Here is a 57,671-nt window from a genome sequence, read left to right on the forward strand (position 1 = left end):
GTCCGGCTGCCCTATCCGTACGACTACCGCTGCCCGTTCGGCACCGGCGGCGCTCGCGGCGCCGAACTCGCCGCGCGCTGGACCCAAAGCCTGCTCGACGACCCGAAGAGCGGGGTGCCCGACCCGGCCGGGATGATCCTGGAACCGGTCCAGGGCGAGGGCGGCGTGATCCCCGCGCCGGACAGCTGGCTGCGGCGGATGCGGGAGCTCACCACCGAGCGGCGGATCCCGCTGATCGTGGACGAGGTGCAGACCGGCGTGGGCCGCACCGGCGCCTTCTGGGCCATCGAACACAGCGGCATCGTGCCCGATGTGCTGGTGCTGTCGAAGGCCATCGGCGGCAGCCTCCCGCTGGCCGTGATCGTCTACCGCGAGGAACTCGACGCCTGGCAGCCCGGCGCCCACGCGGGCACCTTCCGCGGCAACCAGCTGGCCATGGCCGCCGGCCGGGCCACCCTCGCGTACGTCCGGGAGAACGGCCTCGACCGGCGGGCCGGGGAGCTCGGCGCCCGGATGCTCGCCCGGCTCACCGCCCTCGCCGCCGCCCACGACTGCATCGGCGACGTCCGCGGCCGAGGGCTGATGCTCGGGGTCGAGATCGTCGACCGGGACGCCGAGGCCGATGCCACCGGCGCCCGCCCCGCCGACCCACGGCTCGCCGCCGCCGTCCAGCACGCCTGCCTGGACCGCGGCCTGATCGTCGAGCTGGGCGGCCGGCACTCCGCCGTCGTCCGGCTGCTGCCACCCCTGACCATCACCGACGAACAGGCGGACGCGATCCTCGACCGCCTCGCCGACGCCCTCACGGCGGCGGTCCGCACCACCCCCGGGCCCATGGGCCCGTCCCCCACGACCACGCGAGGCATCTCCCCATGAACGAACGACCCGGACCCGACGGCGGCCAGCCCGTCGAGCGCATCCCCGCCCACCAGGGCGCGGGCACCATCGAGTCGGTGCCGCGCCAGCAGCGCCGTGCCGCGGACCACGCCTGCCACCAGCAGACCCATGAGGACGCCCCCCACGGCGGCCCGGGTCCCTACGACCGTGCCCGCTGCGGCGACCACGACCCCCTCGACCACCCGGACCCGGCGGTCGCCGCCGACGCCGCGGGCATCGAGCACCTGCTGCGCTGCTGGCTGCGCGAGAGCGGCCCGCACCGCCCCGCCGACGGCCGGCTGCGCATCCCGCTGCGGGCCGCCGCCGGCGCCCTGCGCATTCCCGTGCGCTACTGGTCCCCGACCGGCTGGCACCGCCTGGGCGCCCCCACCCTCGAAGGCGCCCCGCCCGGAGCCGCCCCGCTGGACGCCGTCACCCTCGCCGCCCTGCTGCGGCGGGAGGCCGCGCACGGCGACCGGCGGGCCTCCAACGGCGGGGAGCACCGCGTGGCGGACGCCGACGAGCTGCCGGACCCCGACTCCGCGCGGCAGCAGGCACCGGACGGCGACGGTGCCGAACTCATCGGCCGGGTCGCCAACTCCGTCCGCAACGCCGCCACCTTCCTCACCGACCGGCGCGCCCGCCCGGCCGACGACCACGGCGCTCTGTTCCTCGAAGCCGAGCAGTCCCTCCTCCTCGGCCATCCGCTGCACCCCACCCCCAAGAGCCGCGAGGGCCTCTCGGACGCCGAACTCCGCGCCTATTCGCCCGAGATGCGCGGAGCCTTCCGGCTCCACTGGATGGCCGTGCACCGCTCGGTCCTGGCCACCGAATCCGCCTGGACCGAGCGCGGCAAGCCCGTGGCGGCCGAGCGGCTCGTGCTGCGCCTGGCCGGGGAGGGCCTGCGCCTGCCCGAGGACACCGTGCCGCTGCCGCTGCACCCCTGGCAGGCCAGGGAGGTCGCCGACCGCCCGGAGACCACCGCGCTGCGCGAGGCCGGACTGCTCCACGAGCTCGGTGCCCACGGCGCCCGCTGGCACCCCACCTCCTCCGTCCGCACGGTCTACCGCCCCGACGCCCACGCCATGCTCAAGCTCTCCCTCGGGCTGCGGATCACCAACTCCCGCCGGGAGAACCTCCGCAAGGAACTGGCCCGCGGCGTCGAGGTGCACCGGCTGCTGCGCACCGGCCTCGCCGAGCAGTGGCAGCGCGAGCACCCCGGCTTCGACATCGTCCGCGACCCGGCCTATCTGGCCGTCGACGGCCTCGGCGGCGCCCCCGTCCAGGGCCTCGACGTCGTCATCCGGCACAACCCGTTCAGCACCACCGACGACGCGGTCTGCATCGCCGGCCTCACCTCCCCCCGGCCCTGGCCCGGCCACCCCGGGGTGCGCTCCCGGCTCGAGGACCTCGTCACCACGCTCTGCGCCCGCACCGGCCGCAGCCTCGACGCGGTCGCCACCGAGTGGTTCCTGCGCTACCTCGAAGCGGTCGTCCGGCCCGTGCTGTGGCTCGACGGCACCGCCGGCATCGTCCTGGAGGCCCACCAGCAGAACACCCTGGTGCTGCTGGACCCCGACGGCTGGCCGGTCGGCGGCCGCTACCGCGACAACCAGGGCTACTACTTCCGCGCCTCCCGCCGCGCCGAGCTGGAGCGCCGGCTGCCCGGCATCGGCGCCGCCAGCGACAGCTTCGTCGCCGATGACGTCACCGACGAACGGTTCGCCTACTACCTGGGCATCAACAACGTCCTCGGTCTCATCGGGGCCTTCGGCTCCCAGCGCCTGGTCCGGGAGGAGATCCTGCTCGCCGCCTTCCGGCGGTTCCTCGCCGACGCGGCCGCGGCCCCCCACGCCCACCGCTCGCCCCTCCCCGGGCAGCTGCTGGCCGCCCGCACGCTGCGCTGCAAGGCCAACCTCGCGACCCGGCTGCACGGCCTGGACGAACTCGTCGGCCCCGTCGAGACCCAGTCCGTCTACGTCACCCTGCCCAACCCCCTTGCCCCCTAGCCGCCCTGCACCCCCGACCGCAGCACCCCGTCCCCCGTCCCCGGCGCCCCGCGACCGCTCAGGCCACGCGGCACGCGGCCACGAGAGGAGAGCGTCGCCGTGCCCCCGACCGATTCCGGCCTCAGCGCCGGCTCCGACGACACCCTCGAACTGCAGCTCCCGCCCGGATGGGGTGCGCTCCTCGCCGACGGCGGCCGGCGGCCGGCGTCCCCCCACGACCCGGCCGCCGGCCCGCTGCTCGACGACCTGGCGGGCTGGGGAGCGGCCGACACCCCGGCCGGCCGCTTCGCGCTGCGGCCCGTCCGGCCGGCCCGCGACCTCGACCGGATCACCGGCTGGATGAACGATCCGGCGGTCGCGGCCTTCTGGGAGCTGGCGGGCCCGCCGGAGACCACCGCCGCCCATCTGCGCGGCCAGCTCGACGGCGACGGCCGCAGCGTGCCCTGCCTGGGGGTGCTGGACGGAGCGCCGATGAGCTACTGGGAGATCTACCGCGCCGACCTCGACCCCCTCGCCCGCCACTACCCGGCCCGGCCCCACGACACCGGCATCCATCTGCTCCTGGCCGCCGGGGAGCGAGGCCGCGGCCGGGGCACCGCCCTGCTGCGCGCCACCGCCGACCTCGTCCTCGACCACCGCCCGGCGTGCACCCGGGTCGTCGCCGAGCCGGACCTGCGCAACACCGCCTCCCTGGCGGCGTTCCTGAGCGCCGGATTCCGCTACGCCGACGAGATCGCCCTGCCCGAGAAACGCGCGGCGCTGATGGTCCGCGACCGCGCCCACCGCCATCTGCTCTGACCCCGGGACCGTCCCTCGACGGTCCCGTTCCGCTTCGCCGTCCATCCCGCTGCCCCGGTTGTCCCCCGCACGAGCCGGGGCGGTCCCGCTCCGAGGAGTCCCGCCTTGTCTCCTGAATCCCGTGAACCCCATGAACCCTGCGAACCTCACGAAAGCCGGCCTGCGCACCGCGCCTGGCAGCACGCCGCGAGCCGGCTGTTCGCCAAGCTCCTGGCGGAGTTCGCGTACGAGGAAATCCTGATCCCCGAGCCCGACGGCACCGCCCCCGACGGCACCCCGCAATACCGCCTGCCGGTCACCGACGACCTGGTCTACCGCTTCCGTGCCCGCCGCGGCGCCTACGGGCACTGGCGCGTCGACCCCGCCTCCGTCACCCCCGGCACCGACCCGTTCCACTTCCTCACCCGCGCCCACGACACCGTGCTGGGCCTGTCCGGCGACACCACCGGCCATCTCATCCGCGAGCTGACCGCCACCCTCGCCGCCGACACCCGGCTCGACGCCACCGCCCTCAGCGCCGCCGACCTCGCCGACCTGGACTACGCCGCCCTCGAAGGCCACCAGACCGGCCACCCCTGGCTCGTCGCGAACAAGGGCCGGCTCGGCTTCTCCGCCCAGGACGCGGCGACCTGGGCCCCCGAGGCCCGCACCGCGCGGCGGCTGCCCTGGCTCGCCGCACACCACCGCATCGCCCACTACCGCGGTATCCCCACCCTGGCCACCCCCGACCGCCTCTACGGCGAGGAACTGGCCCCCGCCACCCGTCACGCCTTCGCCCGCACCATCGCCGACCAGGGCCACGACCCGGCCGACTACCTCTACCTCCCCGTGCACCCCTGGCAGTGGGACGAGACCATCGCCCCGCTCTTCGCGCCGCAGCTCGCCGACGGATCCATCATCGCGCTGCCCACTGACAACGACCTCCGGCTGCCGCAGCAGTCGATCCGTACCTTCCTCAACATCAGCCGCCCCGAGGCCCGTACGGTCAAGCTGCCGCTGTCGATCCTCAACACCCTGGTGTGGCGCGGCCTGCCCACCGAGCGCACCCTCGCCGCCCCCGCCGTCACCCGCTGGGTCCACGGCCTGCGCGACGCCGACCCCTACCTCCGTGACGAGACCCGGGTCATCCTGCTCGGCGAGACCGCCTCGGTCACCGTGGAGCACCCCCTCTACGACCGGCTGCCCGGCGTCCCCTACCAGTTCAAGGAGCTGCTGGGCTGTATCTGGCGGGAGCCGGTCAGCGGCCGGCTCGACCCCGGCGAACGCGCCCGCACCCTCGCGGCGCTGCTGCAGACCGACCCCGCGGGCCGCGCCCTGACCGCGGAGCTGGTGCACCGCTCGGGTCTGGAGCCGCGCGAATGGCTGAGCCGGCTGTTCGCCGCGCTGCTGCCGCCCCTGCTGCACTTCCTCTACCAGTACGGCACGGTCTTCTCCCCGCACGGCGAGAACGCCATCGTCGTCTTCGACGCCCACGACGTCCCCACCCGCCTCGCTGTCAAGGACTTCGTCGACGACGTCAACACCAGCTCCTGGCGCCTCCCGGAGCACGACGCCATGCCGGACGACGTCCGCACGGTGCTGCTGACCGAACCCCCCTCCTTCCTCACCCAGTTCATCCACTCCGGCCTGTTCGTCGGCGTCTTCCGCTACCTCGCGCCGCTGTGCGCCGACCAACTGGGCGTTCCCGAGGCCGAGTTCTGGTCACTCGTCCGGGCGGAGATCCTGCGCCACCACGAGCGCTTCCCCCACCTCAAGGAGCGGCACGAGACCTTCGACCTGCTCACCCCGCGGATCGAGCGGCTCTGCCTGAACCGCAACCGTCTGCATGTGGACGGTTACCGCGACCGCCGCGACCGGCCGCACGCGGCCGTGCACGGCACCGTCCCCAACCCCCTGCATCTGCCGTGACCGCGGTGGCTGTCAGTGGTCCCGCGTAGGCTTGCCACGCTATGACGAAGCCCTCCCTCCCCGATCTGCTGCACGCCGCCGTCACCGCCGTCGGCGGCACCGAGCGCCCCGGCCAGGTGGCCATGGCCGAGGCCGTCGCCGAGGCCGTGGACGACAACGCCCACCTGCTCGTCCAGGCCGGCACCGGCACCGGAAAGTCCCTCGGCTATCTGGTGCCGGCCCTGGCCCACGGCGAGCGCGTGGTGGTCGCCACGGCCACCCTCGCGCTGCAGCGCCAGCTGGTGGAGCGCGATCTTCCGCGTACGGTCGACGCCCTCCATCCGCTGCTGCGCCGCCGCCCGGAGTTCGCCATGCTCAAGGGCCGCTCCAATTACCTGTGCCTGCACCGCCTCCATGAGGGCGCCCCGCAGGAAGAGGAGGACGGCCTCTTCGACGTGTTCGAGCAGGCGACGCCGACCAGCAAGCTCGGCAAGGACCTGCTGCGGCTACGCGACTGGGCGGACGAGACCGAGACCGGCGACCGCGATGCGCTGACCCCGGGGGTGTCCGACCGCGCCTGGGGCCAGGTCTCGGTCTCCTCCCGGGAGTGCCTGGGCGCCTCGAAGTGCGCCTACGGGGCGGAGTGCTTCGCCGAGGCCGCCCGGGAGCGCGCCAAGCTCGCCGACGTGGTCGTCACCAACCACGCGCTGCTCGCCATCGACGCGATCGAGGGCGCCCCGGTCCTCCCGTCGCACGAGGTCCTGATCATCGACGAGGCCCATGAGCTGGTCTCCCGGGTCACCGGCGTCGCCACCGGCGAGCTCACCCCCGGCCAGGTCAACCGCGCCGTCCGCCGGGCCGCCAAGCTCGTCAACGAGAAGGCCGCCGACCAGCTCCAGACCGCCTCGGAGAGCTTCGAGCGCCTCATGGAGCTGGCGCTGCCCGGCCGCCTCGAAGAGATCCCCGAGGACCTCGGCTACTGCCTGATGGCGCTGCGGGACGCGGCCCGTACGGTGATCTCGGCGCTCGGCTCGACCCGTGACAAGTCGGTCCAGGACGAGGACGCGGTCCGCAAGCAGGCGCTCGCTTCGGTGGAGAACGTCCATGCCGTCGCCGAGCGGATCGCAAACGGCTCCGAGTACGACGTCGTCTGGTACGAACGCCATGACCGCTTCGGCGCCTCGCTGCGGGTGGCCCCGCTCTCGGTCTCCGGTCTGCTGCGCGAGAAGCTCTTCACGGACCGCTCGGTGGTCCTCACCTCCGCCACCCTCAAGCTGGGCGGCGACTTCAACGGGGTCGGGGCCTCCCTGGGCCTGGCCCCCGAGGGCACCGAGGGCGAGGACATCCCGCCCTGGAAGGGGCTGGACGTCGGTTCCCCCTTCGACTACGCGAAGCAGGGCATCCTCTACGTCGCCAAGCATCTGGCCCAGCCGGGCCGGGAGGGCGGCCGCACCGACATGCTCGACGAGCTCGCCGAGCTGATCGAGGCTGCGGGCGGCCGCACCCTCGGTCTGTTCTCGTCGATGCGCGCGGCCCAGGCAGCCGCCGAGGAGCTGCGCGGCCGGCTGGACCTGCCGATCCTGCTCCAGGGCGAGGAGACCCTCGGCGAGCTGATCAAGGCCTTCGCCGCGGACGCCCGTACGTGCCTGTTCGGCACGCTGTCCCTGTGGCAGGGCGTCGATGTGCCGGGCGCGAACTGCCAGCTGGTGGTGATGGACCGGGTGCCGTTCCCGCGCCCGGACGATCCGCTGATGAGCGCCCGGCAGAAGGCCGTGGAGGAGGCCGGCGGCAATGGCTTCATGGCCGTCGCGGCGACGCATGCGGCCCTGCTGATGGCCCAGGGCGCCGGCCGTCTGGTCCGGGCCACCGGCGACCGCGGGGTGGTGGCCGTCCTCGACCCCCGGGTGGAGCGGGCCCGCTACGGCTCCTTCCTCCGCAAGTCGATGCCGGAGTTCTGGTACACCACCGACCGCAACCAGGTCCGCCGCTCCCTGGCCGCCATCGACGCTGCGGCGAAGGCGGCGGAGGCCGACGCATAGCCGGCGCACCGACGGCGGCGCGGCCAGGGCCGGAGACACAGCAGAGCCCCGGAACCGGCGCAGTGGTTCCGGGGCTCGGTCGTGAGGGGTGGCTCAGACGCGGCGGAGCACCGCCACCACCTTGCCGAGGATGGTCGCCTCGTCGCCGGGGATCGGCTGGTACGCGGAGTTGTGCGGCAGCAGCCAGACATGGCCGTCCTCGCGCTTGAAGCGCTTGACGGTGGCCTCGCCGTCCAGCATCGCGGCGACGATGTCGCCGTTCTCGGCGACCGGCTGGCGGCGCACCGTGACCCAGTCGCCGTCGCAGATCGCGGCTTCGATCATGGAGTCGCCGACGACCTTCAGCACGAATAGCTCGCCGTCGCCCACGAGCTGACGGGGGAGCGGGAAGACGTCCTCGACCGACTCCTCGGCGAGGATCGGGCCACCGGCGGCGATCCGGCCGACCAGGGGGACATAGGAGGCGGCGGGCTTGCCGGCGGTCTCGGTCGTCGCGGAGCTGGACTGGTCCGAGCCGCGGACCTCGTACGCCCGGGGGCGGTGCGGGTCACGCCGGAGGAAGCCCTTGCGTTCGAGCGCCATGAGCTGATGGGCGACCGAGGACGTGCTGGACAGCCCGACGGCCTGGCCGATCTCGCGCATGGACGGCGGGTAGCCGCGGCGCTGGACCGAATCCCGGATCACCTCGATCACCCTGCGCTGGCGGTCCGTGAGCCCGGAGCTGTCGGCGCGGATGCCGGGCGGGCGGCCGGGCAGCGAGCGAGCTGGCTTCTGCTCTTCGGGGTCCGCCGTGGCGTCGTCCATCGGTGGCCGCTGTGCCGTGTGCGGTTGCTCGAACCGGCCCTGGGAGTGGCTCTGTGCGGTGATGGTCGCGCTGTCTGCGGTGGTGGTCACGTCGGCCCCTCTCGAAATGTTCTCCCTGGTTAGCCAACGGTAGTTGCTTTCGAAAGGTTGCGCCAAACACACGTTCGAGTGAAATATTCGCCGATCTGCTGACCGAGGCGAGTGAGGGGTGTATGGCCGAGCGGTTTTTCGAGTCCCGGGCCGCGCCCGCCACCCGTGACTCCGGCCCGCTCGCGACCCCCGGGGGCGCCGGAGCGCGCGGTCCGGTGCGGCCGCCGCCGCGACCCCGCCGATTCTGTCACCCCGGCCCCGCCGCGCTTCCGGCCGGGTCGCTTCCCGTACTCTCGTCTGCGGCGTCCCGGCCCGCCGCCCCCGCGACACGCGGTAGGCGCATGTAAGCGGCCCGACACCACATCTAGTGGTTAGATGCCTTCGGTTACCCAGAAGTTGTGGTCCCTGGTCTCTCGTCGAGCGCGGGATCGCCTATGCTGGTGACTGCTCCGAAGGGCCCGTACGGACCGGCCGGAGGTCTGTCGCCGTGCGCCGGGATCGTTGGCGTACGTACGTCCGTATATCAAGGGTGAGGAGGGTGGAGCGTGCATTGCCCCTTCTGCAGGCACCCGGACAGCAGGGTCGTCGACAGCCGTACCACCGATGACGGGACGGCGATCCGCCGGCGCCGCCAGTGCCCCGACTGCTCCCGCCGTTTCACGACGATCGAGACGGCGTCGCTGATGGTGATCAAGCGGAGCGGGGTCACCGAACCCTTCAGCCGCAACAAGGTCATCGCGGGCGTGCGCAAGGCGTGCCAGGGCCGCCCGGTCACCGAGGACGCCCTCGCCAAGCTCGGCCAGCGGGTCGAGGAGGCGGTGCGCGCCACCGGCAGCGCCGAGCTGACCACCCATGACGTCGGGCTCGCCATACTGGGCCCGCTGCAGGAACTCGACCTCGTCGCGTACCTGCGCTTCGCGTCCGTCTACCGGGCGTTCGATTCACTCGAGGACTTCGAGGCGGCCATCACCGAGCTGCGGGAGCAGCGCGAGCAGGGGCCGCCCGGGCAGGACCACGGGAGCGAGGGCGAAGGCCCGGCCGTTCCCGTGCCCGCCACCGCCGCCGACTGAGCTCGGCGCACATCCAGGACCTGTACCGGGGCGCGAGCAGGGCGCCCCGGCAGCAGCAAGACATACACCGTGCCACGGAATGAGTGCGCACATATGGGCGTTTGCCCGTATACAGGGAGGCGGAATGACAGAGACGACGAGCGGCCCGGCACGAGGCTCCCGCGCCAAGGGCAGCAAGGCGAGCAAGGGTCTGCGTATCGAGCGCATCCACACCACACCCGGCGTGCATCCGTACGACGAGGTGGAGTGGGCGTCTCGTGACGTCGTCATGACCAACTGGCGCGACGGCTCGATCAACTTCGAGCAGCGTGGCGTCGAGTTCCCCGAATTCTGGTCGGTGAACGCGGTCAACATCGTCACGAGCAAGTACTTCCGTGGTGCGGTGGGGTCCCCGACCCGCGAGGCCAGCCTCAAGCAGCTGATCGACCGCGTGGTCACGACGTACCGCAGGAGCGGCGAGGAGAACGGTTACTTCGCCTCCCCGGCGGACGCCGAGATCTTCGAGCACGAGCTGGCCTACGCCCTGCTCCACCAGGTCTTCAGCTTCAACTCGCCGGTCTGGTTCAACGTCGGCACCCAGCAGCCGCAGCAGGTCAGCGCCTGCTTCATCCTCTCCGTCGACGACTCCATGGAGTCGATCCTCGACTGGTACAAGGAAGAGGGGATGATCTTCAAGGGCGGCTCCGGCGCCGGCCTGAACCTCTCCCGCATCCGCTCCTCCAAGGAGCTGCTCTCCTCCGGCGGCAACGCCTCCGGCCCGGTCTCCTTCATGCGCGGCGCCGACGCGTCCGCCGGAACGATCAAGTCGGGCGGCGCCACCCGCCGCGCGGCCAAGATGGTCGTCCTGGACGTGGACCACCCGGACGTCGAGGCCTTCATCGAGACCAAGGTGAAGGAGGAGGAGAAGGTCCGCGCGCTGCGCGACGCGGGCTTCGACATGGACCTGGGCGGCGACGACATCACGTCCGTCCAGTACCAGAACGCCAACAACTCGGTCCGCGTCAACGACGAGTTCATGAAGGCCGTCGAGACCGGCTCGAAGTTCGGCCTGCGCGGCCGGATGACCGGTGAGGTCATCGAGGAGGTCGACGCCAAGGGGCTCTTCCGCAAGATGGCGGAGGCCGCCTGGGCGTGCGCCGACCCCGGCATCCAGTACGACGACACCATCAACCACTGGCACACCTCGCCGGAGACGGGCCGGATCACCGCCTCCAACCCGTGCAGCGAGTACATGCACCTGGACAACTCCTCGTGCAACCTCGCCTCGCTCAACCTCCTGAAGTTCCTGCGCGACGACGACCTGGGCAACCAGTCCTTCGACGCCGAACGCTTCGCCAAGGTCGTCGAGCTGGTCATCACGGCGATGGACATCTCCATCTGCTTCGCCGACTTCCCCACCCAGAAGATCGGCGAGACCACCCGCGCCTACCGCCAGCTGGGCATCGGCTACGCCAACCTCGGCGCCCTGCTGATGGCCACCGGCCACGCCTACGACTCCGACGGCGGCCGTGCGCTGGCCGGTGCCATCACCTCCCTGATGACCGGCACCTCCTACAAGCGCTCCGCCGAGCTGGCCGCCGTCGTCGGCCCGTACGACGGCTACGCCCGCAACGCGGACGCCCACAAGCGCGTCATGAAGCAGCACTCCGACGCCAACGGTGTCGCCACGCGCATGGACGACCTGGACTCCCCGGTCTGGGCGGCGGCCACCGAGGCCTGGCAGGACGTGCTGCGCCTGGGCGAGAAGAACGGCTTCCGCAACGCGCAGGCCTCCGTGCTCGCGCCGACCGGCACCATCGGCCTGATGATGGACTGCGACACCACGGGCGTCGAGCCGGACCTGGCCCTGGTCAAGTTCAAGAAGCTGGTCGGCGGCGGCTCCATGCAGATCGTGAACAACACGGTCCCCAAGGCGCTCAAGCGGCTCGGCTACCAGCCCGAGCAGGTCGAGGCGATCGTCGCCCACATCGCCGAGCACGGCAATGTCGTCGACGCCCCCGCCCTGAAGACCGAGCACTACGAGGTCTTCGACTGCGCCATGGGCGTCCGCTCGATCTCCGCCATGGGCCATGTCCGCATGATGGCCGCCGCGCAGCCCTTCCTCTCCGGCGCGATCTCCAAGACGGTCAACGTCCCGGAGACGGCCACCGTCGAGGAGATCGAGGAGGTCTACTTCCAGGGCTGGAAGCTCGGCCTGAAGGCGCTTGCGATCTACCGCGACAACTGCAAGGTCGGCCAGCCGCTCTCCGCCAAGAAGAAGGAGGAGGAGAAGAAGGCCGAGCCGGTCGCCGAGAAGAAGGTCGTCGAGTACCGCCCGGTGCGCCGGCGCCTGCCCAAGGGCCGTCCCGGCATCACCACCTCCTTCACGGTCGGCGGCGCCGAGGGCTACATGACCGCCAACTCCTACCCGGACGACGGTCTCGGCGAGGTCTTCCTGAAGATGTCCAAGCAGGGCTCGACCCTCGCGGGCATGATGGACGCCTTCTCCATCGCGGTGTCGGTGGGCCTCCAGTACGGCGTGCCGCTGGAGACCTACGTCTCGAAGTTCACCAACATGCGCTTCGAGCCGGCCGGCATGACGGACGACCCGGACGTGCGGATGGCGCAGTCGATCGTCGACTACATCTTCCGCCGCCTGGCGCTGGACTTCCTGCCGTTCGAGACCCGCTCGGCGCTCGGCATCCACTCCGTCGAGGAGCGCCAGCGCCACCTGGAGACCGGCTCCTACGAGCCCTCCGAGGACGAGGTCGACGTCGAGGGCCTGGCCCAGTCGGCGCCGCGCCAGATCGAGTCGGCGCAGGAGCCCGCACCGGCGGTGAAGATCGTCGAGGACGCCGCCGCACCGGCTCCCCAGCAGGCGCACACCAACGCCGAACTCGTCGAGATGCAGCTCGGCATCAACGCCGACGCCCCCCTGTGCTTCTCCTGCGGGACGAAGATGCAGCGGGCCGGCAGCTGCTACCTGTGCGAGGGCTGCGGCTCGACCAGCGGCTGCAGTTGATCATGAGCCCTCGTCGGGTGTGAATTAGCTGTTCAGGTGGGGTGCCGGCGTTTTGCCGGCACCCCACCACGCGTTTCGTTGGCGCGGCTTGCATTCAATGCAGCCTTGTCGCGTCGGCCGTGCGGTTACTCGGCGCGTTCGGCAGCTGCAATGGCTCGTTGCAGGGTCTGGCGAGCCTGTGTCAGTTCGTCTGCCCGCTGGTCAAGGTGGGAAAGTTGGGCACGTAGTTTGTCCAGCACTCCCGGACAGGGACGCAGCGAGCCGTCGGCGAGGGCGCAAGGCAGTACCTGCCGGATCAGGCTTGTGGACAACCCGGCCGCCAGCAGGGCGCGGATCTGTCTGACCGTTTGCTCGACGGCATCGTCGTAGTCGCGGTACCCGTTGGCCTGACGGCTTGAGGCGATCAGGCCGACGCTCTCGTAGTACCGGAGAAGGCGCTCGCTCGTCCCGGTTCTCTTGGCCAGTTGCCCGATCAGCATTGTTGCTCCACTGCGCTTGACCTTGCCATGGTGTCAACCTTCAACGATGGGACCGACAGCAGCATTCCATCGCTGCCACCGATCCTGACCAGGAGATTCGTTGATCATCGATGCGCACAGCCACGTCCACGATCCTGTGCACAGCCACATCGCCTTGCTGGATGAGGCAGGAGCCGACCGCGCCGTGCTCTTCGGTACCCGGCCCCATCCTGAGCGGGCCACTGATCTGGCTTCGTTGCGGCGCGAGATGAGTGTGCTGGGCGAGACGGTCAGCGGACGGTCCAACGGTCCGGACAGCTACCAGGCCGCGTGGCAGGAACTGGACGCTGCGTGCGTGGCATACCCGGATCGTTTCATCGGGTTCGGCAAGGTTCGTCTGGACCAGTCGGCTGAGCAGATTGCGGCGGAGGTCGAGCGGGAGATCGTCGGCCGGGGTTTTCGGGGCATCGGTGAGCTGACCCCACCGCTGGATGAGGCCGGACAGATCGAGCCGGTCCTCCGGGCAGCCGCCGGTCACGGCGGGCTGCCGGTCGTCGTGCACGGGTTCGCGCCGACCACGGCGGGAGACCTCGCAACTCTCGCCGGTCTCGCGCGCCGTCACCCGACCGTCCCCCTGGTGATCAGCCAGCTCGGTGGACTGAACTGGCTGACGGCCATTGAGCTGGCCCGGGACACCCCGAACATCTACCTGGAACTGTCGACGGCGAACATCATCTTCGCGGTGCGATTGGCCATCGAAGAGGTGCCTGACCGCACTCTGTTCGGCTCGGACGCGCCCTACGGTGACCCGTTCCTCGCCCGCGCCACCGTCGAACGCGTCACCGCGCCAGGTGCACTGCGCGATCGCGTCCTGGGCGGCACCCTCGCGGAACTGCTCGGTCTCTGACCGTACGTGCGTGCCCCGCCGGTACGAGGAATAGCGCACGACAGGAATAAGTGCTCTGCGCCAGTAGCAGAGGGGCGGCCGGGCGGGAGGGCATCTCCCGTACGGCCGCCCGCCCGGGCTGAGATGGCCCGGGAAAGCGCGGAGGGGACCGGCCTGGCGCCGGTCCCCTCCGTCGTGCGCGCCGGGGAACGCTCGGCCGGCGTGTCGCGCGTTCGGCGGCGTGCCCTCGGGGGAGCGGGGCGGCTGTGCGGGGGAGCGGCAGCGCCGCCCCGTTCAGTGCCCCTTCTTCAGTGCCCCATCACCGAGACGAAGGTGTCCGGGTCGGCGTCGAAGCCCCGGAGGCCGGGGCGGAAGCGCCATTTGCCCGTCTCGTCCCGGGTGAATTCGGCCACCGTCGCGGCGGTCGCCCCCGCTACCGAGGCGAAATCGTCCTCCGCCAGATCGGTGTAGCCCTCGCGGATGCGTACGTGGGTGTTCGGCACCTCACCGAAGATCTTGCGTCCCCCGCCCTGTTGGATGGCCACCCCGACGAGGACCCGGGCGTAGGAGTCGGACAGCCGGTCCAGTTCCAGCGTCATGATCTCGTCGGCGCCGAACCCCTGGCCGGTCCTGCTGTCCCGGTTGAGGGTGATGGTCCCGTCGGGTGACCGGCTGTCGAAGGCCACCAGATAGGCCGGGTCGCCGTGCGGCGCGTCGGCCGGGTACGTGGCCGCGACGATGTCGAGGTCGTTGTCCGGTGTCCCGAGGGGACTGGGGTCCCACTTCAGTGTGACCTCGACCTTTTCGATGCCTTTGTTGAGCGTGCTCACCGGGCTTCCCCTCCTTCGTCTCCCGGAGACGCGGCCCGGCCACGCGAGGAGGATGCGGACGGCTCCCCAGGACTTCCCGTTGCGGGACCATCGTGCCACGCCCGCCGTCTCCTGGGCGGAAGCAACTTTCCCTGGTGGCAGGCGATATGGAGCGGGTGCGGTTGGCCGGAAACCGCCCTCCGGGGCGCGGCCCGAGCGCCCGGTGGCCTCCTTGTCGGGCGGAACCCGTGAGGCTCCCGTGGGGCGTTCGGTTGACCCGTCGCGTCCATGGGAGGACCGGGTCCGTGCGCGCCGGGACGGCGCGGTGGCGACCACCCGCGCACTCCCATCGGCCCGTGTCCGCATGGAAGTTCGGGGTGGTCGGAATGTGACGCGCAGTGATTCCGCTTCGCCCGCGGGCCGTACGATGGCGCGGTGCTTGTCAAGTGGATTCGCCTCACCGTCGTGGACCGTCGTGGGTTCGAGCGGGGGCAGCGGAAATGGGCGGGGCTGCTGGGTGAGCCGGGGTTTCGAGGGCAGGGCGGAGGGTGGAGCCGGGGGCGGCCGGGCGTCGCGCATCTGGTCGCCTTCTGGGAGAGCCGGGCGTTCTACGACTCCTTCATGGCGCGTTCGCACGACCGGCTGGCGGCTGCCCAGGTCGGCACCTACAAGGACGCCCAGGTGCGCCTGTTCGAGCACGAGTTCGACGTGAAGGTGGGCTTCCGCCCGTCGTTCGTCGAGGTGGACGTGCTGCGGCTGGCGCACTGCCAGGTGTACCAGGAGCGGGTGGACCACTTCATGCTGATGCAGGAGAAGGTCTGGAACCCGGCGATGGCGGGCTCGCCGGGAATGCAGCGGGGGATGCTGGGGCGCGCCCCGGGCGAGGAGTTCCTGGTCCTGTCGATGTGGCAGTCGGCGGCCGAGCGCGGGAAGTACCGGCCCGAGCGGGTGGAGAGGCTGGCGCTGCGGGCCCAGATAGCCGCGGACGTCCGGGCCATCGCCGGGGACGTGGTCGAGCTGGAACCGTCATGGACGGTGTGAGCGGCGGCCCGTTCAGGAGTCCGTGCCGTGCGCGGAGCCGGCGGCGTCGGCAGTGGTGCTGTCGGTGGTGAAGGCGCCGGCGCGGGCTGCGGCCAGTGCGGCCGCCGCGGCCTGGTCGGCCTGCGCGGCCCCGACCGGCTCCCGGGTGATGAACAGGTTGAAGAAGAGCGGCGCCGAGACCGAACGGACCAGCGCGCCGGCGTCGATCGCGTGGCGCACGGAGCTGTGATCGGTACGGGAGGCGGTGCGGGCAGGGGCGTCCGCCGGGGCTCCCGGTGCGGCGTCCGCGGGAGCGGGCAACTCCCCGCGTCGGACGGCACGTTCGACGAGGATCTCGCAGCGCGCGAACCGCTCGGCGTAGTAGCCGCGCAGTGCCGCGGCCGCCCGCTCCGACCGGAAGCCGGCGGCGATCATCGCGGAGCCCGACGCGGCCACCGCGGGGTCGGCGAAGGACGCGACGACCTCGTGGGCCAGGGCCCGCAGATCGCCCTCCAGGGACCCGGTGTCGGGCGGGGTCCAGGTGTCCTCGCCCGCGAGGTCCAGGGCGTCCGCCAGCAGGCCCTCGACGTCCTTCCAGCGGCGGTAGAGCGTCGTCTTGTGCACGCCGGAGTGCTCGGCGACGTATTCGACGGTCAGGCCCGGATAGCCGTACTCGGTGAGACCGGCCAGGACGGCGTCGCGGACGGCGGCGCGGGTGCGGGCCGTGCGGCCGCCGGGGCGCCGGGTGCCGGGGGCGGGAGCGGAGTCGTCGGCCGGGTGCCGCTCGCCGCTCGCTGCGTCGTCAGTCAAAAGCCATTCCCTTGCGTTAGTGGGCGGATCGTGCCATGCTCATCGTAATGCAACGGGTGTTGCGTTTGATGGGGGGATCGCCATGGCAGGGGACTGGTGCGGGGGAAGTGCGTCCGGAGCGGGGCGCCCGGATCCCGGCGCACGACATCATCGCGGAGATCGCGGAGAGGGAGTGGCGTGCGGTCGGCCATGGTGGAGCCGGCGCGTGGTGGCGCCGGGGTGCGGCAGGTGCAATGCAGGCGAATTACGCTGGCGGCATGGCTCGGCCCCGACGCATCGTCCTCATCCGCCACGGAGAGTCGGAAGGGAATGTCGACGACACCGTCTACGAGCGCGAGCCCGATCACGCCCTCTCGCTCACCCCGGCCGGGCTGCGGCAGGCGGAGGAGGCCGGCGGCCCGCTGCGGGAGATGTTCGGGGACCAGCGGGTCTCCGCCTATGTCTCGCCCTACCGCCGCACACACCAGACCTTCCGGGCGCTCGGTCTCGATCCCGCCAGGGTGCGGGTCCGCGAGGAGCCCCGGCTGCGCGAGCAGGACTGGGGGAACTGGCAGGACCGCGACGACGTACGGCAGCAGAAGGCCTACCGGGACGCCTACGGGCACTTCTTCTACCGCTTCGCCCAGGGCGAGTCCGGCGCGGACGTCTACGACCGCGTCGGCGCGTTCCTGGAGAGCCTCTGGCGCAGCTTCGAGGACCCGGACCACCCGCCGAACGTCCTCATCGTCACGCACGGGCTCACCATGCGGCTGTTCTGCATGCGCTGGTTCCACTGGACCGTGGCCGACTTCGAGTCGCTGTCCAATCCGGGCAACGCGGACCGGCGCACCCTGCTGCTCGGCGAGAACGGCCGCTACACCCTCGACCGGCCCTTCGACCGCTGGTGTCAACCCGAGCCCTACGGGGCCACCGGTTAGAGTGCACACCGATGACCCTCGACCACCGTGACGCGGACCGCCGTGAGCGGGCCCTGGCCAGCCTGCGCGGGCTGGCCGTGGGCGACGCGCTCGGCTCCCAGTTCTTCGTCCCGGCCCACTACCCCGCGCTCAAGCGCCGTGAGCTGCCGCCCGCCCCCTGGCAGTGGACCGACGACACGGAGATGGCCTGCTCCGTCCTGGCCGTGCTCACCACGCACGGGCGGATCGACCAGGACTCCCTCGCCCGCTCCTTCGCCGACCACCACGACTTCGACCGCGGCTACGGTCCGGCGGTCAACCGCATGCTGCGGCTGATCCGCGAGGGCGGCGACTGGCGGGAGCTGGCGTCCGGGCTCTTCAACGGCCACGGCTCATGGGGCAACGGAGCTGCCATGCGCATCGCTCCCCTCGGCGCCTGGTATGCCGACGACCCCGAGCAGGCCACTCACCAGGCCGAGATCTCCGCCTACACCACCCACCAGCACCGCGAGGCCGTCGTCGGCGCCATGGCCGTCGCCGCCGCGGCCGCCCTGGTGGCCGACCCGGCCCGCGACCTCGGCCCCGAGCAGCTGCTGGACGAGGTCCTGGCGCTGGTCCCGCGCAGCGCCGTACAGGCCGGTCTGCGCCGGGCACGCGACATGCTCGACTACGCCGACTCCGGTACCGTCGCCGCCGTCCTGGGCTGCGGCCGGCGCACCAGCGCCCACGACACCGTGCCCTTCGCCCTCTGGGCCGCGGCCCGGCATCTCGGCGACTACGAGCGGGCATTCTGGGCCACCGCCCATGCGGGCGGTGACGTCGACACCACCTGCGCCATCGTCGGCGGCATCGTTGCCTCCGGGCGCGCCGGCGCCCCGCCCGAGTCATGGCTGGCTGGCACCGAAACCCTCCCCTCCTGGGCTCCCGTCCGCACCGACTGATCACCGCCGCACCGCGGCTCGGCCCGCCTGCCCGCCTGCCTGCCGCGAGTCGGCCGTCCACGGCTCTGCCCCGGATGTCGCGCCCCGACCGTCCGCCACGTCCGCCCGACCGCCCGTGGCTGCTTCCGTGTTCCTGCATCCCTCCCAACGGGCGGCTGCGGGGCGCCAATTCGGCCCCGGTGGTGGGGTTGTGGCCCACGGGGCCGCGGCGCGTGACGCACTCCGCGCGGGCCTCCGGACACCCGTCGGCAGCGGTACCGGACCACCCCGCCCGCACCTGCTCGGATATCGTTTTCCGCCGGGTCGGGATCCGGTGCGGACGGCCGGACCGAATAGGCGTAACCTTGCTGGCGCCATGCCGTACGAGCCCCCCACCCACACCGTCGAGCGATCATTGCGCGCCACGACGGGCGCCAAGATCGTCGCAGGTGTCGACGAGGTCGGACGCGGAGCGTGGGCCGGTCCGGTCAGCGTCTGCGCAGCGATCACCGGTCTGCGCCGTCCACCCGACGGACTCACCGATTCCAAGCTGCTGACTCCCAAGCGCCGCACCGAACTGTGCGAGGTGCTCGGCGAATGGGTCACGGCCTATGCCCTCGGGCACTCCTCGCCCGAGGAGATCGACGGGCTGGGCATGACCGCGGCACTGCGGCTCGCGGCCGTCCGCGCCCTGGCGGCGCTGCCGGTCCGGCCGGACGCGGTCATTCTCGACGGCAAGCACGACTACCTGGGCGCGCCGTGGCGGGTCCGCACGGTCATCAAGGGTGACCAGTCCTGCATCGCGGTCTCCGCCGCGTCCGTGATCGCCAAGGTGCGGCGCGACGCGATGATGGCCGAACTGGGGCTGGGCTACACCGACTTCGACTTCGCGGCCAACGCAGGCTACCCCTCGCCGACCCATCGCATCGCCCTGGAGGAGTACGGTCCCACGCCGCACCACCGAGTGTCGTGGTCCTACATGGACGCCCTGCCCCGGTGGCGGCATCTGAAGAAGGTGCGCATCACCCCCGAAGCAGCCGCTCTGGAAGCCGGTGGCCAACTCGGCTTCGATTTCTGAGCGGTGCGGACATCAATTCGGTACCCGATGACGTGTTCCGCACTTACGTTTGATAGACATCCCTTTATGCCTCTCATCCCCGAGGAGCCTCAGATTCACGAGAGTGTCCCGGGTCCCCGCGCAACTGCCGCCGCAGGCCGCACCGCGCCGACCCCCCGTCCTGTTCCTGGCCCCGGTCCCCGCCCCGCGCCTCCGCGTGGCGCTCCGGCGGCCAGCGTCCGTCCGGGCAAGCCCGGACCTGCTGCCCCGCCGCGTGGGCCTGTCGCCGCTCCGCCGGCGCAGCGCACCAGCTCCCCGCAGCCGCCGGCCGCCACGACCGGTGCCGCTTCGGGAGCGCAGCTCCAGCTGATCCCGGCACCCGCCGCCGGCGCCGTCGACGCCGCTGACGAGGCCGTTGACCTGCTGCTGGACTCCGGGCGAGCGCCGGGCGAAATCCTGGTGCTGACCACCGGCGAGACCCACCCGTGGGCCGCGCACGAACTCACCTTCGGCGAGGCTTCGTACTGGGCCCAACACGACGCCGCCGACGATGTGTTCTACGCGGATGCCGCTGCCGGGCGCGCCACCGGCCGGCCCGTCGTGATCGTCGCTGTCAACGGCGGTTCGGACGAGGTCACCGGGACGGCACTGCCGGCCGCGATGGCCCGTGCCGGAACGCTGCTGATCGTCTGCGGCGACCCGGAGCGGATCACGGCCGTGCTCGGCGCCCACGCCTGACCTGTCGGCCAGCAACAGCCCGTCGGTCCTTGAGGCCGTCGGGCTCGCTTGCGTGGGAGGTCCGTGGTGTGCGGTCGCCATGCGCGGTGGCAGGTGGTGCGCCCGGCCCTCGTGGCGGCGGCCGCCCTCGCCTCGTGTGGGGGAGGGTGGCCGGGCGTACCGCTCGGGCCGCCTCAGCGCGCGGCCGTGTGCCGGTGCGCTTCCGGGGCGCCGCCCGCGCGCCGGGGCAGCGGCCGGTTCTGCAGGACGGCAGCGTTCGCACCGGAAAGCGGCGCCTCCGGCCGCGCAGCCGTCAGGCGACGCGCCTCCGTCCGCACGGTGTCCGTCTGCCCGGTGTCCGCACGGCGCGGTTCGGGGACCGGCAGATCCGCGGAGGGCGGCCTGGGGCGGCGCCCGCCCCGGCCCTCTCCCAGGACCTGCCAGCGCTCCGGGGTCAGCGTGATGTACGCCCCGCAGCGGAGCCCGTGCAGGGTGCAGGCATCGCGCAGCCCCCACATCCACGCCCCGTCCGTCTCCGTCCAACGGGGCTCGCCCTCACGGCAGTAGAGCAGTACCGCGGTCCGGACCGGGGCCCGCAACCGCAGATCGTGCGGGATCACCCGGCGCAGATGCGCCAGCAGCGCATTGCGGAACTCCCAGCCGTCGGGAACGGCCGCGAGCTCGGTGAACGAGGCGCTGGCCGTCACCCGGTCCTGCGCGTCGAGCACCGCGACGATGGCCGTCGACGAACCCGGGCGATGACGCTCGTGCAGCTCGGCGACGACCTCACGGGGATTGCGCAGCAACGGGATCCCGGCCGAGGCCCATTCGGCGGGCACCAGCATCCGCCCCAGCCTCGCGGCGGATTCGGCGGACACGGGCAAGGACACATGCGGGGGCGGAGCGAAGCCGAAGGTCATGTTCCTCCCTTCGTCAGGCGTCCACGCGTCGGGCGGTGACCGGGCGCCAAGGCGCACCACGGCTCGGCTCGGCCTGACCACGGACGGCCGGTGGGGGAAGCATTCCAATTCTTCCCGTCGTACACGCATGCGGCAACGAGCAATTCCCGCCGGTGCCGGGAATGCCCCGGAAGGTCACCGATGTACTTGCCCGCCACGGCCTCGCCCGTGCCGTACCGCTCCTAGCCCTGTACGGCAAGGACCAGTGGAAACACCCCCTCCGCGCCCGCCCGGCGCAGCAGCCGGGCGGTCATGGCCAATGTCCAGCCGGTGTCGGCGTAGTCGTCCACCAGCAACACCGGGCCATCCGCAGACGCCAAGGCCTGCGCCAACTCCGGCGGCACGCTCAGCGAGCCGTGCAGCGCCCGCAGCCGCTGAGCGCTGTTGCTGCGCGGAATCCTTCCCTCGGCGCCGTCGTCCCCCGAGGCCACCGTGCCCAGGAACGGCATCCGGCCGACCTCGGCGATCCGCTCGGCCAGTGACCGGATCAGCTGCGGGCGGCTGCGCGAGGAGAGCGCGACGACGCCCACCGGGCGAGCTGGCGCCTCGGCCGCGCCCGACGCCCAACCACCCGGGCCCTTGGCCCAGTCGGCGAGCACGGTGACCACCGCGGCGGCCACATCGTCGGGCACCGGGCCGTCGGGTGCCTGCGGTGCGAGCATGGGCCGCAGACGGTTGCCCCACCCGATGTCGGAGAGCCGGCCCAGAGCCCGCCCCGTCGAGGACAGCTCGCCCGCCGGGATGCGCCCCTTGAGGTCGACCCCGACGGCCGGCAGCCCGGTCGGCCACATCCGCCGCGGTTCCACCTCCACTCCCGGCCGCCCCAGCTCACCGCGCGCCGCGTCCAGCGAAGCCGCGGACACCTCGGTGCCGAACCGCGCCCCGGCGCAGTTGTCACAGCGACCACAGGCCACCGCGGCCTCGTCGTCCAACTGCCGCCGCAGGAACTCCATCCGGCAGCCCGCCGTGGTGGCGTACTCCCGCATGGCCTGCTGTTCGGCCTCGCGCTGGCGCGACACCCACGCATAGCGCTGGGTGTCGTACGACCACGGCCGGCCGGTGGACGTCCAGCCGCCCTTGACGCGGTGCACGGCGCCGTCCACGTCGAGCACCTTGAGCATGATCTCCAGGCGCGAGCGGCGCAGTTCGACCTGCGGCTCGAGGGCGGGCAGCGACACCGGCCGGTCGGCGGCGGCCAGCACGTCCAGGGTCCGGCGCACCTGCTCCTCGGGAGGGAAGGCCAGCGACGCGAAGTACTTCCAGATCGCCTCGTCCTCCCGCCCCGGCAGCAGCAGCACCTCGGCGTGCTTCACCCCACGACCGGCACGGCCCACCTGCTGGTAGTACGCGATGGGGGACGACGGCGACCCCAGATGCACCACGAACCCCAGATCGGGCTTGTCGAAGCCCATGCCCAGCGCGGAGGTCGCCACCAGCGCCTTGACGCGGTTGGCGAGCAGATCGTCCTCGGCCTGCTGGCGATCGGCGTTCTCCGTCTTGCCGGTGTACGACGAGACCGTGTGCCCCCGCTGGCGAAGGAAGGCCGTGACCTCCTCGGCGGCGGCGACCGTGAGGGTGTAGATGATCCCCGAGCCCGGCAGCTCGTCCAGATGATCCGCGAGCCAGGCGAGCCGGTGTGCGGCGTCCGGCAGCGGCAGCACGCCCAGGCTCAGGCTCTCCCGGTCCAGCGGCCCGCGGAGCACCAGCGCCTCGGTGGAGCCCTCGCCCGTGCCGAGCTGCTCGGCGACATCGGCGGTCACGCGTGCGTTGGCCGTGGCGGTCGTGGCGAGCACCGGCACACCGGACGGGAGGTCGGCGAGCATCGTGCGCAGCCGACGGTAGTCCGGCCGGAAGTCATGGCCCCAGTCGGAGATGCAGTGCGCCTCGTCGACCACCAGCAGACCGGTCGCCGCCGCGAGCTTGGGCAGTACCTGATCACGGAAATCGGGGTTGTTGAGGCGCTCGGGGCTCACCAGCAGGACATCGACCTCACCGGCCGCCACCTCGGCCTGGACGGTGTCCCACTCCTCGGTGTTGGACGAGTTGATCGTGCGTGCCCGGATCCCGGCCCGCGCGGCGGCCTCGACCTGGTTGCGCATCAGCGCGAGCAGCGGGGAGACGATCACGGTCGGCCCGCTTCCGCGCTCGCGCAGCAGCGCCGTCGCGACGAAATAGACCGCGGACTTGCCCCAGCCCGTCCGCTGCACGACCAGCGCCCGGCGGTGGTCGGCCACCAGCGCCTCGATCGCCCGCCACTGATCCTCGCGCAGCCTGGCCTCGCCGCCGGGATCACCGACGAGTCGGGTCAGGACGGCATCGGCGGCGGCACGCAGATCATCGTTGCTCATGCCCCCATGCAACCCGATGCCACTGACAATGCGCGAACCCCCGCCCGAACCTGTGGACAACTCGCTCGCCCGAGAGTTATCCACAGGGGTCGCGGCGCGACGGCCCGCCGCGAGATCTTCGGGCCATGAATCCGCACAGCGAACCCAGCAAGCGCACCACCGACGGCGATTCCACCGCTCAGCCCGCCGCCCCGACCCCGTCGCACACTCCCGGCCCGTCCGAACCGCCGGCCTCCGCCGACCCGCACCGCGCACCCGAGCCCGCCCCGTCCACCGGCTCCGCAGACGATTCCCGCCCCCTCGACCCCGCGAACACCACCACCCCCACCAACCCTGCTGACACCACGAGTCCGTCCGCTCCCTCCACTCCTTCCAGCTCCGCGCACTCCTCCGCCCCCGCCGACGCGGTCCCCGCGCCGGTCTCCGAAACGCAGGTCACGCTGCGTAGCCCGGCCGAACTCGCCGACGCACTGCCGTACCTCATGGGCTTCTATCCGGACGACAGCGTGGTTCTGGTCGCCCTCCACGGCGACCGCGGGCGCTTCGGCGGCCGGGTCCGGCTCGGCATCCCCTCTGACACCACACAGTGGCCGGATGTCGCCGACCAGCTCGCCGACTGCCTGGTCAACGCGGGCAAGGAACGTGACGCCCGGCCCGAGGCGATCCTCGTCTACCTCTGCCAGGAGCCCGCGCAGGGCGAGAGCGGCAAGGACGTCAAGGACCGGCTCCGCCCGCTCGCCCAGCGGCTGCGTACGGCCTGCGGTGCGCTGGACGTGCCTGTCCTGGAAGCCCTGTGCCTGTCCAACGGCCGCTTCTGGTCCTACTGCTTTTTGCCTGCACTCTCCGTGTCCCGGGCCGCTGTGTTGCGGGTGGACGGTCTCCGGCAGTGGAGGCGCGTCGTGGCTCTGGCGGCCTGATGTCTCATTCGGGGCTCAGCAGGGGCCGAGGGTTGTGGTGCGCCGTGGCGGGCAGGTGCGTGACCGGTTTGTGTGATCCGTTGCTGAGCTGTTGACGCAGGTTCTCGATCTCAAGGTGCTGTGCGGCCAGCCGAGAAATCGCTCCTTGTCGGAAGTTGGTCAGCTCCTGGAGGTCGGTGTCACGCTTGTCCAGGCGCTGGCGGAGGTTGGTGATCTCCTCCTTGAGCCGGGTGATCTGGGCCTCGCGCGGGTCGGGGATGGTGCCTGCTTGCTGGAGGAGATCACGACGACGGGTGAACTCCTCGGCCAGGTGCTGGAAGGGGCCGGGCCGTCCCTCCTTGGGATAGAAACCCGTGCGGTTCACCCCGGCCTGGGTGGCGAGGGTCTTGATGTCGCATCGCCCGCCGGGTGGGATCTCACCTCGTAGGAGTCGGTCCATGGCGGCTCGGATGCGGTCCTCGGCCTGCTGTCTTTGATCGTCAGTGGTCCGCATGGATCTCCTGCTCGGGTCCAGAGCCGGCCGCGTCGATCTCGTCGAGGACGCGTTGCGCGCGATCGAGTTCGGCCCGGAGTCGGATTCGCTCGGTCTTCTGGGGGCGGCTGAGGGAGCCGAGGAAGGTTTTGGTCTGGGTGACCGTCTCGGCCCAGATGGGACGGTGGCAGGGGTGGTGGGTGGCCTGCGGGCAGCGGGCCGAGTCACACATTCCCGCCAAGGGTTTGGTGGCGTTCGGGGTGCCGGCCAGTTTCAGGCAGAGGGCCTTTCCGGGGTCGGCGAACCAGCAGTAGTTCGCCGTTCCCAGGTGCAGGGTGCCGGCTCGCTTGGCCAGGAGGTTGCGGAGGTCCTGGTCGCTGGACCGGACGTGGGGCGAGGTGGCCTCCTGCCGGGCCAGTTCCTCGTCGACGTGGGTGAAGAAGTCGATCAGCTCGTGGGCCCCGGTGCCGCTGGGCAGGATGCCCTGCTGGAAGTTGCGGAACTCGGCTGCGGCCAGGCTCAGATTCCGTTCCTGCTCGTGCTCGTTGACCTCGGCCAGCAGCTTGGCCTGAGCTCCGCCGGGCCGGGCGGTGTATCCCTCGGTGGTAACCACCGAGAGGTGCTTCAAGGCGATCTTCGCGGCCAGCATGCCGTTGGGGCGATAGGCCAGCTCCATGGCGAGGGTCCGCCGCAGCATCCGCAGGTTGACGGTGCCGTCCGGGATCGGCGCGAGCCCCAGCCTGCGACCGAGCGGACCGTTGACGAAGGGGCGAAGCGCCCGGGTGTATCCCGAGTGGAAACCGATCCTTCCGAACAAGGATTCGCCAGGGCCAGCGTGGAGGTGCACCTGCTCCGCGAGTTCGACTGCCCGGTGTACTTCTTCGAGCACGACCCACTCATCTTCAAGGCCACCGAGCTTCTGACCTTTGATGATCTTGCTGGCGAGGCTGTGCCGAACCATGCCGGGACCGACCTCTCTGGTGCGGCGGCAGCCGACGAGGAGCTCGGCGAGCTCGCTGTTCCTCATCCCGGAGACGGCCGCGATGACCGTTAGCGCCGCCTGCCGGGCGACGCCCGCCAGATCCTGCGCTTTTTGGGTGTGCAGCGGCGTGATCCACGGCACCAACTCTTGGGTGTCCGCGCGGGGGACAGCCGCGACTTCGCGACCCCAGGGCTTGGCCAGCCCGACCTTGGCCACGGTGTCCTCGGCGAGCTCGCGGAAGCCCGGGGTGAGCATGTGGGACCGGACCTCACGGCAGCCGACGCGGACGGCCAGGGCCAGGAAGTTCACCCGCAGCAGCGGGTCGTCGGGGTTCCAGCCTGCGGCAAGCCGCTCGTTCACTCGTCTGTCGGTCATCTCGACCAGGGGATCCCCGGTGGAGCGATGCTCATCCAGGGCCCGGGCCAGGTCGGCGAACGTGGGGTTCGGCCTGCGGGCGCCGCCGTGCCGTGGCGGTCGGCTCTCGACCTGCCGGAGGAGAACGGTCAGATGAGGTCCGAGGGTGTCAACGATGTAGAGGCAGGCGGCAAGCAGCGGTTGCAGGATGTGGTCGGGAACGGGCTGTGTCTTGTTCTCCGCCTGCTTCGGCATCCCGGCGACCACGGCCGGCGGGGTGAAGTTCCAAGGGCGGAAGCTCGGGTGATAGCGGTCGTTGGTGAACAGATCGCTGTAAAAAGCGAGATCCATGACGGCCGTGACGACCGCCCGCTGCTGGGACGGGCTGGCGGCCCGGAGACGCCGGCCATGCTTGTCCCGAATCGTGCTGCGGACGGCGAGATAGCGCTGGCAGTGCTCCTGCGTGACCTCACGGAGACTGGCGATGCCTTGGCTCGTCAGCCAGTTCAACCAGGGGAACAGCAGGCCGCGGACGCGGCCGGTGGTCGCCAGAGCCCGAGGAGTGCGGTAGGCGTGGGGCAGCTGGGCGACGGCGGGATGCGCCGGCGCGCAATACGCGATCATCAGTTCCTTGGCCACCAGCCGCCATCTCGAATTGTTGATCTTTGTGAAGTCCCAGATCAACTGGCCTCCCGAGAGCTGCTTGGGACGGCCTAGGATGCCGCGGAGATCCCACACGTCCTGATCGAACAGCGGCCGCGGGAAGCCCTCGACCACGGTCCATCCGGCCAGCTCGAAGACATCGACGCCGCTGAACGGCGAGGACGCCGCTTCCGCGATGGTGAGTGCTTCGGTCATGCCGTTCGCTCCTCAGGCCGCAGGGGCAGTTCTTCGTCGGCGTCAGCGACCTGCGGGGCAGCGGCGGCCAGCACCGCTGGATCGAAGCAGTCCAGGACCTGCGTGACGCGCTGGGCATAGGGCCCGAACACGGCCATGAAGTGGTCGGCAGGCAACTGCCTCCACTGCCGGGCGAAGAAAGCTTTCAACCGCAGCAGGTTGGCCGCGTGCCGCGGGGCGAACACCGCCAGCGGGCAGAGCAGGCAGACCCAGGGCCGAGCCGGACACGGCTTGCCCTTCGGCCCGTGCAGGCCGGCCAACTGGTCCGCGCAGGCCGCGACGAAGACGTCGCGTTCACCACCCACGAGCTCGTCGATCGCCGTGTCGTCCAGCTTCAGCTGGGCGATGACCTGCGGGTAGTCCCGCGCGAGGGCGACGGTGTCCTCCTCGGATAGGACGGTGGGGGCCTGAGCCCGACGGAGGAGATCGCCCTGAGCCTCCTCGATCAGGGCCTGAACGGCCCGCTGCTGGGCCGGCGTCGCCGCGGTCAGGTAGTGATCGCCCTCGACCGCCGGGGTGTGGTTGGGATCGATCGTCACCCGCGGGCTGCCTGCCCAGGTGCGGCGGTCGCGATGGCTGTGGAACGTGGTCCGGATCCGCTGCCGGTGAACCGGGAACGGGGCTCCGGAGTCGTCCAGCAGGCCGTGACGACGGACCCAGGCCCGCACGGAGATGTCAGTCATCCGCGTGGTCTCGACGGCGTTGCCGCCGTGGGTGGAGCTATCTCTGATCCACAAAACTCCGCGATCCTCGTCCGGTGCGAGGGAGCGAAGCGGGGCCGAGTGCTCCAGCCAGCGTTCGAGCAGCCGCACGGCCTTGCGGGAAAGGTTCAGGCTCTCCCGTGAGGTGCGGCCCTTGACGTAGTTCAAGAGCATCTCGGAGTCGCCGGTCCAATCGAGGTCCGTCAGCCCGAGACCGTCGATGCCGTCGGGAACGATCCCGCTGTAGGCGCCGAACAGCAGCTGGTAGGAGATCACCATGTCCGGCTGCGGGAAGAGTGCCGTCCGTGCTTCGGCCAGCTGACGGCGGACAACGAGGGCCGTCTTCTGCCGGACGCCGAGCACGAACTTCAGCGAGCGGAACGTGACCGGACCGTGGTGGGCCTGAAGCCAACACAGGTTGTCGGTGGACCAGTCCCCGCTTTCCCGAGGATCGTGGCCCCTCCGGGCGGCGGCCAGGGCCTCGGCGTGTGCGGTAAAGGCTTCCCGTACGTTTCTGTGGCAGAGGTCGAGCAGCCGGGACCACTCGGCCTCGCTGTAGGGGGCGAAGGCTTCACTCGGGTCGCGCTGATTGAACGTGCGGCCCTCGGTCATCAGGCGGACCGGCAGCGGCAGCCTTCCCGTTTCCTCGTCCCATGCCTTCAGTAGGAACCGGATGTTGCGTTCATCGACGTACTGGGCGGACATCCAGAATTCGATCATGTCCGTCCGCGACAAGTCCCCGGCACCGCCGGTGAAACCACGGGTGTGCAGGAACAGAACCAAGCGCCTGGCAGAGATCAGGTGTTTGTCGATGGCTGACCGTGTGGTGAGCCGCCCATGCGGGTGGATCAGGTTGACCAGGCCTGCCATCAAGTCCTGGGCCAGGTCCGGGCAGTCGCTGGCGGGCATCTGCCCTTGCCGGCCGACGCCGTCGACGGTGGTGTAGGCGATGCCGATCGGGTCGTGGAGAACGGTGGCGGTCACCAGAGATCATCCTCGTCTTCGTCAAACTCGCCGTCCGCCTCCAACTCGGCGTCGACATCGCTGATCAGCTCGTAATCCCGCCCGGCCTGTTCGTAGGCGTCCCGGAAGATCCGGGTCATGTCCAGGCGGCGGAGGTACTTTTCCGTGGTCAGGACGCTGGAGTGACCAAGTAGGTCACGCAGCACCATCAGAGGGTCGGCCTTGGCCAGGTAGAGGGCCAGGCCAGCGTCTGCATCGGTGTCCTTCACCAGTTGGGCGGCCTGCCGGTAGTAGCCGCTGACCAGTCGGGCAAGTGTCCGCATCGCGAAGGTGTGCCTGGTTCGGTGCGGGTAAACGTGCGGGAACCGGGGCTCGAACCGTTCGCGGATGCGGTCCGCGGTCCGGGAGAAGACCGTGGGCCAGGCGGTGAACGGGCCGCCGTCCGCCCGCACTGCCAGCAGCATCGACCCGCCGTTCGGCGCGACCAGCCGCCGTCGCTCGGCGGGCCGTAGCCCCTGCCAGGACACCCGGCGGCCGTTGACCCGGCCGCCGAACTGGTCGGCCTCGGTCACCAGCAGCGGCGACCCCCATCTCTCCGGTGGCCGCCATCCCGCCCCATCCGCCGCCAAGGCTCGATCCAACTCTCGGTAACGGTGTAGGTCCGCCAGCTTGTCGTAGGAAACCCACGTCGTTCGGAACTTCCGGCCTTTGGCGACGCCGGACGGCACGGGCAGCGGAATCGGAAGCTGAGTAGGCCGCGGCGGCAAAGCCGGCAGCTCGACCGCGAGGTAGTAGGTGAACTCCTGCAACCGCAGGCCCGTGTCCAGCGCGGCGGCGCCGACGGCGCCGTTGCGGGCCAGTTCCCGGCCTCGGAACCGATCGTCCTCGCCGTCAGGGCCCAGGCCCCGAAGTGCGCGGACGAACAGCTCTGCGAAGTCGTCCTCCAGGTACTTGATGGTCACGTGCGGCTTCGGCACCCGCCGGATGGCCTGGTTCACCGGCCGCCGGGCGATCTGGTCGGCGAAGAAGACCGTGGCCTGCCGGTAGGTGAAGGGCTCGGTGTTCGCGTACCCCTCCGCCACCGCCCACCGGTAGAGGATCGACAGGATGCTCACGTGCTGGTTCCAGGTAGTCGCCTCCAGCCGGGCGTCCAACGGGCCGCAGGCCCGATGCACCGCGTACGAACTGAGCCCGGCCTTCAACCGGTCCCGTTGATCGAACAGCCCAATGCCACGGTCACCGAGGAAGACTGCCCAGTCCCGCACCGCTCGGGCGTAGACACCCCACGAAGCAGGCTCCGGGCACCCGTTCACCGGCAGCTCTCGCAGCCAGCGGTTCACCGCCACCAACGGCCTTGGCGACACGGGGTCGTCCTCGAAGCGCAAGTCGCTATCGATCAGGACCGGCATCCGCTCGGGGATCACCGGCTCATGTTCGAGTTCCCATGTCTCCCAGCCCTCCGGCTTGAAGAAGATCAGTTCCACGGCCCGAGAGCGTAGGGACCACATCCGGACTGATCGGCCTGTACCGATCCACATCACCCGAACGAGACACGGCCTCGTACTGCCTGAAAACTTCCAGATCAGCCGGATGGAGACACGGCACGAGTGCAAGAGAAAACTGCTGCCCCGATTTCCGGTGCTGCCCCGCCGAGGGCACCCCCATGGTCATGCCCGGCACCTCGGTGATGGCCGCGGCCGCCGCCTATGCGGGCATGCAGGTGCGCGGCTCGCTCAAGGAGATGGAGGCCCGGCTGACGCCCCGTACGGGCAGGCGGGCCGTGGAACAGGAGAAGACGCTGGACACGGCGGCCGGCGCGCTGGTGCCGCGCATGCTCGAACGGGACGGCGCGGCGGCCGTCCGGCAGAACACCCTCGCCCTGGCCGGAGCCATGATCCACCGATTCCGTCAGGACACCCCCTCGGGCAGCAACCGCGCCCGGGACGCCTGCGACGACGCCCTGATCACCGATGCCGAGGCCGCCGATCTCATCCTGGGCCTCCAGGACCGCGTCACCCGCGACCGGGCGGCGGAGTGGATGGACGGCTCAGCTGCCGCGCCCGCCCTGCGGCTGTGGCGCGCACTCGCCCGCCGCTGCGCCGGCGGCTACGCCGAGCACGCGGTGGCGCCGCTCACCCTCGCCGGCTGGGTCTGCTGGTCCACCGAGGACGGACCGTCGGCACGCGTCGCCCTCAGCTGCGCCCTCTCCCTCGACCCCGAGTACACCTTCGCCCAGCTGCTGCACCGCGCCATCAACGAAGGCCTCGATCCGGAGCCGCTGCGCCGCTGCCTGCGTGAGCAGCACCACGAGGCGACGGGCACCGCTGACGGCGAGCCCACGCCCGACGCCGGATCCGCAACCACCACCGAGGGGACGCGACGACCGGCCGGGCGCCCTGGGCCGACGCGTCGCGGACCGGCTCGCCGCCTCCGCGGACCACGGGGCAGCACGGGCCCGGGCACCCGTTCGACGGACGGGCGCGGCAGGCGCCGGACCGGCCGGGACGGCGACCGGAGCCGGCGGTGAACACGACATGGCTGCGCGGCCGACGTGACCTGGGCGCCGGCCGGGCCGTTCACCTGAGTGGCGTAGGCCGTACGAAGCCCCGACCTCACCAGGGAGCGCACAGCGTGCCAGGCATCGTCCCCCTCACTCATCCGCCTCAGCGGCCGACCGGCGAGCGGCGTCCGGCGCCGCCCCGGCCCCCGCAACCGCAGCCCGTGCACTCCTCACTCGTCTGCGTCGCCCTCCCGGCCCTCGCGGTGTCCCCGGCCTCGGGGCAGTTGACCGGCCAGGGCACGGACGGTTTCTACCGCGACGGGCGGCGGGTTCTCTCCCGCTGCGAGCTCCGGGTCGCGGGCGACGAACCACTCGTCCTCCAGGGGCGGTTGGACGGCGCGGACCGGGCCCGGTTCCTCGGGGTGATCCGCAGGGTGGGAGAGCGCGGACCGGACCCGGACATCCGCGTGGAGCGACTGCGCTCCGCCGACGGCACCGAACGGATCACCTTCCACAGCAGCGCGTCGCGACCCGTCCGGCTGCCGGTCGAAATCCGCCTGGGTACGGACCTCGCGGAGCTCGGGAGCATCGCCGTGGGTCTGCCCGGCCCGGAGCTGAGAGCCGCGGTCCATGGCTCCGGACTGCGCTGGTCCGGGGCCGGAGTGCATGCGGTGGTGTCCGCGTCGCCCACGCCCCAGGACGCGCTCGCCTCAGCGGGCCTGCTGCGCTGGGAGCTGGAGCTGCCACCCGGCGGCCGCCGCACCGTCGAGCTGCACACCGGACTGGAGCACGACGGCGGCGATTCAGCAGGTCGGCGGCGTTCCGGCACGGTCCTCATTCCGGGCCCGCGCACCGAACCGGGCGTCGCACGCACCCGCAGCGCCCGCCCACCGCGGCCCTGGACGGCGGCCCGCCTCGAATGCGACGACCACCGCGCCGACGCGCTCATGGCAGCCGCCCTCGACGATCTCCACGGCCTGGTGATGCGGGACCCGGCCGCTCCCGCGGACACGTTCGTGGCGGGCGGATTCCCCTGGCGCTGCGGCCTTTCCCCGGTCGAGGCCCTGTGGGCCGCCCGGATGCTGCTGCCCCTGGGCAGCCGGCTCGCCGCGGGCACGCTGCGGGTGCTTGCCCGAAGCCAACAAGCCGCACCAGGGGTGGATTTCGGCCGAATTCCCGGCCCGCTCCGGGACGCCGGACCGCATGCCCCGCCGAGCTGCACCGGCGTCGAAGCGACCCTTCTGTTCCCCACCGTCCTCGCGGAGGCCCGCCGCTGGGGGCTTCCCGACCACGAGACGGAGCGGCTGCTGCCCGCCGCGGAACGCTGCCTGAGATGGCTGCGGACCGTCACCGACCCACCGGCCGGCAGCCGCGGCGGCTACGTCCCCGACCCCGCGCCCGGCGGACCGTACCGCTGCGAGACCCAGGCCCATGCCCATCGCGCGGCACTGCTGGGCGCCGACCTTCTCGAAGCCACCGGTTCGTCCGACGCGGCGGCGCTGCGTGACTGGGCCGCCGACCTGCGCACCCGGTTCCGCACGGACTTCTGGTGCGAGGACGGTGCCGGCGGCCGCCCCGCCGCCCTGCTCACCGCCGACGGGCGCCCCCTGCCGCAGCTCGGCTCCACCACCGTCCACCTCCTCGACACCGGGCTGCTCGGCGGTGGGGCCCTGGCCCCCGGCCTGCTGGACGCCACCCAGACCGACCAGCTGGCCAGGGCGTTGGAGAGCCCCGCCATGGACTCCGGGTGGGGCCTGCGCGGAATGGGCACCAAGGAGAGCGGCTACAACCCGTTCGGCCACCGCAGCGGTGCGGTCCGCGTCCATGACACGGCGATCGCCGCCGCCGGACTGGCCGCGGCCGGCCACGAGCAGGCAGCCGGGGCCCTGACCAGGGGGATCCTCGACGCGGCGGACAGCTTCGCGCACCGCCTCCCCGAGATGTACGCGGGGGAGCAGCGCACCGCCGGCGGCGTGCCCGTACCGCATCCGGCGGCCTGCCGCCCCGCTGCCGTGGCGGCGGCAGGCGCGGTGCACATCCTGATCGCTCTCGCCGGTCTGCGCCCCGATGTCCCGGGCGGGACGGTGTCCTTGCGGCCACTGCGCACCGCCCCGCTCGGCGCGATACAGCTCACCGGCCTGAGCGTGGCCGAGCAGCCGTTCGCCGCACGGGTCAGCAGACTCGGCATGGGGATGGTGGAGACGGCCGCGGAGGGTCTGCAGCTGGGCTCGTGAGGTGCCGTGGGACCTGTTTATCGTCAGGCGGACGACTATGATCACGCCATGCCTCCCTACGACCCGTCGGCCTTCCCGCCCTTCGCCGTCACTGTCGACCTGGTCGTGCTCACCGTGCGCCGCCACGCCCTGTGTGCGCTGGCCGTGCGGCGCGGTGAGCCGCCGTTCCAGGGCCGCTGGGCCCTGCCCGGCGGGTTCGTCCGTGCCGACGAGGACCTCGAGGGCGCGGCCGCACGGGAGCTCGCCGAGGAGACCGGGCTGCATGCCCACTCCCCGGCCGGACCGGCCCCCGTCTATGGCGCGCACCTCGAACAGCTCGCCACCTACGGCGACCCCGAGCGGGACCCGCGGATGCGGGTCGTCAGCGTCGCGCATCTGGCCCTCGCCCCCGACCTTCCCGCTCCCCGCGCAGGCGGCGACGCCCACAGCGCGCGCTGGGCACCGGTCGACACCCTCTTGGAGCAGGACGACGCCCTCACCCGCGAGGGTGAGCTGGCGGCTCCGCTCGCGTTCGACCACGCCCGGATCCTGGCCGACGGCGTCGAGCGGGCCCGTTCGAAGATCGAGTACTCCTCGCTCGCCACGGCCTTCTGCCCGCCGGAATTCACGGTGGGGGAGCTGCGCCGCGTGTACGAGGCGGTCTGGGGGGTGGCGCTGGACCCCCGCAACTTCCACCGCAAGGTGACCGGGACCCCCGGCTTCCTGGTGCCCACCGGTGGTACGACGACCCGTCAGGGCGGCCGCCCCGCACAGCTGTTCAGGGCTGGTGGAGCGACGCTGCTCAACCCGCCGATGCTCCGCCCCGAGGTCTGAGACGTCGCGTGCAAGGCCCGACATCGGAGGGCCTGGCTTCACCCACGGTGACACGACGAACCGTCAAGATTGAACATTACGAGAAAATAGGACATATCGCAGGTATCTTGGCCGAGTGAGTCCTTACGTCGCCCCAAGAGCTTCCGGCCGGCCTCACGCCCCACGAGGGGCACCCGGTCCGCCGCCGTCGCGCCCGTCCGGCGAACCTCGCGACCGGCGACCACCCGTCGCCGATGACCCCGGAGGTGCGGCTTCGCGAGGCCGTGATCTCCCCGTGGCGGCGACCGGCCCGGCCGGACCGTAGTCGAAGAGCCGAGCGCAAACCCCGGCCCCCTCCGCCGGCCGGGTCCCTGGGGTGGTGTCCTTCGACACCCCTCACGCCTGCCGCGGTGTGGAATGGCCTGCTCTCGTGGCAAGTTGGGCGAAGTGTCGACCGGGCGTGCCCGAGTGGAAAGAGGGGCTGGTGAGGTATTCCGTTCCGCCCCGGCCGGATTCCCGGAGAATTCCCGTCATTTCCGGTGAGGTGGCGTTGTCATCTGCCCTTCGGTGCCCGCGTCAAGAGGTCGTTCGGAATTGACCAAAGAACGCCGGTTCGTGATGCGGTTCACGAGTCAACCAGCAAGTGGGGTAGGGGTGTTGCTGTGGCGCATCTGACCTGCGGTGATGTGTGCCCGGCGGGGTGTGGCTGACTCTGCTGATCGAGTAAGGCATATGTTTTGGCGCCGTGTTGTTATGGCTGCTGCTCGCAACTCGCCGCAGAGAGCGCATTTCTTTCCGATAAAGCGTCAATTCGGGGATGGGGGGCGATCACCCTTTCGTGTGCTTTTCACCAAAGACCTCAAGGGTGTTCAGAGTGTCGCCGACAACAGATGCGTGAGTACCCTTGCGCACACCATGATGACCGCGGCTCGCCCCGGCGACACCGGCCTCGCAGGCCCGGGCGAGCTTGACCGCTACCCCTACGCCAACGCCGGCAACGCCGCGAACGCCGCCAGCGCGGCCGGCCAGGACCGTGCAGAGCGCGTTTCGCAGGTCTGGGACGGCTCCGAGGCAGACATCGGCCGGGTCGGCCGCCGCGCCGCCGGAAGCCGCGGACGAGGCCTGCACGGCCAACTCGTCCAGCAGCTCGGCCAGATGATCGTCTCCGGCGATCTCGGCGCCGACCGCCCGCTCGTCCCCGAGGAGATCGGCCAGCGCTTCGAGGTCTCCCGCACCGTCGTCCGCGAGTCGCTGCGAGTCCTCGAGGCCAAGGGCCTCGTCAGCGCCCGCCCGAACGTCGGCACCCGGGTCCGCCCGGTGAGCGACTGGAACCTCCTCGACCCCGACATCATCGAGTGGCGGGCCTACGGGCCGCAACGCGACGACCAGCGCCGTGAGCTGTGTGAGCTGCGCTGGACGATCGAGCCCCTCGCCGCCCGGCTCGCCGCGGGCCACGCCCGCGAGGACATCCAGCAGCGGCTCGCCGACATGGTCGAGATCATGGGCCACTCCGCGGCCCAGGGCGACACCATGACGTTCTCCCGCGCCGACGCCGAGTTCCACTCGCTGCTGCTGCAGCTCGCCGGCAACCGCATGCTCGAGCACCTCTCGGGCATCGTCTCCGCGGCCCTCCATGTCTCGGGCGGCATCGCCGGCGGCTGCGAGCGGCCGGTCGAGACGTCCGTGGGCCAGCACATGCGGGTCGTCGACGCCATCGGCTCCGGCGACGCCACGGCGGCCGAGTCCGCGATGCGCCAGCTCCTCGCCGCCCATGGCGAGCCCGGGGGGCAGGGCTCCGGGACGCCCGCCGACCACGTCGTCCCCGCGCCCCGCGAACACTGAAAGCCCGTACCCGACCGCGTACGGGCCATGGGCGCCACGCGGCTGCCGTGCCCTGCACGCCCTCCGGGCGGGGCACGCCGCACGCGGCGAAGGCGCAGAAGATCGCCGGATCCGGATCGTCGACCGGATCCGGCGAGAGGTCTCGGGAGGGTTGCATGTCATATGACTGGGAATGGGTCGTTATGGGGTGTGACTCGGGCCACGCAGATTGGGCGTAACACTCTTCAGGGAAGCGCGATGACTTAAGAGGTGATAGCCGAGGAGGGAATAAGAGCGGCGTGAGAGACGCTGTTCAACTCCCCGGTTGCCCCTGCGCCGTCGGTCTATCCCCACCGGCGGTCGTCGGCTCCGATCCACAGTGGACGGGGTCGGAAGCCGTTTCCATCGTTCCGAGAGGTTGTTCGTGTCGGCCAGCACATCCCGTACGCTCCCGCCGGAGATCGCCGAGTCCGAGTCTGTGATGGCGCTCATCGAGCGGGGAAAGGCAGATGGGCAGATCGCCGGCGATGACGTGCGTCGGGCCTTCGAGGCTGACCAGATTCCGCCAACCCAGTGGAAGAACGTTCTGCGCAGCCTCAACCAAATCCTCGACGAGGAGGGTGTGACGCTGATGGTCAGTGCCGCAGAGGCGCCCAAGCGCACCCGCAAGAGCGTCGCAGCGAAGAGTCCGGCGAAGCGCACCGCCACCAAGACCGTCGCGGCGAAGGCCGCCACGGTCAAGAAGACCACCGCCGCCGCGTCCTCCGCCCCTGTGGCGGACCCGCCGGCCGGTGAGTCCGAGTCCGCGCCCGCGAAGAAGGCAGCGGCGAAGAAGACGGCCGCCAAGAAGACCGTCGCGAAGAAGACGACGGCCAAGAAGGCCACCGCCAAGAAGACCGCGTCCAAGAAGGACGTCGACGAGCTCCTCGACGAGGACGTGACCGAGGAGACCCCGGCACCCGGCAAGGGTGACGCTCCCGAGGCCGCCGAAGGCGCGGAGAACGCCGGCTTCGTCCTGTCCGACGACGACGAGGACGACGCCCCCGCACAGCAGGTCGCCGCGGCCGGCGCCACCGCCGACCCGGTCAAGGACTACCTCAAGCAGATCGGCAAGGTCCCGCTCCTCAACGCCGAGCAGGAGGTCGAGCTCGCCAAGCGCATCGAGGCGGGCCTGTTCGCCGAGGACAAGCTGGCGAACGCCGACAAGCTCGCCCCCAAGCTCAAGCGTGAGCTGGAGATCATCGCCGAGGACGGCCGCCGGGCGAAGAACCACCTCCTGGAGGCCAACCTCCGTCTGGTCGTCTCCCTGGCCAAGCGGTACACCGGCCGCGGCATGCTCTTCCTGGACCTGATCCAGGAGGGCAACCTGGGTCTGATCCGTGCGGTCGAGAAGTTCGACTACACCAAGGGCTACAAGTTCTCGACCTATGCGACGTGGTGGATCCGCCAGGCCATCACCCGCGCCATGGCCGACCAGGCCCGTACGATCCGTATCCCCGTCCACATGGTCGAGGTCATCAACAAGCTCGCGCGCGTCCAGCGCCAGATGCTCCAGGACCTGGGCCGCGAGCCCACCCCGGAGGAGCTGGCCAAGGAACTCGACATGACCCCCGAAAAGGTCATCGAGGTCCAGAAGTACGGCCGCGAGCCGATCTCGCTGCACACCCCCTTGGGTGAGGACGGCGACAGCGAATTCGGTGACCTCATCGAGGACTCCGAGGCGGTCGTCCCGGCCGACGCGGTCAGCTTCACGCTTCTGCAGGAGCAGCTGCACTCGGTTCTCGACACCCTCTCGGAGCGGGAGGCCGGCGTCGTCTCGATGCGCTTCGGTCTCACCGACGGCCAGCCCAAGACGCTGGACGAGATCGGCAAGGTCTACGGCGTCACGCGTGAGCGGATTCGTCAGATCGAGTCGAAGACCATGTCCAAGCTGCGTCACCCGTCGCGCTCCCAGGTGCTGCGCGACTACCTCGACTAGTCCGGCCCGCCCGGACGGCGTCATGGAGCCCGGTCTCTCCCTCCGGAGGGGCCGGGCTCGCGCATGTCCGGGTGCGCGGGGCGATCGTTGGCGTCACTCTGGGTGTGCGTGCACTGTCCCGGAGTCAGGAGTCCGTATGCGTCCGTCCGCCCGCGCTGCCCTCGCAGCACTCGCGCTGGTCCTCGCCCTGCCGGCGACGGCGGCCGCGGACGGGTCGGTGATCGGTGGCAGACCCGCGCCGTTGTCGCACAGCCCGTGGGCGGTCGCGCTGGCCTCGCACGAGCGCTTCGGGCTGCAGCGCTCCGGGCAGTTCTGCGGCGGCGTGCTCGTCGGGCACTCGACGGTCGTGACGGCGGCGCACTGTCTGAGCACGGAGGTCCTGGGTGTCCCCTGGCGGCAGGTCCGGGACCTGCGGATCGTCATCGGACGCGACAACCTCACCGGTGGCGGCGGCCAGGAACTCAAGCCCGCGAGGGTCTGGGTCAATCCCCGCTACAACACCTGGACCAACGACGGCGACATGGCCGTCCTCACGCTGGCCAGGCCGGTCCCGAACCGGCCCATCGTGGTGGCCAGGCGGCATGACAGCGCCTACCGGCCGGGCAACGCGGCGACGGTCTACGGCTGGGGGGACACGACGGGTGGCGGCAGCTACGCGTCACGGCTGCGGGCGGCGCACGTCAATGTGCTGCGCGACGCGGTCTGCGCCCGCGCCTATCCGGGCAACGCCGACGGCAGATACCGTGCGCGGTCGATGATGTGCGCAGGGGAGCCGACCGGCGGTCGGGACGCCTGCCAGGGGGACAGCGGTGGACCGCTGGTCGTCCGGGGCCGGCTGGTCGGGCTGGTGTCATGGGGGACCGGCTGCGGTCAGCCGGGCAGTCCAGGGGTCTATACGCGCGCCTCGGCGCTGCTCCCGGCGGTATCCGCACACGGGGCCGGCTGAGCCGCGCGCGGGGCTCTCAGGGCCGCGTGCGGGCGCACGACTGCGGGCGGCCTCCCGGTGGTGCCGGGTGGCCGCCCGCGGTACGGCGCTGTGCCGCTGTTCGCTCGTCGTGGATGCGAAGTGTCAGCGTTCCTCTTCGGACGCGGACGCCGGAGAAGCGGTGAGCCGCTCCGTCTCGTCCTGTATTTCCGCGGCGATCTTCTTGAGTTCTGGCTCGAACTTGCGACCGTGGTGGGCGCAGAAGAGCAGTTCTCCGCCGGACATCAGGACGACGCGCAGGTATGCCTGGGCGCCGCAGCGGTCGCAGCGGTCAGCGGCCGTCAGCGGGCTCGCGGGTGTCAGAACAGTAGTCACGTCGCCTCTTCTCTAGCTCGACGAGCTGTCGTACCAGGGTCAACATCCAACCAGGCCGAAAACGTTCCCGCTCGTGCCTTTTCCTCGAAAAAACTCTCCGAGGGGGCCGGGTGCTGCCGGGTGGCGGCGAATGAGCCGTGTTGCGTGGTGGTCTGATTCACGTTGGTTGTTGGTCTCTGTCCTCCCGGCTGGCTTGCCGGTTGTTGATGAGGACGTGCCCGGAGCCTAAATGGTTCATGCCTCGAAGGGAACGTGATGTGCACGTCACTGCGATGTCACCCCTACGAGGGATCGAACGCATGAGCGAAATTCTACTAGCATGAGCATGGTTACGGGTGGCGTCACATCGGCTCTACCAGGCCTCGGTACCCTCTGACCGGCGACACCGCCACAACCGAGTCCGTGGAATGCGGACTGCCAGAAATTCAGCGAGGAGCGAACCGCGTGACCGCCGAGATGTCCGTGCCGTCCACCGCAGTGCTGACCGGGGCAGACCGGGACGGATCCAACTACACCGCGCGGCATCTGCTCGTCCTCGAGGGGCTCGAAGCCGTCCGCAAGCGCCCGGGCATGTACATCGGCTCGACGGACAGCCGCGGCCTGATGCACTGCCTGTGGGAGATCATCGACAACTCCGTCGACGAGGCGCTGGGCGGCTACTGCGACCACATCGAGGTGATCCTTCACGACGACGGGTCCGTGGAGGTCAGGGACAACGGCCGAGGCATCCCCGTCGATGTCGAGCCGAAGACCGGCCTCAGCGGCGTCGAGGTCGTGATGACCAAGCTGCACGCCGGCGGAAAGTTCGGCGGCGGCTCGTACGCGGCCTCCGGCGGACTGCACGGCGTCGGCGCCTCCGTCGTCAACGCCCTGTCCGCCCGGCTCGACGTCGAGGTGGACCGCAGCAGCAAGACGCACTCGATCAGCTTCCGCCGCGGCGTACCCGGCATCTTCACCGAATCGGGTCCCGACGCCCCCTTCGACCCGGGCAACGGCCTGCTCAAGGGCAAGCGGATCGCCAAGACGAAGACCGGCACCCGGGTGCGCTACTGGGCCGACCGGCAGATCTTCCTCAAGGACGCCAAGCTCTCCCTGGACACCCTGTACGCCCGCGCGCGGCAGACGGCGTTCCTCGTGCCGGGCCTGACCCTCGTCGTCCGCGACGAGCGGGGCATCGACGGCGCCGGCAAGACGGAGGAGATCTTCCGCTACGACGGCGGCATCAGCGAATTCTGCGAGTACCTCGCGCAGGACAAGGCCGTGTGCGACGTACTGCGCCTGAGCGGCCAGGGCACCTTCAAGGAGACCGTCCCGGTCCTCGACGACCGCGGCCACATGACCCCGACCGAGGTCACCCGGGAACTCGGCGTCGACATCGCGCTGCGCTGGGGCACCGGCTACGACTCGACGCTCAAGTCGTTCGTCAACATCATCGCGACGCCCAAGGGCGGCACCCACGTCTCCGGGTTCGAGCGGTCGGTCACCAAGACCGTCAACGAGGTGCTGCGGTCGAGCAAGCTGCTGCGCGTGGCCGAGGACGACGTCGTCAAGGACGACGCCATGGAGGGCCTCACCGCCGTTGTGACCGTGCGGCTCGCGGAGCCGCAGTTCGAGGGGCAGACCAAGGAGGTGCTCGGCACCTCGGCGGCCTCCCGGATCGTCGCCCAGGTGGTGAGCCGGGAACTCAAGGCGCACCTGACCTCCACGAAGCGGGACGCCAAGCAGCAGGCCCGTGCCGTCCTGGAGAAGATCGTCGCCGCGGCCCGTACGCGCATCGCCGCCCGGCAGCACAAGGAGGCCCAGCGGCGGAAGACCGCGCTGGAGTCGTCCTCGCTGCCGGCCAAGCTGGCGGACTGCCGCAGCGACGACGTCGACCGCAGCGAGCTCTTCATCGTCGAGGGCGACTCGGCGCTGGGTACGGCGAAGCTGGCGCGGAACTCCGAGTTCCAGGCGCTGCTGCCGATCCGCGGCAAGATCCTCAATGTCCAGAAGTCGTCGGTCTCGGACATGCTCAAGAACGCCGAGTGCGGCGCCATCATCCAGGTCATAGGGGCCGGGTCCGGCCGCACCTTCGACATCGACACCGCCCGCTACGGCAAGGTCATCTTCCTGGCCGACGCGGACGTCGACGGCGCCCACATCCGCTGCCTGCTGCTGACCCTCTTCCAGCGCTACATGCGGCCCATGGTCGAGCAGGGCCGGGTCTTCTCCGCCGTCCCCCCGCTGCACCGTGTCGAACTGATCAACCCCAAGAAGGGCCAGGACAAGTACATCTACACCTACTCGGACAACGAGCTGCGCCAGACCCTGCTCGAGCTCCAGCGCACGAAGGTCCGCTACAAGGACAGCATCCAGCGCTACAAGGGCCTGGGTGAGATGGACGCCGACCAGCTCGCCGAGACGACCATGGACCCGCGCCACCGCACCCTGCGCCGCATCAACATCAGCGATCTCGAAGCGGCGGAGAAGGCCTTCGACCTCCTGATGGGCAACGAGGTCGCCCCCCGTAAGGAGTTCATCACCAACTCCGCATCCACTCTGGACCGTTCACGCATCGACACCTGAGTCGTCAGCGGCAGCCGGCGGGCGCCTCTCCACCCCAGGGTGGACAGGTGCCCGTCGGCTTTCCACCCGGGACCCACCCTGGCGCCGATCCGCACGGTGCCGCCGCTCCATAGCGTCGGAGACGTCGAATTCCCGTCCCACGGAGGGCCAGGTCATGAGCGGCTCGCTCAACATTGTTGTGATCATCGGGGTCATCGCGCTGGTGTTCGTCCGGCAGTTCTCGGCGCAGCGGATCTCGTCGGAGGGCAAGGCCTGGTGGCTCATTCCGGTCGTCCTGACGGTCATGGCACTACGGCAGCCCGGCCTCGTCGACCCGGCGCACCACATGGCGTCCGGCGTCCTCCTGGGCGCGGAGGTGCTGATCGGGCTGGCCTGCGGCGCCGGCTGGGCCTGGACAACGCGTATCTGGACCGGCGACGACGGCGCGGTGTGGACCAAGGGGAGCTGGGCGGCGGCCGGGGTGTGGGCCTGCGGCATGGCGCTGCGGGTCGGTCTCATGGGTATCGCCGCGGTCCTGGGCATCCACCAGGGCAGCGCGGCCACGATGCTCTCCGTCGCGGCGATGCTGCTGACCCGTGCAGGAGTCACCACCTGGCGGGCCCAGGGTCTGCAGCGGACGTACCGTGTCCCTGTCGCGGGCTGAAACCCCGCGAGCGCCGTGGAAGGGACCGTAGTGCCACCGACAACCTGGACGAGCTGGCCGTTGCGGGAGTCGCTGGCCCGTGAGGGCGTCAGCGGCGCCCGGTTGTGGATCGGCCGGGCGGTGCGCATCGCGGTGGTGGCGGGGCTGGTATGGACCACCCTGGTGGGACCGGCCTTCACCGGCTGGCGCCTGGTGGCGTTGTGCGCGGGCATCGCGGCCACACTGGTGACGTTCCGCGGCTTCTTCCGTACGACGCTGGCACACCGCCTGTGGCCGTCCATCGGACTGTTCGTCCTACTGCTGGCCGCGGCCTTCGGCCTCGCCGGCGCGGGGGCGCAGGTGCCCGCCACCGTCCTGTGGTGCACCTGTGCCGTCGTCGCCATGGAACGGCTGCCACTGGGCGTCGCCGTACCGTGCTCCCTCGGCGCACTGGGCGGGTACGCCGCGCTGAACACCGGCAACTGGTGGGCGACCGCCGCGACCGCCGCGGGCCTGGGACTGGCGGGCTACGTCGTACGGCTGGACGCCGAGGCGCGCGGCAACGCTCAGCGGCTGCTGGCCCAGGAGCGGGCCGCCCGCGCGGCCGAGGCCGAATCGGCGGCGCTCACCGAACGCGGGCGGATCGCGCGCGAGATCCACGACGTCCTCGCCCACAGCCTGAGTGCCCAACTGGTGCACCTGGAGGCCGCACGGCTGCTGATCCAGCGCAGCACCGACCTGGAGGCCGACCGCGAGCAGCTGCTGGAGCAGGTGACGGCGTGCCGGGGAATGGCCCGTGAAGGGCTGGACGGCACCCGTGAGGCGCTTTCGGCACTGCGCGGGGAGATGATCCCGGTCGAGGACTTCCTGCGGCGTCTGGCCGCCGCTGAGAGCGCTCGGCTGGATGTGACGGGCGAGTCCCGCGCCGTGCCGGCCGAGGCGGGCCTCGCGGTCCGCCGCGTCGCCCAGGAGGCGTTCACGAACGTACGCAAGCACGCCCCGGGGGCCCGGGTGAGCGTGCGGCTGGAGTACGCGGCCGACGTGATCGGGTTGGAGGTGCGCGACTCCGGCGGCCGAGGCGCGCCCGGTGAGCTCGCGGGAAGCGGCTCCGGATACGGTCTGCTCGGGATGCGGGAGCGCGCCGAACTCCTCGGCGGAACGCTGGAGTCCGGCCCCGACGAGGAGGGCTTCGTGGTGCGGTTGCGGGTGCCCGCATGACGGCGGACGCGACAACGCGAGTCGTGGTCGCCGATGACCAGACGGTGGTGCGCGAGGGGATCGTGATGCTGCTGGGGCTGCTGCCGGGGATCGAGGTCGTCGGATCGGCCGCGGACGGCGAGGAAGCGGTCCGCCTGGTTGCCGGACTCGCCCCCGACGTCGTCCTGATGGATCTGCGAATGCCGCGCTGCGACGGTGTCGAGGCCACCCGCCGTATCCGTGCCGAGCACCCCGGTACCCAGGTCGTGGTCCTCACCACCTATGCGGACGACGACTCGCTCTTCCCTGCCCTGCAGGCCGGTGCCCGCGGCTATCTGACCAAGGACGCGGACGGCGACGAGATCGTCCGCGCCATCGCCGACGTGCTCTCGGGGGAGGCCGGGCTGTCCCCCAGGATCCAGCGCCGGCTGCTGGAGCGCTTCACGGAGCCCGTGCGAACGGCGCCGTATCCGCCCGACGAGCCCCCGGACGGGCTGACCGCCCGCGAGGTGGAGGTGCTGCGGCTGGTGGCCGAGGGCCAGTCCAACCCGGAGATCGCCCGCTCCCTGCACGTCTCCACCGCGACGGTGAAGACCCACATCAACAATCTCTTCGCCAAAGCGGGACTGCGGGACCGCGCACAGGCCATCCACTACGCGTACCGGCACGGCCTTGCACAGCCGCCCCAATAGCCCGTCACCTGATGGGGTGAAGGGTTCGCAATGAAGAGTCCAGGATCTTCCTTTCTGTCCACTCTTGGGCCACACGGACAACAAACCCGTGCACCAAGGAGAGTTCGGTGGACAAGCAGGACGGCCGTTCGGCCGGTGAGTCAGGGGCCCTTCGGCTCGACGACCCCTGGTACGACGCTCTCGCCTCCGGGTGGGGCGAGCTGGATGACGAGACAACACCTGCGGACGAGTGGGACCGCACGGAGAAACCCGAACCGGTCCCGGTACCCCCGCCCGTACCGGTAGCGGAACCACGGTCCGCACCGCACGACGAGATCTATCTGGCGGTGCAGCGAAGCGCGGCCTTCCAGGAGGTGCGTCGCCGCTACCGGCGGTTCGTCCTGCCCGGCACGGCGGTCTTCCTGGCCTGGTACCTCGCCTACGTGGTCGCCGCGACCGCCGCACCGGGCCTCATGGCCCATCGCGTCGTCGGTGCGCTGAACGTCGCGATGCTCGCCGGACTCGGCCAGTTCGCCACCACGTTCCTGCTCACCTGGGCCTACGCGCGCCACGCCCGGCTGCGCAGGGACCGCGCGGCACTCGACATCCGCTGGGAAACCCAGGAACTCACCGGGGGGAACATCCGTTGACCGGCGACCACCAGACCCTCGCACTGGTTTTGTTCAGTGTGTTCATCGCCGTCACCCTGGCGATCACCACCTGGGTGAGCCGCCGCCGGCACGGCTCCGCCGAGGAGTTCTACGCCGGCGGGAGACTCTTCTCGCCCATGGAGAACGGGTTCGCCATCGCGGGTGACTACATGTCCGCGGCGTCCTTCCTCGGGATCTCCGGGCTGATCGCCCTCTTCGGCTACGACGGCCTGCTGTACTCGGTCGGCTTTCTGGTTGCCTGGCTCGTCGTCCTCTTCCTGGTCGCCGAACTTGTCCGCAACTGCGGCCGGTTCACCCTCGCCGATGTCGTCGCCGCCCGGATGCGAGAGCGCCCCGTCCGCATCGCGGCCGGCACGGCCTCCGTCACGGTGTCCGTGCTCTACCTGGTCGCGCAGATGGTCGGCGCCGGCAGTCTGGTCGCCCTGCTCCTGGGCGGCGCCAGTCAGCAGGCCCGCACCTGGATGGTGATCGGAGTCGGCGCCCTGATGGTGGTCTACGTCGCCTTCGGCGGCATGCGGGCCACGACCTGGATCCAGATCGTCAAAGCGGTACTGCTCATGGGCGGCGCCATCGCCCTGACCGTCCTGGTACTCATCCGGTTCCACGGTGACTTCAATACGCTGCTGAACACCGCCGCGGAACGCAGCGGACACGGCCGTGAGTTTCTCACGCCCGGTCTCAGGTACGGCGGCGGCTGGACCGCGCGGCTCGACTTCATCAGCCTCGGCATCGCACTGGTCCTGGGGACCGCCGGACTGCCGCATATCCTCTCCCGCTTCTACACCGTCCCCACGGCACGCTCCGCCCGCCGCTCCGTCGTCTGGTCCATCGGCCTGATCGGTGGCTTCTACCTGATGACCATCGTGCTCGGCTTCGGCGCCGCAGCAGTGCTGGGCAGCTCCGCCGTGCATGCGTCCAATGCAGCCGGCAACACCGCCGTCCCGCTGCTTGCCCTCAATCTGGGAGGCGGCGCCGGTTCGACCGGAGGGACAGTTCTCTTCGCCGTGGTTGCCGCGGTCGCGTTCGCCACCATCCTGGCCGTGGTCGCCGGCATCACGCTCGCGTCGTCGGCCTCGGTTGCGCACGACCTGTATGCCTCGCTGCGACGCCCGCGCGGCACGGCGCAGGACGCCCAGCGCGCCGAGGTGGCCGTGGCACGGATCGCGGCGGTGGGGGTCGGCGCGGTTGCCATCGGCCTCAGCCTCCTCGCCCAGGACCTGAACGTCGCCTTCCTGGTGGGGCTGGCTTTTGCTGTCGCGGCTTCGGCCAACCTGCCGGTCCTGCTGTACACCCTGTTCTGGCGCCGCTTCACGACCCGGGGGGCGGTCTGGTCCGTGTACGGCGGTCTGATCCCGGCGATCACCCTGGTCGTGCTCTCGCCGGTCGTCTCGGGCGGCACGGAGTCGATCTTCCCCGGAGTGGACTTCGCCGTCTTCCCGCTCGAGAACCCCGGTGTCGTATCGATCCCGCTGGGCTTCCTGATGGGCTGGCTGGGAACGCTGCTCTCCCCGGAGGCTGCCGACGAAGCACGGCATGCAGAGACGGAGGTACGGGCGCTCACGGGCGCGGGGGCGGCCTAAGTACGAGACCGACGAGTCCGGGGGCGGGCAGGCCCTGGACTCGGAGGGCACGATGCGGGGGTGGGCGGGACCGTGACAGTTGCGCGGTGGTCCGGCTCTTGGCTCCCATACACAGAGTCACCCAATGCACGTCGCTCTTGGGGTGGCGGTTTGCTGGTCTAGACCCACTCGTAGCGGTGCTCGGGGCGGCCGGTCTCGCCGTACTTGAGGGTCAGGCGCACCCGCCCTGCGCGCTCCAGGAGCTTGAGGTAGCGCTGCGCGGTCTGCCGGCTCAGCCCCGCCTGCATGGCGACGTCCTGCGCGGACAGCGGGGCGTCTGCGGAGCGCATTACCGAGCGCACGCGGTCTGCGGTGGCGGTGGAGTGTCCCTTGGGCAACTCGGCGGGCCCCGCGTTGGCGGATGCCAAGGTGCCGAAGATCCGGTCCACTTCGGACTGCTCCGCCTGTCCGCCACTCGCAAAGGTGCGGTGCAATGCGGCATAGCCTTCCAACTTGGAGCGCAGGCCCGCGAAGGTGAACGGCTTTACCAGGTACTGCAGTGCGCCGTGACGCATGGCAGCGTGCACGGTGGCGATGTCGCGCGCGGCCGTCACCATGATCACGTCGGTCAGCACACCTCGGCGTCGCAGGTCGCCGACCAGCTGGAGCCCCGTCCTGTCGGGTAGATAGTGGTCCAGGAGGATCAGGTCGACGGGGTGGCTCTCCAGGGCCGCGAGGGCCTCCGCGGCGGTGTGCGCGAGACAGCTGACCCGGAACCCGTCAGTCTTCGCGACATACGCCGCGTTGATCTTCGCCACGTGCACGTCGTCGTCCACGACCAATACGTTGATCATCGGCCATCCTCTGTTGCGCCTCCGGGAAGACGCGCGCCCGAAGCAGCTCGTCCGGTGCCGTCAGTTTCTGCGACTGCTTGCCGGAGGGTCGTTTCACGCCCTGCTGGAAGCTCATAGGACAGGGCGTCAGGGACAGTCACCGTGAATACCGCGCCACCACCGGGGCGCTCGCCGACCTCGGCGCTGCCTCCATAGCGCTCGGCGAGACGCCGTACGAGGGCCAGGCCGATGCCGCGCTGCCCGTGGGCGGGCGGCTCCTTGGTCGTCCAGCCCTCGGTGAAGATCTCGGCGCGACGCGCTTCGGGCACGCCCGGACCGTTGTCGCTGACCCGCAGGACGGCGGTCCGGTCGACGGTGCACACCTCCACTTCCACGAGCGCGTCACGTCCACCCGACGCAGCGTCCAGGGCGTTGTCCACGAGGTTGCCGAGCACGGTGACGAGGCTGTGCGGATCGACCAGACGGTCGGGCAGGTACGCATCGGGCGAGATGCTGAGGGAGACGCCGCGCTCGGTGGCGACGGTGGCCTTGCCCACCAGGAGGGCGGCCAGCAACGGATCGTGGATGCGTTCGGTGACCTGCTCGGCGGTCGCGCGATGCACGCCCACTGCCTGGGTCACAAAGTCCACCGCCTCTTCGTGCAGCCCGAGTTCGAGCAGGCCGAGGAGAGTGTGCAGCCGGTTGGCGTGCTCGTGGTCCTGGGCGCGCAGGGCATCGATGAGGCCCCGGGTGCCGTCCAGCTCGCGGCCGAGCCGTTCCAGCTCGGTGCGGTCGCGCAAGGTGACCACGGCACCCCCGTCCTCGGTCGGCATGCGGTTCGCCACCAGGACCCGGTGCCCGCTGACGGCCAGCAGGTCAGCCCCCGACACACGGCCGGCCAACACGTCGGTCGTACGACCGGGAGGCAGGGCCGTTTCCAGGGGACGGCCGTTGTCCTCGGCGCGGAGCTCCAGGAGGCGCTGCGCCTCGTCGTTCATGAGGCGGATACGGCCTTGCCTGTCGAGCGCCAGGAACCCCTCACGGATGCCGTGCAGCATTGCCTCCCGCTCGGCGAGCAGTGCGGAGATGTCGGAGAACGCCAGGTCGTGCGTGCGGCGCTGGAGGCGGCGGGAGACAAGGTAGGCGGCGAGAGCGCCCACGGCCAGGGCCCCGCCGGCGTAGGCGAGCAGTTGGGGGACGGTGGAGAGCAGCCGTTCCTGCACGCTCTTGTACGCGATGCCGACGGACACCGCTCCGATGATCTTGCCTTGCTCGTCACGGAGCGGCACCTTGCCACGCGCGGACCTGCCGAGAGTGCCTTCGTCGATCTGCATGACTTCCCGGCCGGAGAGCACGACGCTGGGGTCGGTCGAGACGTGGCGCCCGATCTCGGCCGGATCGGTGTGGGACCAGCGGACCCCTCGCTTATCCATGATCACCACGTATTCGGCTCCGGTGGCGGCGCGAATTCGTTCCGCCTCGTTCTGCACGGGGCCGTGCAGCGTCGGCCGGGAGGACTCCAGGGCGTCGTCGAGGCGCGACTCGGCGGCGGCGGTCTGTGCGATGGACAAGGCGCGGCGCATCGCTTGATCGTCGAGTTGCGCACTGAGCGGGGCGAGGAACAAGCCGGTGGCCAGTGCGGTGACTCCTGCGGCAATGGCCAGCTGCACCATCAGGACCTGGGAGAACACCTTCCGTGGCCAGCCCAGGTGCGGGCGACGAAACCTGGAGGTGGCCGACCCGTGGTTCGGCTGGTCCCGCCGATCACCGGACGCGTGCGGGACGCCGTGGGGTGCGCTGCTGGTGGGGGAGGAGAGCGTTTCGGCGGCGGGAAGCGGCGCGGGACCCGAGGGCTCTGTGGCGCTCGGGCGCGGAACGGAATCCTCCTTTTCGCCCATACGAACGAACAGTAAGCGCGTTGATGGTCGGGCCGGTAACCCTCACAGTGACGAATTCGGAGCGTGTTCGCACCGCGACGCCGACGTGGCTTCGGTCGACCGTGTCCCGATCATGGGCTGGCGCGGAACGCGACTTCGGCTGGTGCGAGGAGTTATCCACAGGCCTGTCGGTTGCGGAACGTGCGCACTTAGCCTCGAAAGGTGAGCCGACTGGGCTCTGCAGGCGTCGGTCTGAGCGCGACCGACTGATGGTCGAGGTGCGCGACCGAGCGCGGAGAGGAGTGGTCATGCGGTGGACGGGGGAGGGCTGCGGGGCCTGGCGAAAGCCGCGAAGGGCGGCTGGTGAGATGCTGCGCGGTCGACGCCGGGCCGGGAGTGATTCATCCCGGCATGGCTGGTCAGTGAGTTTCGCCTGCAGTCTCACGTGGTCCTCGCCCAGCCCCGTGCCGCCGGAGGAGCATCGCCCCACCACCGAGACATCACCGTCGAGCCACCACGCTCCCCGATCTGTAGATGACCGTCGACTCGGCAGAGACGAGGTCCCCGATGGGAGTCGAGTGAGGGAGAACAACGGTGGAGAACCCGGCGGGTGTGCGGCGGAACCCTCGCGGTCAGCTGCCGACGGCTTGCGCCGTCCTCCGGGGCATGCGGTTCACCGCGTCGATGGAGACAACGGCCATACGCGCCGGTGGACCGAGCGGCGCACCACAGCTGGCGGGCGCCGCAGCACCATCGGCCCGCTGTTCGACGGTGACCTGCCAGCTGCGGCCGTCGGAGTGCGCCACGGTGACGGCCCACGCGGAGGAGGCTCCCGTGAGGGAAGAGCCTCCGGGCGTCGCACTGCCGGCCGGCCTCGGTTCGGGCCGCACCGTGTCGGTCCGTACGACGTCGAGTGCGTCCGCCCGATCCTCTCCGAGCAGTTCGCGGACCGCCAGGTCGGCGGCCTGTCCCGGCCGGTCCCACGCCGAACGGCCGCGGCAGTGGTCGATCGTGATCCGTCCGTCGCGCGCCGCTTCCACAGCCTCCTTGACGAGGGGAGCCGAGGCACGTCCGTAGGCGTAGCCGAAGGGCAGGACGAACAGAGTGGGGGAGAAGCGATGCCCTCCGATGTGGGTGACCTCCCAGGCCTCAGCTCCGCTCGCAGCGAGCTCGGCGGCCAGCGGGCGCCCGAGCAGAGCGCAGCAGCGGTCCCGCTTGCCGTTGGTGCACACGAGGACCAGCGGTTCACCGATGTACGGCTCCCAGAGGCTGTGGTGCTCGCCAGCTCCCAAAGCCGTGAAGTCCAGACCGAGAGCCGCCCGCGGGTCGCTGACGGTGGTGGTGCGGATCCAGGTACGTCCGGGAGCGGTGTGCGCGAGGAACATCCGGTGCCGGGCGGTGCCGTTGCAGTCGGCATGGCGCCCGGGGCGGCGGATCAGGGCGACCCGCACGCCCGTCCCCTCGGTCGCGGCCTCCAGGGCCCGGCCGACATCAGGATCGAGGTGACTGTTCGTCAGCGCTTGGGCTCCCCAAGGTCCCGTCTGCTCGATGAGCAGCCAGGTTCGGGCGGTGGCCGCGGTCGCGGTGAGCGATTCGGCCGATTCACGGGAAGCGGTGGCACAGGTACTCACATAGGTGAGCCTAACCTCATCCGCTGAGTGCCCGACGCCGGGTGTCCCCCAGCGGGTGACGGCGATGGCTCGCGTCGCCTTACCCGGGAGTCCTTACGGGCGGTTCAGCAGTGCCGAGGGCGGTCGCGGCGGCGGAGTCTGTGTCCCGGCGCCGGCTCCCGTAAGGCTCAGCAAGGTGAAGCGCCGGCCTCGCCCGCGAACTCATCGCTCACGGCAACCGCTGTGGAGGACGGGGACCGTGATACTGGCCGCTGGGACGCAGGCGCAGGGGGCTTTCGGAGTATTCCTCCAGGGCGTGGGCGATCCAGCCTGCTGTGCGGGCAATGGCGAAGATCGTCTCTCCGGCCTCGGTCGGCATGCCTGTGGAAGCGGTCAGTACGGCCAGTGCCAGGTCGACATTTGCGTGCAACTCCGTATGGCGGGCCGTGGTGGTGATCACTTCACGGGCGGCCTGCAGGGCGAGGTGGGCACGTGGCACATCCTCCAAAAGGCGGAACAGCGTGCGAGCCCGCGGGTCATCACCGGGATAGAGAGGGTGACCGAGTCCTGGTACCCCTCGGCCGGCCCGCAGATGGTCGGTCACGACGGCGGCCGCGCTGCCCCGGTCCAGTACCTCCGCCAGCATCCGGTGGGCAAGTCCGCTCGCCGCGCCGTGCAGCACGCCGTCCAAGGCCCCGAAGCCGGCTGAAACGATCGCATACGGATGGGCACGGGCAGAGGCGGCAACCCGGACTGCGAGCGTAGAGGCGGCGAGGTCGTGGTCGATGAGCAGGACCAATGCGGCGTCCAGCGCTCGGAGCGCCTCGGGAGTGGCCGGTTCCGCGGTCAGTCGTGACCAGAGGCGTGCGGCGAGGGCATCGTCGGCCGGTGACTTCGGGGCATGCGGTGGCAAGGCGTCGACGAGGGTGGGGATGAGGCTGCGGGCGATGTCGACGACGGTGTCCTCGGACAGGTCGAAGCGGAGCGGGTCGGCGGCCGCGGCGGCGATCACGCCGACCCGTAGCCGGTCCATCGGTCCGCTGTGTGCCGGCAGGGCCTCAACGGCGCGTTGGGTGGCGGACAGTGCGTCGCGCGGTGCTGTGAAGCGCATGCCGGGGCGTAGTTCACCGGTCCACAGCCACTCGGCGACTTCTTCGTAGCTGTAGTGGGCGGCGAGTTGCGAGGTGTCGACGCCGCGGAAGTAACAGTGATCGCGGTCGATCAGGGTGATGCCGGTGCGGATCGCCAACTCGCTGCCGGGTGTCGCGGATTCGCGGCGGCCGACGCGGCGGGCCAGTGCCTCGACCTCTTTCGCGTCGAAGGTGCTGCCACGACTGCCGGGCGTACGGCGGCTGGTCAGTTGGCCGCGGCTGACATAGGCGTACACCGTCTCCGGTTTCACGCCGAGCCGCTCGGCCGTCTCCCGGGTGCTCAGTCGCTGTCCGCCCCGGCCTGGTGCCGCTTCCTGCTGGTCTGCCATGGGATCACCGTATCGGGATCGTCCACATTGATGGAATCAATATTGACAAGTATTGAGTCAAGGATGGACAGTCGAATCAATTATTCGGGTGAGGAAGAGTAGGAGATCAGCCATGCCGATCGCTGAGGTGAACGCACCGGTTGACGCGCCGCGCGGACTTGCGGGCGTCATCGTCACCGAGACCCAATTGGGTGACGTCCGGGGCACGGAGGGCTTTTATCACTACCGTCAGTACTCAGCCGTCGAGCTGGCCTCAGCCCGCAGCTTCGAGGACGTGTGGCACTTGATGTTCCACGGCGAGCTGCCCGATGCGGCGCAGCTGGCCGCCTTCAGGGCCGAGACCGCCGCACTGCGTGCCGTACCCGCGGCCGTATGCGACGCGCTGCCCGCCCTCGCCCGTGCCGGTGCGCGCTCCGGCCCGCTCGCCGGTTTGCGCACCGCGTTGTCGCTGCTCGGCGCGACGGCCGGCTTCCGGCCCCTGTACGACATGGACGCCGACCATCGCCGCACCGACGCCCTCGCCGCATGCGCCGCAGTACCGACGCTGATCACCGCGCTGCACCGGCTGGGCCGGGGCCTGCAGCCTGTCGAGCCGCGTGCGGACCTCGGCCACGCGGCCAACTACCTGTACATGCTCACCGGCGAAGAGCCGGACCCGGAGCGTGTCCGGGCGATAGAGGCGTATCTGATCTCCACCATCGACCACGGATTCAACGCCTCGACCTTCACCGCACGCGTCATCGCCTCCACCGGCGCCGACCTCGCGGCCTGTCTCGTGGGCGCCGTCGGCGCACTCTCCGGCCCGTTGCACGGCGGCGCGCCCAGTCGCGCACTGGACATGCTCGATGCGATCGGCACCCCCGACCGCATCGATTCCTGGGTCCGCGACAGCATCCTGCGCGGCGACCGGATCATGGGGTTCGGGCACTCCGTCTACCGCACCGAGGACCCGCGTTCGAGGATGCTGCGAGGGGTCGCCGAACGGTTCGGAGGGCAGCTGGTGGACTTCGCCGTCCAGGTGGAGGCGAGGGTCGAAGCACTGCTGGCCGAGCTCAAGCCCGGTCGTGAGCTGCATACGAACGTGGAGCTCTACGCGGGTGTCGTCATGGAGCTGTGCGGGCTGCCGAGGGAGATGTTCACGCCCACCTTCTGCGCGGCCCGTGTGGTCGGCTGGAGTGCCAACATCCTGGAGCAGGCCGAGGACTCGAAGATCATCCGTCCGGCGGCCCGGTACGTGGGTCCGCCCCCGCCGCAGCCGCTGCCGGTCGCCGTGCCCCGCTAGCGAGCGGTGCGGGGGCCGAGCCGGGCCCCCGCAGCCGGCCGTCCGTTACGATCGACAGCTCGTCCGCCGCCGGTCCGCGCGGCCCGCCACCCGCACCATGGAGGCGCCCCCTTGGCCACGCAACAGATCCCGGTCGTCGTGCTCGCGGGCTTCCTCGGATCGGGCAAGACCACCCTCCTCAACCATCTGCTCGGCAACGGTGACGGCACCCGCATCGGCGCGATCGTCAATGACTTCGGCAGCATCGAGATCGACGCCATGACCGTCGCCGGGCAGGTGGACTCGATGGTCTCGCTCGGCAACGGCTGCCTGTGCTGCGCCGTGGACACCAGCGAACTGGACACCTACCTGGAGCGGCTCGCCCGCCCCGCCGCCCGCATCGATGTGATCGTCATCGAGGCCAGCGGCCTGGCCGAGCCGCAGGAACTCATCCGGATGATCCTCGCCAGCGAGAACGACCGGATCGTCTACGGCGGGCTGATCGAGGTCGTCGATGCCGCCGAATTCGATGACACCAGGGTCCGCCACCCCGAACTGGACCGGCATGTGGGCATCGCCGACATCGTGGTGCTCAACAAGGCCGACCGCATCGGCGACGCGGCGCGACAGGAGCTCGTCGCCACCCTCGCGGACCTCGCTCCCGGCCGGCCGGTGATCTGCACGGCGTACGGCCGGGTCGATCCCGAGCTGTTCTTCGACCGCGGAGCGGGGGAGGGCGACGACCCGTCCGTACGGCAGCTGTCGTTCGAGGACCTGCTGCGCGAGGCCGCGGCGGGCGAGGACGATGACCACCACTGCGACGGCCACTGCGCTCACCCCGGCCACGCCCATGAGGGAGGCCATCTCCACGCCGCCTACCAGAGCGTGGAGTTCACCTCCGCCGAGCCGATGCACCCGCGCCGGCTCATGGACTTCCTCGACAGCCGCCCGGCCGGTCTCTACCGCATCAAGGGGTTCGTCCACTTCGACGTCCCGGAGAACCGCCAGCGGTTCACGCTGCACGCCGTCGGTGACTTCCTGCGCTTCTACCCGGAGCCGTGGCCGAGGGGCGAGGAGCGGTGCACCCAGCTCGTCATGATCGGCAGCGGCATCGACGCGTCCGCCCTGCGCAAGGAGCTGGAGAACTGCCGGGACAGCAGCCCGTCGGAGGCCGGCGCCCACAGCATGTGGGGCGTGCTGCGGTACGTGGCCGCGCGCGAGGAGGACTGGTGACGCCGCCGGGCCGGTGAGCCACCGGCCCGACCGCGTCCATTCGTCCCTCGGACCGCTGCCGCCTACACCGGCCCGGCCAGCGCCGCCACCGGCTTCGTCAGCGGCACGCCCGAGCCGTCCCGCCGCGGATCCACCTCGGGCAGCTCCACTGGCGACCCCTTGGCGTCCGCGGCCCGCACCGGAGCCGGCCCCGCCCACGCCAGGGTCAGACAGTCCTCGCCCTTCAGGAACCGCTGGCAGCGCACCCCGCCGGTCGCGCGCCCCTTGCGCGGATACTGGTCGAACGGGGTGAGCTTGGCCGTCGCCACCGAGTCGTCCAGCGTGCCGTGCGAGCCGGCGACCGTGAACACCATGGCGTCGGCGGCCGGATCGATCGCGGAGAACGAGAGCACCTTCGCGCCCTCGGCCAGCTTGATGCCCGTCATCCCGCCCGCCGGCCGGCCCTGCGGCCGTACCTGCGCGGCCGGATAGCGCAGCAGTTGCGCCTCGTTGGTGAGGAAGACCAGGTCCTCCTCACCGGTGCGCAGCTCGGCCGCGCCCACGATGCGGTCGCCCTCCTTGAGGGTGATGACCTCCAACTCCTCCTTGTGGGAGGGGTAGTCGGGCACCACCCGCTTGACCACGCCCTGCTCCGTGCCGAGCGCCAGGCCCGGTGAGGACTCGTCCAGCGTGGTCAGGCAGATCAGCTGCTCGCCGTCCTCCAGCGTCAGGAACTCCGAGAGCTGCGCACCGCCGGAGAGACTGGGCGCGGACGCCGTCTCCGGGAGCTGCGGCAGATCGATCACCGAGAGCCGCAGCAGCCGGCCCAGGGACGTCACCGCGCCCACCTCGCCGCGGGTCGTCGCCGGCACCGCCGAGACGATCACGTCGTGCTTGACGCGCCGGGCGTCGGTGTCGAAGGGCACCTCTCCGGTGACCGTACGGGCGAGCAGGCCCGTCGAGGACAGCAGCACCCGGCACGGGTCGTCGGAGACCTCCAGCGGCACCGCGCCGACCGTGGTGCCCGAGGACTCCAGCAGGACCGTGCGCCGGTCCGTGCCGTACTTCTTCGCCACCGCGGCCAGCTCACCGGACACGAGCTTGCGCAGCTCCGCGTCCGAGTCCAGGATCTGCGTCAGCTTCTCGATCTCGTCCTTCAGGCGGTCCCGCTCCGACTCCAGCTCGATCCGGTCGAACTTGGTCAGCCGGCGCAGCGGGGTGTCGAGGATGTACTGGGTCTGGATGTCGCTCAGCGAGAACCGCTCGATCAGCCGCTCCTTGGCCTGCGCGCTGTTCTCGCTGGAGCGGATCAGGCGGATCACCTCGTCGATGTCCACCAGGGCCGTCAGCAGGCCCTCGACCAGGTGAAGACGGTCGCGTCGCTTGCCGCGCCGGAACTCGCTGCGCCGGCGCACCACGGTGAAGCGGTGGTCGACATAGACCTCCAGCAGCTCCTTGAGGCCCAGCGTCAGCGGCTGGCCGTCCACCAGCGCGACGTTGTTGATGCCGAAGGACTCCTCCATCGGCGTGAGCTTGTAGAGCTGCTCCAATACGGCCTCGGGGTTGAAGCCGTTCTTGACCTCGATCACCAGCCGCAGGCCGTGTTCGCGGTCGGTCAGGTCCTTGACGTCGGCGATGCCCTGCAGCTTCTTCGAGCCGACCAGGTCCTTGATCTTGGAGATGACCTTCTCGGGGCCGACCGTGAACGGGAGTTCGGTGACGACCAGGCCCTTGCGGCGGGCGGTGACGCTCTCGACGGTGACCGTGGCGCGGATCTTGAAGGTGCCGCGGCCCTTCTCGTACGCGTCCCGTACACCGTCGAGCCCCACGATCCGGCCGCCCGTCGGCAGGTCGGGACCCGGCACGAACCGCATCAGGGTGTCGAGATCGGCGTTCGGATGCTTGATCAGATGCCGGGCCGCGGCGATGACCTCGCCCAGGTTGTGCGGCGGCATGTTCGTCGCCATGCCCACCGCGATGCCGGACGTGCCGTTGACGAGGAGGTTGGGGTACGCGGCCGGGAGGGCGACCGGCTCCCGCTCCTGGCCGTCGTAGTTCGGCGCGAAGTCGACGGTGTCCTCGTCGATGGACTCCGTCATCAGGGACGTCGCGGACGCCATCTTGCACTCGGTGTACCGCATCGCGGCGGGCGGGTCGTCATTGCCCAGCGAGCCGAAGTTGCCGTGGCCGTCCACCAGCGGGAGCCGCATCGAGAACGGCTGCGCCATGCGCACCAGGGCGTCGTAGATGGACGCGTCACCGTGCGGGTGGAGCTTACCCATCACCTCGCCGACGACGCGGGCGCACTTGACGTAGCCGCGCTCGGGCCGCAGGCCCATCTCGTTCATCTGGTACAGGATGCGGCGGTGCACGGGCTTGAGACCGTCGCGGGCGTCCGGCAGGGCGCGCGAGTAGATGACCGAATACGCGTACTCGAGGAAGGAACCCTGCATCTCGTCGACGACGTCGATGTCGAGGATCCTCTCCTCGAAGTCGTCCGGCGGCGGGGTCTTCGTGCTGCGGCGGGCCATCGCGGCTGCGGCTCCTTCTGCTGCGTCTACTGCCGATAACGGAAAGCGTCGGTCAACCCGTCGGGTCAACCGGGCGGGGGCTCAGCCCGCGCATATCTCAGAGTCTGACGCCGACCATTGTGGACCGCCCCACCGACAACGCCGACCGCGACTCCCCCTTCGGCCCCGTGGAAGCCGCACGCGGCGTACGTACAGGGCCGGTCGCCCGGGAACTTCG

At 70.8% G+C, this 57,671-nt stretch carries 43 protein-coding genes and 1 pseudogene (1 of these 44 only partly in view); 28 read left to right on the top strand and 16 right to left on the bottom strand.

Annotated features, from left to right (window positions below; all coding sequences use genetic code 11):
- The 5 genes from IEY78_RS04535 to IEY78_RS04555 form a co-directional block, all read left to right on the top strand.
- Nucleotides 1-876, top strand: the 3' portion of a protein-coding gene (locus IEY78_RS04535) for a diaminobutyrate--2-oxoglutarate transaminase family protein (protein ID WP_189096253.1). It extends 519 nt beyond the left edge of the window; 876 of the gene's 1,395 nt are visible here — the last part of the coding sequence; the start codon falls outside the window, past its left edge; it ends in the stop codon at nucleotides 874-876.
- On the top strand, nucleotides 873-2,885 hold the full coding sequence (locus IEY78_RS04540; protein ID WP_189096254.1) for an IucA/IucC family protein: 2,013 nt from the start codon (nucleotides 873-875) through the stop codon (nucleotides 2,883-2,885). The genes IEY78_RS04535 and IEY78_RS04540 overlap by 4 nt, the downstream gene beginning before the upstream one ends.
- A gap of 99 nt (nucleotides 2,886-2,984) precedes the next feature.
- Complete coding sequence (locus IEY78_RS04545) at nucleotides 2,985-3,683, top strand: GNAT family N-acetyltransferase (protein WP_189096255.1); 699 nt, start codon at nucleotides 2,985-2,987, stop codon at nucleotides 3,681-3,683.
- A 105-nt stretch (nucleotides 3,684-3,788) separates the two neighbouring features.
- The gene (locus IEY78_RS04550; RefSeq protein ID WP_373294060.1) at nucleotides 3,789-5,591 is read left to right on the top strand and encodes an IucA/IucC family protein; all 1,803 of its coding nucleotides are present in this window, start codon (nucleotides 3,789-3,791) and stop codon (nucleotides 5,589-5,591) included.
- Nucleotides 5,592-5,632: 41 nt separating this feature from the next.
- Nucleotides 5,633-7,609, top strand: coding sequence for an ATP-dependent DNA helicase (locus IEY78_RS04555; protein ID WP_189096256.1), 1,977 nt, complete (start codon nucleotides 5,633-5,635; stop codon nucleotides 7,607-7,609).
- A 93-nt stretch (nucleotides 7,610-7,702) separates the two neighbouring features.
- Here IEY78_RS04555 and lexA read toward each other — a convergent pair whose 3' ends face one another.
- Nucleotides 7,703-8,503: a transcriptional repressor LexA gene (gene lexA / locus IEY78_RS04560; protein WP_189096257.1), complete on the bottom strand. Its 801-nt coding sequence runs from the start codon at nucleotides 8,501-8,503 to the stop codon at nucleotides 7,703-7,705.
- A gap of 545 nt (nucleotides 8,504-9,048) precedes the next feature.
- Here lexA and nrdR point away from each other — a divergent pair.
- On the top strand, nucleotides 9,049-9,573 hold the full coding sequence (nrdR, locus tag IEY78_RS04565; RefSeq protein WP_189096258.1) for a transcriptional regulator NrdR: 525 nt from the start codon (nucleotides 9,049-9,051) through the stop codon (nucleotides 9,571-9,573).
- Between the two features lie 124 nt (nucleotides 9,574-9,697).
- Nucleotides 9,698-12,574, top strand: a complete 2,877-nt coding sequence (locus IEY78_RS04570) for a vitamin B12-dependent ribonucleotide reductase (protein ID WP_189096259.1) — start codon at nucleotides 9,698-9,700, stop codon at nucleotides 12,572-12,574.
- A 125-nt stretch (nucleotides 12,575-12,699) separates the two neighbouring features.
- Here the strand turns inward: IEY78_RS04570 and IEY78_RS04575 are convergent, their stop codons facing one another.
- Entirely contained in the window at nucleotides 12,700-13,053 is a 354-nt protein-coding gene (locus tag IEY78_RS04575; RefSeq protein WP_189096260.1) for a MerR family transcriptional regulator, read from the bottom strand.
- Nucleotides 13,054-13,153: 100 nt separating this feature from the next.
- Between IEY78_RS04575 and IEY78_RS04580 the strand changes: the two genes are divergently transcribed.
- Nucleotides 13,154-13,939, top strand: coding sequence for an amidohydrolase family protein (locus IEY78_RS04580; protein WP_189096261.1), 786 nt, complete (start codon nucleotides 13,154-13,156; stop codon nucleotides 13,937-13,939).
- Between the two features lie 287 nt (nucleotides 13,940-14,226).
- On the opposite strand, the gene IEY78_RS04585 is transcribed toward IEY78_RS04580, so the two are convergent.
- On the bottom strand, nucleotides 14,227-14,748 hold the full coding sequence (locus tag IEY78_RS04585) for a TerD family protein (protein ID WP_189096262.1): 522 nt from the start codon (nucleotides 14,746-14,748) through the stop codon (nucleotides 14,227-14,229).
- Between the two features lie 414 nt (nucleotides 14,749-15,162).
- Between IEY78_RS04585 and IEY78_RS04590 the strand changes: the two genes are divergently transcribed.
- Complete coding sequence (locus tag IEY78_RS04590; protein ID WP_189096263.1) at nucleotides 15,163-15,768, top strand: YdbC family protein; 606 nt, start codon at nucleotides 15,163-15,165, stop codon at nucleotides 15,766-15,768.
- A 12-nt stretch (nucleotides 15,769-15,780) separates the two neighbouring features.
- On the opposite strand, the gene IEY78_RS04595 is transcribed toward IEY78_RS04590, so the two are convergent.
- Nucleotides 15,781-16,557: a TetR/AcrR family transcriptional regulator gene (locus IEY78_RS04595; RefSeq protein ID WP_189096264.1), complete on the bottom strand. Its 777-nt coding sequence runs from the start codon at nucleotides 16,555-16,557 to the stop codon at nucleotides 15,781-15,783.
- 257 nt (nucleotides 16,558-16,814) lie between these two features.
- Between IEY78_RS04595 and IEY78_RS04600 the strand changes: the two genes are divergently transcribed.
- The 4 genes from IEY78_RS04600 (at nucleotide 16,815) to IEY78_RS04615 (ending at nucleotide 20,168) form a co-directional block, all read left to right on the top strand.
- Nucleotides 16,815-17,474, top strand: a complete 660-nt coding sequence (locus IEY78_RS04600) for a histidine phosphatase family protein (protein ID WP_189096265.1) — start codon at nucleotides 16,815-16,817, stop codon at nucleotides 17,472-17,474.
- Nucleotides 17,475-17,485: 11 nt separating this feature from the next.
- Nucleotides 17,486-18,394, top strand: coding sequence for an ADP-ribosylglycohydrolase family protein (locus IEY78_RS04605; protein WP_189096266.1), 909 nt, complete (start codon nucleotides 17,486-17,488; stop codon nucleotides 18,392-18,394).
- Nucleotides 18,395-18,749: 355 nt separating this feature from the next.
- Nucleotides 18,750-19,451, top strand: a complete 702-nt coding sequence (rnhB, locus tag IEY78_RS04610; RefSeq protein ID WP_189096267.1) for a ribonuclease HII — start codon at nucleotides 18,750-18,752, stop codon at nucleotides 19,449-19,451.
- 66 nt (nucleotides 19,452-19,517) lie between these two features.
- Nucleotides 19,518-20,168, top strand: a complete 651-nt coding sequence (locus tag IEY78_RS04615) for a hypothetical protein (RefSeq protein ID WP_189096268.1) — start codon at nucleotides 19,518-19,520, stop codon at nucleotides 20,166-20,168.
- Nucleotides 20,169-20,341: 173 nt separating this feature from the next.
- Here IEY78_RS04615 and IEY78_RS04620 read toward each other — a convergent pair whose 3' ends face one another.
- Both IEY78_RS04620 and IEY78_RS04625 read right to left on the bottom strand, forming a co-directional pair.
- The gene (locus IEY78_RS04620; protein ID WP_189096269.1) at nucleotides 20,342-21,067 is read right to left on the bottom strand and encodes a hypothetical protein; all 726 of its coding nucleotides are present in this window, start codon (nucleotides 21,065-21,067) and stop codon (nucleotides 20,342-20,344) included.
- Nucleotides 21,068-21,288: 221 nt separating this feature from the next.
- Nucleotides 21,289-23,454: a RecQ family ATP-dependent DNA helicase gene (locus IEY78_RS04625; RefSeq protein WP_189096270.1), complete on the bottom strand. Its 2,166-nt coding sequence runs from the start codon at nucleotides 23,452-23,454 to the stop codon at nucleotides 21,289-21,291.
- A 125-nt stretch (nucleotides 23,455-23,579) separates the two neighbouring features.
- On the opposite strand from IEY78_RS04625, the pseudogene IEY78_RS04630 reads away from it, so the two are divergent.
- Nucleotides 23,580-24,281 (top strand): annotated as a pseudogene (locus IEY78_RS04630) (DUF4192 domain-containing protein); the annotation flags it as partial.
- A 94-nt stretch (nucleotides 24,282-24,375) separates the two neighbouring features.
- On the opposite strand, the gene IEY78_RS04635 reads toward IEY78_RS04630, so the two are convergent.
- Genes IEY78_RS04635 through IEY78_RS04650 form a run of 4 tightly spaced genes read right to left on the bottom strand, consistent with a single transcriptional unit; the run spans nucleotide 24,376 to nucleotide 30,224 of the window.
- Nucleotides 24,376-24,864, bottom strand: a complete 489-nt coding sequence (locus IEY78_RS04635; protein ID WP_189096272.1) for a hypothetical protein — start codon at nucleotides 24,862-24,864, stop codon at nucleotides 24,376-24,378.
- Entirely contained in the window at nucleotides 24,851-27,037 is a 2,187-nt protein-coding gene (locus tag IEY78_RS04640) for a site-specific integrase (protein WP_189096273.1), read from the bottom strand. Before IEY78_RS04640 ends, IEY78_RS04635 begins: the two co-directional genes overlap by 14 nt.
- Nucleotides 27,034-28,761 (bottom strand): hypothetical protein, encoded by a 1,728-nt coding sequence (locus IEY78_RS04645; protein ID WP_189096274.1) that lies wholly within the window; start codon nucleotides 28,759-28,761, stop codon nucleotides 27,034-27,036. Before IEY78_RS04645 ends, IEY78_RS04640 begins: the two co-directional genes overlap by 4 nt.
- Nucleotides 28,758-30,224: a site-specific integrase gene (locus tag IEY78_RS04650; RefSeq protein ID WP_308426854.1), complete on the bottom strand. Its 1,467-nt coding sequence runs from the start codon at nucleotides 30,222-30,224 to the stop codon at nucleotides 28,758-28,760. The genes IEY78_RS04645 and IEY78_RS04650 overlap by 4 nt, the downstream gene beginning before the upstream one ends.
- An 83-nt stretch (nucleotides 30,225-30,307) precedes the next feature.
- Between IEY78_RS04650 and IEY78_RS04655 the strand changes: the two genes are divergently transcribed.
- The 6 genes from IEY78_RS04655 (at nucleotide 30,308) to IEY78_RS04680 (ending at nucleotide 39,011) form a co-directional block, all read left to right on the top strand.
- Nucleotides 30,308-31,267, top strand: a complete 960-nt coding sequence (locus IEY78_RS04655) for a DUF4192 domain-containing protein (RefSeq protein ID WP_229699733.1) — start codon at nucleotides 30,308-30,310, stop codon at nucleotides 31,265-31,267.
- A 194-nt stretch (nucleotides 31,268-31,461) separates the two neighbouring features.
- On the top strand, nucleotides 31,462-33,474 hold the full coding sequence (locus IEY78_RS04660) for a glycogen debranching N-terminal domain-containing protein (protein ID WP_189096275.1): 2,013 nt from the start codon (nucleotides 31,462-31,464) through the stop codon (nucleotides 33,472-33,474).
- A 48-nt stretch (nucleotides 33,475-33,522) separates the two neighbouring features.
- On the top strand, nucleotides 33,523-34,287 hold the full coding sequence (locus IEY78_RS04665) for an NUDIX hydrolase (protein WP_189096276.1): 765 nt from the start codon (nucleotides 33,523-33,525) through the stop codon (nucleotides 34,285-34,287).
- 819 nt (nucleotides 34,288-35,106) lie between these two features.
- A complete protein-coding gene (locus tag IEY78_RS04670; protein ID WP_308426855.1) occupies nucleotides 35,107-36,108 on the top strand; it encodes a FadR/GntR family transcriptional regulator in 1,002 nt (333 codons plus the stop codon).
- Between the two features lie 397 nt (nucleotides 36,109-36,505).
- Nucleotides 36,506-38,065, top strand: a complete 1,560-nt coding sequence (locus IEY78_RS04675) for an RNA polymerase sigma factor (protein ID WP_189096278.1) — start codon at nucleotides 36,506-36,508, stop codon at nucleotides 38,063-38,065.
- 136 nt (nucleotides 38,066-38,201) lie between these two features.
- Complete coding sequence (locus IEY78_RS04680; protein WP_189096279.1) at nucleotides 38,202-39,011, top strand: serine protease; 810 nt, start codon at nucleotides 38,202-38,204, stop codon at nucleotides 39,009-39,011.
- A gap of 123 nt (nucleotides 39,012-39,134) precedes the next feature.
- Here the strand turns inward: IEY78_RS04680 and IEY78_RS04685 are convergent, their stop codons facing one another.
- The gene (locus IEY78_RS04685; protein WP_006602664.1) at nucleotides 39,135-39,365 is read right to left on the bottom strand and encodes a DUF7455 domain-containing protein; all 231 of its coding nucleotides are present in this window, start codon (nucleotides 39,363-39,365) and stop codon (nucleotides 39,135-39,137) included.
- A gap of 444 nt (nucleotides 39,366-39,809) precedes the next feature.
- Here IEY78_RS04685 and IEY78_RS04690 point away from each other — a divergent pair, with 444 nt between their 5' ends.
- The 6 genes from IEY78_RS04690 to IEY78_RS04715 all read left to right on the top strand — a co-directional run bounded on the left by IEY78_RS04690 (nucleotide 39,810) and on the right by IEY78_RS04715 (nucleotide 46,671).
- Complete coding sequence (locus IEY78_RS04690) at nucleotides 39,810-41,930, top strand: DNA gyrase/topoisomerase IV subunit B (RefSeq protein ID WP_189096280.1); 2,121 nt, start codon at nucleotides 39,810-39,812, stop codon at nucleotides 41,928-41,930.
- Between the two features lie 154 nt (nucleotides 41,931-42,084).
- Nucleotides 42,085-42,573: a DUF1453 family protein gene (locus tag IEY78_RS04695; RefSeq protein WP_189096281.1), complete on the top strand. Its 489-nt coding sequence runs from the start codon at nucleotides 42,085-42,087 to the stop codon at nucleotides 42,571-42,573.
- A 30-nt stretch (nucleotides 42,574-42,603) separates the two neighbouring features.
- A complete protein-coding gene (locus IEY78_RS04700) occupies nucleotides 42,604-43,770 on the top strand; it encodes a sensor histidine kinase (protein ID WP_189096282.1) in 1,167 nt (388 codons plus the stop codon).
- On the top strand, nucleotides 43,767-44,441 hold the full coding sequence (locus IEY78_RS04705) for a response regulator transcription factor (RefSeq protein WP_189096283.1): 675 nt from the start codon (nucleotides 43,767-43,769) through the stop codon (nucleotides 44,439-44,441). The genes IEY78_RS04700 and IEY78_RS04705 overlap by 4 nt, the downstream gene beginning before the upstream one ends.
- A 107-nt stretch (nucleotides 44,442-44,548) precedes the next feature.
- On the top strand, nucleotides 44,549-45,070 hold the full coding sequence (locus IEY78_RS04710) for a DUF485 domain-containing protein (RefSeq protein WP_189096284.1): 522 nt from the start codon (nucleotides 44,549-44,551) through the stop codon (nucleotides 45,068-45,070).
- Nucleotides 45,067-46,671, top strand: a complete 1,605-nt coding sequence (locus IEY78_RS04715) for a monocarboxylic acid transporter (protein WP_189096285.1) — start codon at nucleotides 45,067-45,069, stop codon at nucleotides 46,669-46,671. The genes IEY78_RS04710 and IEY78_RS04715 overlap by 4 nt, the downstream gene beginning before the upstream one ends.
- 158 nt (nucleotides 46,672-46,829) lie before the next feature.
- Here the strand turns inward: IEY78_RS04715 and IEY78_RS04720 are convergent, their stop codons facing one another.
- The 4 genes from IEY78_RS04720 to IEY78_RS04735 form a co-directional block, all read right to left on the bottom strand.
- Nucleotides 46,830-47,504: a DUF7342 family protein gene (locus IEY78_RS04720; protein ID WP_189096286.1), complete on the bottom strand. Its 675-nt coding sequence runs from the start codon at nucleotides 47,502-47,504 to the stop codon at nucleotides 46,830-46,832.
- Nucleotides 47,501-49,156 (bottom strand): ATP-binding protein, encoded by a 1,656-nt coding sequence (locus tag IEY78_RS04725; protein ID WP_189096287.1) that lies wholly within the window; start codon nucleotides 49,154-49,156, stop codon nucleotides 47,501-47,503. The genes IEY78_RS04720 and IEY78_RS04725 overlap by 4 nt, the downstream gene beginning before the upstream one ends.
- Nucleotides 49,157-49,992: 836 nt before the next feature.
- Nucleotides 49,993-50,991, bottom strand: a complete 999-nt coding sequence (locus tag IEY78_RS04730; protein ID WP_189096288.1) for a ferredoxin family protein — start codon at nucleotides 50,989-50,991, stop codon at nucleotides 49,993-49,995.
- Nucleotides 50,992-51,199: 208 nt separating this feature from the next.
- Nucleotides 51,200-52,450: a citrate/2-methylcitrate synthase gene (locus IEY78_RS04735; protein WP_189096289.1), complete on the bottom strand. Its 1,251-nt coding sequence runs from the start codon at nucleotides 52,448-52,450 to the stop codon at nucleotides 51,200-51,202.
- 112 nt (nucleotides 52,451-52,562) lie between these two features.
- Between IEY78_RS04735 and IEY78_RS04740 the strand changes: the two genes are divergently transcribed.
- Together IEY78_RS04740 and IEY78_RS04745 are read left to right on the top strand one after the other, a co-directional pair.
- Nucleotides 52,563-53,732, top strand: coding sequence for a citrate synthase/methylcitrate synthase (locus IEY78_RS04740; RefSeq protein ID WP_189096290.1), 1,170 nt, complete (start codon nucleotides 52,563-52,565; stop codon nucleotides 53,730-53,732).
- 111 nt (nucleotides 53,733-53,843) lie between these two features.
- Nucleotides 53,844-54,944: a CobW family GTP-binding protein gene (locus tag IEY78_RS04745; protein WP_189096291.1), complete on the top strand. Its 1,101-nt coding sequence runs from the start codon at nucleotides 53,844-53,846 to the stop codon at nucleotides 54,942-54,944.
- Nucleotides 54,945-55,006: 62 nt separating this feature from the next.
- Here the strand turns inward: IEY78_RS04745 and IEY78_RS04750 are convergent, their stop codons facing one another.
- A complete protein-coding gene (locus IEY78_RS04750) occupies nucleotides 55,007-57,454 on the bottom strand; it encodes a DNA gyrase/topoisomerase IV subunit A (RefSeq protein ID WP_189096292.1) in 2,448 nt (815 codons plus the stop codon).
- Between the last annotated feature and the right edge of the window lie 217 nt (nucleotides 57,455-57,671).

Origin of the sequence: Streptomyces kronopolitis, assembly GCF_014646275.1 — a bacterium.
Lineage (GTDB): Bacteria > Actinomycetota > Actinomycetes > Streptomycetales > Streptomycetaceae > Streptomyces > Streptomyces kronopolitis.

Coding starts and splice junctions, on each gene's coding strand:
- IEY78_RS04540 (WP_189096254.1), top strand. CDS start 873: ATGAACGAACGACCCGGACCCGACGGCGGCCAGCCCGTCGAGCGCATC.
- IEY78_RS04555 (WP_189096256.1), top strand. CDS start 5,633: ATGACGAAGCCCTCCCTCCCCGATCTGCTGCACGCCGCCGTCACCGCC.
- IEY78_RS04570 (WP_189096259.1), top strand. CDS start 9,698: ATGACAGAGACGACGAGCGGCCCGGCACGAGGCTCCCGCGCCAAGGGC.
- IEY78_RS04575 (WP_189096260.1), bottom strand. CDS start 13,053: ATGCTGATCGGGCAACTGGCCAAGAGAACCGGGACGAGCGAGCGCCTT.
- IEY78_RS04600 (WP_189096265.1), top strand. CDS start 16,815: ATGGCTCGGCCCCGACGCATCGTCCTCATCCGCCACGGAGAGTCGGAA.
- IEY78_RS04605 (WP_189096266.1), top strand. CDS start 17,486: ATGACCCTCGACCACCGTGACGCGGACCGCCGTGAGCGGGCCCTGGCC.
- rnhB (WP_189096267.1), top strand. CDS start 18,750: ATGCCGTACGAGCCCCCCACCCACACCGTCGAGCGATCATTGCGCGCC.
- IEY78_RS04615 (WP_189096268.1), top strand. CDS start 19,518: ATGCCTCTCATCCCCGAGGAGCCTCAGATTCACGAGAGTGTCCCGGGT.
- IEY78_RS04620 (WP_189096269.1), bottom strand. CDS start 21,067: ATGACCTTCGGCTTCGCTCCGCCCCCGCATGTGTCCTTGCCCGTGTCC.
- IEY78_RS04625 (WP_189096270.1), bottom strand. CDS start 23,454: ATGAGCAACGATGATCTGCGTGCCGCCGCCGATGCCGTCCTGACCCGA.
- IEY78_RS04635 (WP_189096272.1), bottom strand. CDS start 24,864: ATGCGGACCACTGACGATCAAAGACAGCAGGCCGAGGACCGCATCCGA.
- IEY78_RS04640 (WP_189096273.1), bottom strand. CDS start 27,037: ATGACCGAAGCACTCACCATCGCGGAAGCGGCGTCCTCGCCGTTCAGC.
- IEY78_RS04665 (WP_189096276.1), top strand. CDS start 33,523: ATGCCTCCCTACGACCCGTCGGCCTTCCCGCCCTTCGCCGTCACTGTC.
- IEY78_RS04680 (WP_189096279.1), top strand. CDS start 38,202: ATGCGTCCGTCCGCCCGCGCTGCCCTCGCAGCACTCGCGCTGGTCCTC.
- IEY78_RS04695 (WP_189096281.1), top strand. CDS start 42,085: ATGAGCGGCTCGCTCAACATTGTTGTGATCATCGGGGTCATCGCGCTG.
- IEY78_RS04705 (WP_189096283.1), top strand. CDS start 43,767: ATGACGGCGGACGCGACAACGCGAGTCGTGGTCGCCGATGACCAGACG.
- IEY78_RS04720 (WP_189096286.1), bottom strand. CDS start 47,504: ATGATCAACGTATTGGTCGTGGACGACGACGTGCACGTGGCGAAGATC.
- IEY78_RS04725 (WP_189096287.1), bottom strand. CDS start 49,156: ATGGTGCAGCTGGCCATTGCCGCAGGAGTCACCGCACTGGCCACCGGC.
- IEY78_RS04735 (WP_189096289.1), bottom strand. CDS start 52,450: ATGGCAGACCAGCAGGAAGCGGCACCAGGCCGGGGCGGACAGCGACTG.
- IEY78_RS04740 (WP_189096290.1), top strand. CDS start 52,563: ATGCCGATCGCTGAGGTGAACGCACCGGTTGACGCGCCGCGCGGACTT.
- IEY78_RS04750 (WP_189096292.1), bottom strand. CDS start 57,454: ATGGCCCGCCGCAGCACGAAGACCCCGCCGCCGGACGACTTCGAGGAG.